Raw genomic sequence first — 57,671 nt, forward strand, 5'->3', positions numbered from 1 at the left:
GGTCGGGCGTCGGCGTCCGGAAGGCAGTCGCGACCAACGTCGGCGGGATGAAAAGAGACGGCGACCCCTCGCGCATCGGCATTTTGCAGCCGCTCGCCCCGAGCGCCGCCAGCGCGGCCGCGCCCCAGATCATGCCGGTCGAAACTTTTTTCCAGATACCCATCAACGTTCACCATGCAAGGTTCGCGCCAGATCAGCGCCCTGGACAGCAGGCCCTTCTTCGCATGCGCGCGCCATTCTTCAGCGTTCGAATGGTAAAATAAACAATGAAATCAAACTTCCGAACCGCGCCCTGATCCGGGCGAAACGGAGAAAATACAGGAGATAGCTAAGATGAAACGAACCCCGATGGTTGCCGGCAACTGGAAAATGAATAAAACCGCGAGCGAAGCCGTCACGCTCATCAACGAACTTTTACCCGCGCTGAAAACGCAGTCCGGCGTAGATCGCGTCGTCTGCCCGCCGTTCACCGCGATTTATCCCGTCTCGCAGCTGCTCAAAGACAGCGGCGTCGGCTGCGGCGCGCAGGACCTGTTCTGGGAAGCGAAAGGCGCGTTTACCGGCGAAGTCGCCCCGAATATGGTCGCGGAACTCTGCGAATACGTGATCATCGGCCATAGCGAACGCCGCCAGTATTTCGGCGAAACCGACGAAACCGTCAACAAGAAAACCCTCGCAGCGTTAGCGAACGGGCTGACCCCGATCGTCTGCGTCGGCGAGACCCTCGAAGAAAACCGGGCGAATAAAACCGCTGAGGTCGTAACGCGGCAGGTTAAAGAAGGACTGAAAGGGCTTTCAGCCAACGACGCCGCGAAAATTATCGTCGCTTATGAGCCCGTGTGGGCGATTGGCACCGGCCTCGCCGCGACCGGGGACCAGGCGAACCAAACCATCGTCGAAACGATCCGGAAGCCGTACGCCGAACTTTACGGCGAAGACGCGGCTCAGGCGATCCGCGTCCTGTACGGCGGATCGGTCAAAGGCAATAACGCCGCCGAATTCTTCGGACAGTCGGATATCGACGGCGCGCTCGTTGGCGGCGCCAGCCTCAAAGCCGCCGATTTCATGGAAATCGTTCGCGCCGCCGCGTAATATACCGGTCTGATGGCCCAAACCTGCGCAGGGGATCCCCGCCGTGGAGATTCCCTGCGCTGTTCGGTTAACGGCAGGAAACCGCCCGAGCAATAATTTCATCCAAAATAAGAAGGGTGGATCCGCATGTCGTCAAATCCTGATTTTATCGAATACGTCTGCGACGTGATCGAAGGAACCGGAACCGTCCGTTACCGGAAAATGTTCGGCGATTACATGATCTATGTTGACGATAAACCGATCCTGCTCGCCTGCGACAATACCGTCTACGTGAAGATCCTTCCCTGCGTCGAAACGCTCCTGGCGGCAGCGGAGAAAGGGCGCCCTTATCCCGGCGCAAAGGAACATTATATTCTGGACGTCGATCACCCGGGGCTGGCCGCCGCTGTCGTCCGTGCGCTTCTCCCCGTGACCGCGGTTCCCAAAGCGAAAAAGAAAAAAAGCGCGTGACCGTGGCGGGAAGACAGGGAATGGATCGATTCGCAGAATTATACTTTCTCCGCCAATGCGCAGAGAACCTCGCGGATGTCCCGATCGATACAGATTGACCTCGGCGCAATCTCCTCCGGCACGGACGCCTCGCCCAAATTCAGGCAGCAATAAACCGCGTTGGGATTCGCCGCCGTCTGCCGCCAGAACGCGTACTTGATAGTACTTGATAATTCCGGAGGTGTTGTTCGCTCTGTCTTGTGGCGTCAATGGCGGAGCCGCTGGCCCAGCTGCTATAGCTTTAAGTAGATGCGATGCAACTGCTGCGCCAAAAGAATATGGTCGCGCAATGCAGACACATCCGCCCGTTCTTTTACATACCGCTTGATCAAAGCATCGATATCTGCCTGCACTTTTATCTTTGTCAGAATCATATTCCATTTACCATTCAAAACGAACGCAGCAGCTTCTCTGCCCACTCGGCTTCCTTAAAGCCCGTCAGAATAAAATCCTCGCCGACTGCCAACGGACGCTTCACCAGCATTCCGTCCGTTGCCAGCAAAGCCAGCTGCTCATCTTCGCTCATCTCCAGAAGTTTTTTGGAGAGACCCATCTCACGATAAGGAATGCCACTCGTATTCCAGAAGCGTTTCAACGGAAGCCCGCTTTTGGCATAGTACTCCCACAGAGTCTCCTTATCCGGATGATTCTCTTTAATGTCAACGACCTCGTACTCGACACCGTTCTCATCCAGCCATTTCAGAGCCTTCTTGCAGGTAGTGCAGCGACTGTAACAATAAACCTTCAACATGGAAATGACCTCCGATCTCAATCATTCATCATCGCATCAAATGCTTCAATCTCATACACCCATACGGGATCATGGTTAGTAACGATTGCCGGCTTGATCTCATCTCCTGCAGGCACCATCACAACCATATTGATTGCTATGGTACCGGCATTCGTCCGGTAGCATAGAGATTCTGCCCGTGCAGGAAGCAGACATCCACATACATGTTTTCTTGCCGAAAAGGCCCCTGAAATCACCTGCTTTATTTCAACCCCAACTATTAAACCTGTACCGCTGTATAAATAGGCTTCAAATACGGTACAATGATAGCCTCATAGAGCTTAACCGACCATTTCGCATGGAATTTCGCAAGGACCGGCCAATCGTCTTCGTTATCGATTCCTACATCGTCTATCTTGTAGTATATCTTGGAAGATTTCTTATCGTCTCCGCGATCCCAGATCAGTTGAACACCGAGAGCTTCCTCAATTTCTACTTTGTGGGCGGCGATAATATCAAAAGCCCGCTTGTTCTCGTTATTGTCCGCTTTCCCCAGATATACCTCAACCCGTGCAGAATCAAAATTAACTACACAACAGAGATTGAATCCTTGAATCCCGAAATAACCATTTGTCCAGTTTTCTTTCACCGGACTGCAGTTACTGAAGACTCCGCTCTCTGCATTTGTCTCTTTGATTATTTCCAGCGCATATGCCCAGAATTTTTTCCTCACTTCATAACGAGTACCGTTTATTTCTTCATCATCTTCGCTGGCATCATCATCTCTCAGATAAAAGACCAGATTTACAGGATCAAGATGGTATAAAGCAAACAGCCGCTTTAAGATAATGAGTTTCGTCCTCGTATTAGTATTGCGTTCTACATAGATGCCATGCTCAATCTCAATGTATTCGCGGAGATCTGTCTTTTTATGGCTCACATACACTGCGAGATCAACAGATCTATCACTTTCATATGCCAGGTTGTTCAGAACTGACTTGTCTTCGGAATGCAGCAGCCGCACCACACTCTCAAACATTTCTGACCAGTTCTTTACGGATTGCTCTAATGTCAAATATGCAAACCGGGCAATTTTACGTCCTGTCAGATTAATTTCATCGTCCAGAGTATAGGAATCCAGCTGCTTTTCGATGGGCCGGAAAACGGTTACCGGTGATGCCCAAATCTCCAATGCCCGCTGCTGAACAAAATCATTCCTCTGCTCCAGCTCTGTTTCCGTCCACTGGCTCTGCGATCCGATCCACTGATTCATACGGATACCGCTATCCTTGAATCCGTTTGTCATATCACGTTTTTCAAGGAAGCTGTTATTGCTGTACTTGGAGTTATAAGCCGTCAGCGTCAGGTTAGCCATCCTATGCAGCCATGTTTCATGTATTCTCTCATAATCCGATCCAAGAGCCTCTGCCCATGCCGGCGTCAAATGCTGCGGCATGATGTGTTCAATGGAATAATCGCCATCATCAAAGTGGCGGTACACGTCCTTATCTTCAATCGTGCCGAAGTTTTCAAAGCGCTCCAAGATGTACATTTTATTCTTCGCGTTCATGGAATAAATCGGCTTTATACCAAAGGCATCCGCAAATTCCGCATCTTTCGGGAAGCGTGCCCGTTCTTTCTTGGACAGGAGAACATTTTTCAGCTTCTCCACGTAATTATCCGTCGTCCCATCGTAACGAAGCACTTCCTTGTGAAGAAGCAGGAATATCTTATTCAACTGGTTCGTGGGCAATTCACAGATCGTTCTGCGGAACAGGTAATTCTCCGTTGTCAGGAACACGTCAACCACATCATCCAACGAAAGCGTCCCTTCCGCCTGCAAACGCAGCACTTCCAGGAAGAACGGCCTCGTAACGGTAGTCTCCAGCCAGTTCAAACGATAAATACAAGATGAAAGGCGTTTGTCGGAAACTTTGCCCGTAAGCAGTATCCTGTACAGCCGCGTATAATTCAGCAGATCGATCAAAAGCGGTTCGATCTCCACATGATTGTCTTCCGCATAGCCTTTGAATGTGAAATATATCTTATTCAAAGACGGCGTAGCCTGCTGCTTTACGCTCAGATAATCACGCACAAAGAGATCGACCTCATAATTGGTATTTTCCTCGATCTTGTTCCAATACTTTTCGTAATAGACTTCCTGCTGTTTGGAAGGCTGTCCCATCAGGATATAGTTCCTGATCTTATCGCCTTCCAACAAATCAAGACCCGTAGAGTTCAGGCTCTCAAAGATTAACTGCGGATTATCATCGGAATCAAGGCGAATGCTGATGATCTCCAAGCTTCGGATTGCCTGGAACAGCTCGTCAATCGTAATTTCTTCCTTCTGGATACGGTCATAAAAATAGTTATAGTTTGTCGTCAGGTTTGATCCACCAATGTGCTCCGTCTTTTCATCAAAGAGCTTACCAAAAGCCTTCCGGTCATTCTTGATCAGTTTCAGCTTAATACGGGTTTCTTCCGGCTGATACTTGTCTACCAGATAATCTTCATAAATACGGTCACTGAGGCGGCTGTCAGACGGCGCAACTTTCCCTTGTCGGATCAGATTGTACATAGCAAGCAGCAGTAGCGACACGGTAGTCAGGCGCTGCTGCCCATCTATAATCTGATACTCCTCATTGTCCCCATCCGGATTATAGGTGGAGACTATGCTGCCAAAGAAGTGATTCTTTCTCTTGTTCCGAATCACCTTTACCAGATCGTTATATAGCTGCTTGCAGTTTTCGATCTTCCAGTCATAGTTTCTTTGGTATACCGGAATGACGAACCGCTTGTCTGCGCCCTCCATATACTTTATCAGCTTTGTCTCCGAGCCTTTCATAACGCTGCCTCTTCCTATTCCTTAAATTGCTTCCAGATAATGCACCAGTTTCCCGGCGGCTACAGCATAATCAATCTCTGATCGCGTACTGGAGCCGATATAACCGCCGACATTAATGACATAAATCTCATCTGTCATGTCGATCTTACACTTATGCATATCACCCAGCATCTCTTTTGTTTTCGTCAGCGTTCCCTCGTCCAGGTTCTCCAGACTTCGTTATCGCCGGAATGACCGAAGAGACCGACCCTGATTACAATATTGCCTTCCAGCGTCAGCCTTTTTTGAACCTCCATGGATTCGTCCTTGAAGCGGGTACTGCCACATAGGGTTACAACTTTATTGTTTCCTTGCAGAGCAAACAATTCCATCAAAAAATCTTCCTGCCTTTTTCCTCAAAGCGTCTTCTTCCGTCCTTACTCTGTTGGAACACATACAAATGCTCGACATTTCCTCTTCCACCTAAACCAAATGCTCTTTTTGCAATATGCTTTGTATTCATTGGATTAGTGGTGGCATAAACGTTTACTGACACTTTCCCCTTTAAGCCTCTGATACACTTGATTATTGCCTCAATATATTTTTGGCTAAAATGACGAGAACTGTCTGCGCAACTGTTTCTGCTGATCTTGATTGTCCTATATCCTTGTTTTGCTTTCGGAATCTGCCGCGCTTCAATGGCATACGTGTCTTCCAAAACAAGGTTGATTTCCCTGGTCGGCTCCTCTTGATTCGTCTCTGAAACTTTACTATCCGATTCATTCTCTACAACTGGATATTCCGTTTCATCCAGTGGGTATTCTGGAAAAGTAGCTCTTATTACCAATTTGAATTGCATATGGATTGGTACGAGCACTAAATCGCAACTCTTGATTCCAAGGATTTTTGCACAAAAGCAATACCAAGCATAACAGTAGTCATGATAAACGCGCTTACGGTTCATAACGAATCCATGATTAAACTTCCTTATCCCAATTAGAACAGCAAAGAATAATACGACAGAGGCGACGGGTTTGCCCATTCTAAATGCGGCTTGCCAAAAAAAGTCATCCGGAGAAATTGGATGGTTAGCCAGATACTCCTTGAATATCTCCTGTAAATCAACAAACCACGGTATAGAAGTCACAATTATAAGAGCCACTATCTCTAATATCTGTCTTCCATTACTTGAAATCTTTTCACAAAGTTTCTTCATCTTGCAGCACGCTCTCTTTTATATAGATTCCGTTCGTATCTTTTTCACATTCATAAGCTTCCTGGATTTCTCTGGTCATAAGATCCCCAACCCAAAGTCGCCATTCATCAGTACCAGCAATGACAAAAAAGACATATTGGCACCCTGTCTTATCAGAGTGCATGGTTTCATTCCAGTCATTCCAATCAATATCTGACGGCACTGGAGTTTTTTGTGGATGTGTATGCCATACACCCATATAATAGCTCTTATGGCGTCTAGCCTTTTTCAAGAACATTTGATGCCGCGGATCTCGTATATCAAACCTTACGCGACTCTTTATATCCATGAGGTACGGATGTGATACAGCTTCTAAAGAAACATTGCACGTATGTTCATGCTGATACCCTACTATATACCCACCGCTTTCTGGCTTGGAGCAATCATCCTGTATCCATTTACAAATCTCATCCAAAACCGGACTGAGAACATCAACTACTTTGCCGTTCGGAAGACCTACTTTTACACATTTGCTATCTGACCGTATCTCCACAACAATTACATGCCTCCATCGGGAATTCCGTGTCAGAAATAGTGATTCTTTCTGGTGTTATATCTATCAGAGTATTCGCTATAATCTTATGCTCATCATAATCTTGTATTACATCCAACAAGGCCGCTGTTGTTCTAAGAAGAATAGCAGTTCCATAGGCAGCCCTTGTACCTCCACACCCATTTCGAATTATGCCATTTTCCGTAGCTGTCGACGAATTCTTCCTGGCTCTATTATTCACATATTCTCCATTTGAATCTGTATACAGACATTCAAAACATCCAGACATCCAATAATTGACAAAAAGAATATGGCTATTGGTTCCACCTTCTTCAAGCCAAACAAATATTGCCGGTATGGGGCAGTTTGATTTTTTTAATACGCTGTTAAGTTTTATCTGTTCGTCGCTACTTCCAATAGTCAATATGATCAAATCCTTGTCGCTGATTTCCTCCATCAAAGACTTCGCACTTATATTCTCCCCACATGCTTCTATGCTGATTTCTGGGTGAAGCAGCTTTAGTAAAATCTGAATAGTTGTTGCTTTATTTGAGCCCTTGCCAATGCCTCCATATGCCCAACGAAGAACATTCTCCTCTTCAAGCTTGTCGCCATCATATATCTTCAAATATTTTGCACCGTTTTTTACAAGTTCAAACGCGACATAGCTCCCTAAAGAACCGGCACCAATAAGCAAAATTCTCTTCTTCAGTAATCCTATGTCATTTCCTATTTGCTCACACAAATATGAGTAATCCTTTCTCTCAGTAGGAAGAGGCTCAAGTGCTACAATATCTGAGAGTAGTTTCTCCAGCAATGTATGATTGTTGCCGTTTTTACACTTTACCTTAAGAGCAAATGAAACGTTTGAGAGAGCTGTTCTCATTCCGAAAACAAGAATAACGTCTTGTGTTTTTGGAACAACGCTTTTAATAGACCGGAATGTTTCGTCACTGATATGTTCGATTTGTTTTCCGTAAACGATGCTTTGCACTTCATTCGCAGTCCATTGGTAACCTCTGTGCGGCGGGAGAATGCCCCTGCTATCTGTCACTGGAATATAGAACACATCGTTTTCGATATGATGAATCCATTTCCGCTCAGTTTTTTCTCTGTCATCTATATCTGTAAGTTTTAGCCATTTCTGAATTAGGCGGACTTTTTGTGCGCCGTAAAACGCATCCAATTCTGTGAATTGCGTAGCTTGCTCTAAATATACAGAGAACTCTTTATCTCCAACAGATTCACTGTTCCAGTAGTACATGAATTCCTTCTGAAATTCTCTTTCACGCTCTACTGGAGTCATGGATAGTAGTTCAATTAACCGGTCAACACAATCAAAAATCTTATCCTCATATGAAACAATCATGTTTACTATGCTTTCTTGTTCAAAAAGGCATATCCATCTATATGTCCCATTGGGGAGATCTTTTCCTTCGGTAATTGTGTTTTCCCGAAGCATGACATGCGGATAATCCAGTAGGTTATCATTGTACAGATATACAGCGGCCTTTGAAGAAGGATTATCTTTAACAGGAGCAAAAAACAGGAATTTCTTTTCAAACAAAGTAAATAAAAACGCTCCTTCAAGAACCTGCTTCTCTACAGTGATCTCCTCGTATGATTCTAATATCTCTTTTACAGTCATATCTTATCCAAAACTATGTTCTCGCTTGTTTTGAGCAGATGCCGCAACCGCTTCTTTGGCCGGTACTGTAAAACTGTCTCCCAACACCTTCTGAACATACTCACCGGCATCGTGTGCAGACTCAACATTCACAGCGTTTGTGAGATTATCAACCGCCTTTGAAAGTCGGTTATAGAAAGTTGTCATGTATAAGCTGCTGCTATCTTTCATCTTTTTGAATACATCCGTATACGGAGTTACGGGAAGATATCTTGTTATCGTCTTTATCAGATTTCCATTGCTGTCAACCGTATACGTGAATTTATCCAGGATGCCGTTCATTGTCTTCTGCAACGAAAGCAAGTCATCGTCTCCCTCGTTCGTGGACTGTGCTGAAAAGCAGTCACAGGCAAGAAGCGTCAATCCTATACTCGGAGGCACTTCATAATCATTCGATGATCCGGAATACTGCTCATTCCGCCATTTTTTTATAAAGCATATGATTCGGCGTAGTTGATCATTGCCATTAATCCGGCCACACAAATAATCATTTAAGCCATCAGGATCCGCATATTCCCATGAATAGTTGCTGCTGAACTCTTTACCCCTTGCGAGAAAAACACAACCGCAGTCTGTTGCATAAAGAGGTAAATCAATATGGAGCCATTCTTCTCTGTTTTCATAATACGATGCTCTGACGCAGGGTTCTTTAATTGTTACCGTGCGCGAAGAGATGTTGATAGCATCCCGTAGATATCCCTTGATTTTACGCGGATCTGAATTGGCCGAAGTATCCAGCGGTATCATAACCGCAACATCGCGATCCACGATATCGTCTTTAATCGTAGTATTGTACTTGTAACTTCCCTGGTCAATCATTCTAATATCACTTCTGCTAATACTGATACTGTGATCTCCAAGGATACCCGGTAGTTTTGTTTTTATATCATTTTCTAATACTTCTCGCTTTTCTTTCAGAGCATGAGTCTCACAGTCAATGCGGATTTCTTTGTAGAAATCTTCAAACTCTTTCTTTAATTTCATAGAAACCTCCTCATTCCACTCCCAGCGCCTTATATACCGCGTCCTCGGCGCTGCTATAGAAAATCAGGTTGAAGCATCCAACCAATTCTGCAGGCACAGTGCCAAGATCGCCTGCGGATGTGATCGGCAGCAACACCTTCTTCGCCCCGCTATCCAAGCAAACCTGCAGCGCATTTGCAAGCTCATCTACCTTGATGATAGTACCAATAATACTGATCTCGTCCAGAACGGCCAGTGAGATTACGATCGGTTTGCTCAAAGCGATTGAACTAAGCGCAACCAACGTCGACAGCGCCAGCCTGTTGGTCATCCCGATGCCCTGTATATCCTGATAGTTTACGATGTAATCCTTTGTGGTCGTGTTGATAGCGCCGCTGATCCGATTTCCGTTCGCTTTCAGGAAGCTGAAAGCAGTGTTTGAAGCTTCCCGACACTCCCGATCCGAGCCGAGGCCAGTGCGATCAAACTTGCCATTACCCGGAAGCATCTGAGATTCCAGACGGAACACTCCAATCATACCGGACTTTCCACGGGATACGGTATATACCTGTCCCGAATTGCACATCCCCTCCGGTATCAGCTTTCCGCCGCCCTGTTCCAGAACGGAAACATAGTGTTCCTCAAATGACTCGTTATCGATATAGGAGAAGTTCACATCGTAGAACTCCATGCCGCCCAGCTTTTTCATCTGCTCCTTGACGCGGCGGCGCATCTCCAGCGCCATTGTCAGAATCTCTTCGCTCTGGTTCGGGCAGAATGCCTCGTTATAATTCAGGCAGGCATAGGTGGCATCCGGCCACTCCTCCGTCATCTGCCCAAACGGCACTTTAAAAATAACAGGCGTACTGGCCCCCACCCCTGCCTCCAGGAAGAGCACATGCTCCCCATCGATCTTTTTCAAAAATTCCGCATAAGCGGCAGACGTATGATACCATCCTTTATCCTCCACAAAGCTGTCTTCTTTCCACTGCTGCGACCGGGCATACCTCCATACAGTTCCCACAATGCAGGCAGTGTTCCTGTTCGATTACATGAGGGATACTGTCGGTAATAATGCAGTTCTGAGGGCAGACCGCCGCGCACCTTCCGCAGCCAATACAGGTATCGGTAATAAAAAATCCTTCCTGCTTCTTTTCGGTGCCGCCAAACGTGAAAGACGCTCTCTCAATCGGTTTCTTTGACAGATCGAACCATTCGCCTGTACCTTCATATATCTGGAACGCCGACAGTGCATGCATGGATTCTTCCGTCGGATAGATCTCGTGCATGTATGGATTCTTTTCAAAGAGTTCCGGGATCTTGTCATAGCCGAGCTCCCGAACTTTACCACGAACAGACACCGCCACGCTGGACATGCTGTCCTCCCCCTTTATCGCAGTGAGCGCAAGGAAATGTCGTTTGATGAGCCGGTCATAGAAACCCTTGCCCCTTGCGGTGAGGAAATACAGGCTGTTGTCATCACTGTCCATCATGTCGATGGCTGCCGTAACGGGTAACCCTTCGTCATCAACCGTTGCTGCAATCGTCGTATGGATCACTTTTGAAATATATGCAAGATAGTCTCTTGTCTCCATCATTCAATCCTCCTTCGCAGCAAGATATTTACCCAGTTCTTTGCCAAGCGTTCGAGCAATACTGATGCTTTGTCCGGGCAAAGAAGTGGTGTACGCTGTCCCAAATCGACAGCCGCCGCGGTTCCCATGTGTGAATAGTCTGTGATATTGTCTTAGAGAATAATCTTGGAAATTGTCCCGCCGTCCGCCATGATGAACATCAGTTTGTTATGATGGACGGAAGGAGGATTCCTGTATATGAGAAAGGTATCGCTGCGAATGAACGAGGAATACTGCTCTGCATCATCCGGGCCGTAAAAATAATCGAAACTCATGTCGCTCCTCCGTATGTATCGGCAATAAAAAAAGATGTTTACCTGAATCCCCGAAGGGAAACAAATAAACGTCTTACTGCCTGTACCTGTCATTCAGCTCTCTTGTTCGTGATTACAGTTTGGAGAGAATCTCTCCAATGTCTCCGTTGATGCAGATGGATTTCTCTTTGATCTCATCCGGAGCAAATGCCTGTCCGTAATTCAGACAAGCATAAGTGGCATCCGGCCATTCTTCCGTCATCTGCCAGAATGGCACTTTAAAAATAATTGGCGTATTGAAGCCAGTGCCGGCATCCAGGAAGAGAACTTTCATGTTCTTATGCCGTCTAAGGAATTCCGAATACCGTTCCGCCGCCGCATACCAGCCTTCGTCCTGGACGAAAGTATCGTCCGCACGAAGGTTCATCGTCATATCCGATCCATCATCCGGGCACTTCGGAATCAGATCCGTCGGGATACGCATCTTCAATTCTCCATCCGCCGGAACCTGGAACACACCGTCCGCATCTCTGACAAAATCTTGTGATTCCATTGCCTTCATGACCCATTCTTCGTTGTCATAGGTCTTTTGAAGCCTGTGATTTACACTCTGGAACAGGCCATAATCGCCCTGCGTATAGTAGAGCCGTTTTTTATCAAAGCCTGCTGCCTGGAACCGATGATCCACATTTGTGGTAATCACGAAGTAATCCTTGTCCTTAACCAGGTTCAGCAGCTCCTGATATACGGGCTTAGATGTGTCGACATAGCGATTATAGTAAATATGCCTGGCCCATCAGGCCCAGCGCGTTTCATCATCCGGGAAAGGATAGAAGCCGCCGGAATACATGTCACTGATCCCGAATCGCTCAGCAAAGTCGTAAAAGTATTTATCAAAGCGTTCTCCGCTGTAAGTGAAGCCGGCTGATGTAGAAAGACCGGCGCCAGCTCCGATGATCACTGCTTCGGCATCCAGAAGCGCCTTCTTCAGCTTGCTGATTCCGTCCGGCGTGTCATACGGACGAATGTATACCTGCCCTCTCATGCCGCACACCGCCTTTCCTCAGCTCTGTAACGGGGTAATCGTGAAGCGCCCGAACGCCATCGTAAAGTATCCAACCTCTTTTGTGAAATAACCATATCCTGCCGCTTATCCATTTTTGTGTGCAATAAACCTGTTTCCTGCGTGTTATACCCGATCCCCAGTTCCCAATACAGCGTTTTCGCCATCCTCCGTTTCTCCAGAAAAAGTTCGTAGCGCCGCGACGCCGCGTACCAGCCGGCGTCCTGAACGAAGCGGGCGTCAACGCGTAAATTCGTCGTCATCATCCTCCCGTCATCCGGGCAAATCGGCGCCAGATCAGCAGGAATCTCCATCCGGATCGCCCGATCGTCCGGAAGCGTCAGCGAACCGTCCGCGGCGATCGAGAATCCCTGAGCCAGGACCATTTCACGAATCGCCGTCTCGTTCTCATACGTCTTCCCAGCCGATCGGCCCGACGGAAGCGAGCTCTGGAAAAGCCCATAATCCCCCTGCGTATAATACAACCGCCGCTTGTCAAATCCCGACCCCGCACCAATGACGACCGAATCAGCCGCGTCAAGCGCCATTTTCAGCCGCTCTGTTTCACGGGCTATTCGACCGCTGGAAGCCTCCGGCGCGCTCATTCACGCCTCCCGTTCCGGTTCCCATTGAAAATCATAGCGCTTTCAGGAAAGAAGTTCCTCATAATAATCCCTGTCTTCATCTTGAAACACGTTAAACACAACCCGCCCCATCCGTCCCGGATTTTCCGCCAGCCAGCCGACCGCCGACGAAACGGCAATCTCCGCGGCGCGTCGTTTCGGAAAGCGAAAAACGCCCGTCGACAGGCAGCAGGAAGCTACGCTGCGAAGTCCTTCCGCCGCGCAGAGGTCGAGCGTATTCCGATAACAGGCCGCCAACGCCTGCTCATCCGCCGCCGTCAGCTCCTCCCGGACAATCGGACCCACGACGTGGATCACCTTTTTCGCCGGAAGGTTATAGCCGTCGGTGATCGTCGGAACCGCTGTCGGCTGCGTATATTCCTCCCCATACAGCGCTTTCAGCGCCTCCATTTTCCGTTCGCATGCCTCCCGCAGCTGAACCCCGGCGAACGTATGGATCGCGTTATCGATACAGCCATGGCACGGGACGAAACAGCCCAGCATCGCACTGTTCGCAGCGTTGACGATCGCGTCGATCGACAGCCGCGTGATATCCCCCTGCCAGACCGACAGCACGTCTGCGAACGGATTCGCACCGCCGTATGCGTCCCGGATCGTCGGGATCGCGTCCAACCCAACCCGTCCGGCTTCGGCCGCCCGAGCCGACAGGTAAGCGTCCTGAATTTTCAAAACCTCTTCGGAAAGCGGCCCCGGCGGGCGAACGTTCATCAGCGAACGCAGCAGCCGCCGTTTCATCGCCGGATCGGACGGCGTCTTCATACCCGCGTACTCGCTTGCCTCCCGCTTAAAGGCTTCGATCAGGAAGTCAAGCCGCTCGCTTTGCGTCATCATCCGTTCCATCCTTCCGCTGCCCCTTTTCTCCGCTTTCGGCCTGACCGGAAATCTCCGCGGCGATATCGCCGACCGTCATCCCTCGCAGCGCTGCTTCCATAGCGTCCTGAATCGCGCGTAATCGGCCATCCATCGCGCGGTGAATCCTCCGTCCGACGGGACAACTCAAACTCGGGTTTTCATGAAAATGAAATAATCCCGTTTCGTCGACGCAATTCACCGCCCGGTAAACATCATAAAACGTGATTTCTCCCAGCGGCTTCGCGAGCGAGATTCCGCTCTTTCCCTGACGGATATCGATCAGTCCCGCTGCCTTTAACTGCAGCATCACTGTACGGACAATAACTGGATTAACCCCCACGCTTCCGGCAAGGAAATTGCTCGTCACGGTTTCGCGGCCTTCAAAATAATCTATACACGAAAGAATATGGACCGCAATTGTAAATCTGCTTGTGATCTGCATGAATCAGCTCCTCAATAACCTGTAGCTTAACATGCTACACAAGTTCCGACCATGCAGATCACCCAAAGCGCTTAAATTGATTACGCTCTTACAACGCTGATCCGCTGCTGAACGTGATTTCCCTGTTCAATTTCGTCAACGATCGCGATCGCATAATCTGCATAGCTGATCACGCTTTCACCACGCGAATTCAGCGTCAGCTCTTCCCCGCCGAGAAGATAACTTCCGCTCCGCTCGCCATCAGCCTGAAAATCGGCCGCAGGGCTGACGTACGTCCATTTCACATCTTTTCGCCCGCGCAATTCTTCAAGCCCCTGCGCCATCGCCGCCGCCAGCGGCTTGAACGCATCCGGAAAATCAGGTCCATCCGAAACACGGGCCGTATGCTCCGGGTTCACGTACAAACTTCCAGCGCCGCCAACGACCAGGAGGCGCGTGTCCGTACCCGAAAGCACATCACAAAGATGCGCGAGCGACGTACCATGCTGCGGAAGCGTTTCCGGCGTCCAGGCGCCAAACGCGTCGACAACCGCGTCAAATCCGCAAAGGTCTTCCACTTTCAAATCGAAGATATCCTTTCGAACATAATGCTGCGCCTGAGTACGGTTTTCATTTCTCCCAAACGCGGTTACTTCAATCCCGCGGCTAAGAGCTTCAGAAATAATCTTTTGGGCGGCTTTGCCGTTTGCTGCGACGACTGCTATTTTCATGTTTTTTTCCTCTTTCTTTTAATTATGCTTCGTTCCTGCACGCCTTGTAATATATCATATTACAGGATGCCTGTCAACTTAATTATTACAAGCAGTGCAGCCAACTGTTGAATTACCATTCCTCCTTTTGATACCGGCATTCTCATGCTTATTCATTGAAATCTTAACATAAGCTAACTTTCATTTCGATGATATTTCGTTCTCAATTCAGGGATAAATGTTCTTTCAGAGCCTGAGTTTCCAGATTAAAATACCGGGATATTCAGGTTCTGTTGTCCTCAACAGCGCGTCTCATTTTCACGTTTCCGTGATACAATATCGCCGAGGAAGGGCGGGAGATATTAACTATGCCGGTATTGTGCAGATTTTACGGAATCGTCATTCGGATGTATTTTCAACAGGCAGAGCACAATCCGTCGCATATTCACGCCTTGTATGATGAGGAAATGGCTGCGATTAATATCCGAACAGGAGAAATAATAGAAGGGCATTTACCGCCCAAAGCGTTAGCCATGGTCCGGGAGTGGATTGGCATTCACAGGAATGATCTTCTCAATATCTGGAAAACACAGGAGTTCAGGGCCCTCTCTCCGCTGGAATAAAGGAGTTATAAATGTTCCATAAGGTCAAAGCAGTCAGCGCTCTGCCAAACTATCGCCTGAGCGTCCAATTTGCCGAAGGATTAACTAAAATATATCATGTAGCCCCTCTGTTCGCTAAATGGCCGGCTTTCAGAGCGCTGGAGAACGAACCGGAACTGTTTTCCAGCGTAACGGTCGATACAGGCGGGCATGGGATCATATGGAATGATGATATAGACTTGTCATGTAACGAGCTTTTTGAAAACGGCGAGACGATCAGGACACCGTTCGATGGTCTGATAGCGTTTACCGACGCTACACAGCTTTGGGGACTGAATGAAAGCACCCTGCGAAAGGCGATTTCCTACGGAAAACTGGTCAATGGGGTTGACGCCTGCAAGTATGGAAAGCAATGGGTCATTTCCACAGAAGCCATGAAACGGGAATATGGACTGCCTGGGCCCAATCAACAATAAATTATTTTAATAAGCAGAATAAAGAGGCCTATTGATGAGCGCTCAAAACATCGCTTCTTTTACCTGAAATTATAAATAATCCTCAAGCTAAAAAAAAAAGGCCGTCCTTATTATGGACAGCCCTGTTATCAGATCTCCGGCGTTCAGCCGGTAAGCTCCTGATTAATCTTCAGACGGCTGAATTGACGCAACCATAATCCTCGATACCGCCAGAAAACCTTCGTCGGATACCGGCGAAAACGCGAATTCAAGGATATATCCCTTCTCCGTCACCATTGCCAGACATATTACATCCTCGTCATCAGGATTCGTATACGAGACCGCTGTCAAGCCGTTGATCATCATTTTTTGCACATCGGTTACGCCCAGCTCCTTTAACGCTTCGATGTAAACGTCGATATCGTCTATTTCAGCGTCAATATACTGAACGCCGATCCCAGCCGTTTCGTCTTCCGGCATAAAAAACGCGATATACCCCTCCTCGCGCATCTCGTCATCCAGCTCAACCGGCAGGAATATTTCCGGAACAAAAAACTTAACCGCGACCTCGTCAAAGGAGAAAAAACCTCCTTTCCAGTTTTCATTTTTAATCACCTCTTCGAAATCAGCCCAATTAAGTTCAACAACCTCGTCTTCCGTCTTCGTTTCAGCCTGCGCAAATACCGCCGCCGAGCCGATCAGCAGACTCAACACCAACAAAACCGCCATCAATTTTTTCATTTTCAGAAAACCTCTCTTTTCTTAAAAATATACGCCTATTCTACCCTATGTTCTACCCTGTGAAGGGAAATTCGTACACCGTGCTGCGTAAACAGCGGAAATTCTGTGTGAATAAAAAAGCCTGATTCCATATTGAACTCATCAAAAGAATCAGATAGAAAACATCCGCGCTTACAGGTTGATCAGCACGAAAACGGAGAAGGTCCCGGCTTCGTTCTCGATCGTCATCGTTCCGCCCAGCCGATTCTCCGACGACGCAACCGAAATCAACCCGATTCCGTTCTCGCGCCTGGAATCCATAGCCGCCGGATTCACTACGGACAGGCCAATCATGCCGTTCCCGATCCGCCCCGCCGATACTTTTATTTCGCGACGCTACGCAGCTTTGGGGACCGAACGAAAGCACCCTGCGAAAGGCGATTTCCTACGGAAAACTGGTCAATGGGGTTGACGCCTGCAAGTATGGAAAGCAATGGGTCATTTCCACAGAGGCCATGAAACGGGAATATGGACTACCGGCTCCAATAAACAATAAATCATTCTAATAAGTAGAATAAAGAGGTCTATTAATGAGCGTTCAAAAACAGCGTTTCTTTTATCTGAAATTATATATAATCCTCAAGCAAAAAAAGGCCGTCCGTAATATGGACAGCCCTGATATCGAATTCTCCGGCGCCTGGCCGGGTACACACTGAGATTAATCTTCAGACTCTTGAATCGACGCAATCATGACCGTCGAAACCGCCAGAAAGCCTTCGTCGGATACCGGCGAAAACGCGAACTCAAGAACATATCCCTTCTCCGTCACCAATGCCAGAACCATCACATCCTTATCATCAGGATTCGTATACGAGACCGCCGGCAAGCCGTTGACCGTCAACTTTTCCGCGTCCGTTACGCCCAGATCCTTCAACGCCTCGATATAAGCGTCGGCATCTTTCATTTCGGCGTCGACATACTGAACGCCGATCCCAGCCGATTCGTCTTTCGGCATAAAATACGCGATATACCCCTCCTCGCGCATCTCGTCATCCAGCTCAACCGGCAGGAACATTTCCGGAACATAAAACTTAATCGCGACCTCGTCAAACGAGAAAAAATCGCCTGCCCAGCTTTCATCTTTAAGCAGCTCCTCGAAATCAGCCCAATTAAGCTCAATAGCCTCGGCGTCCGCCGTCGTTTCAGCCTGCGCAAATACCGCCGCCGAACTGACCAGCAGACTCAGCACTAACAAAACCGCCATTAATTTCTTCATTTTCAGAAAACCTCTCTTTTCTTAAAAATATGAATCTATTCTACCCTATATTCCACCCTGCCAAGGAAAATTCGTGCACCGTGCTGCGTAAACAGCGGAAATCCTGCGTGAATAAAAAAAGCCAGATTCCATAAAGAATCAGATAGAAGAAAGTCCGTTTACAGGTTGATCAGTACAAGACGGAGAAGGTCCCGGCTTCATTCTCGATCGTCATCGTTCCATCCAACCGATTCACCGACGACGCAACCGAAATCAACCCGATTCCGTTCTCGCGCTCACCGTCTAAAACCGCCCAATCCAGTTTCGTTATGTCTCATGCGCGCGGCAGCGGAATAATCGGCAGCCATGAGGCTCTATCCAACAGGCATAGAATTCCCGCTGATATCCCATCTGCTCATGATTCAGGCAGTCATAAAACTGGAGACACATGCCGGATTGCAAAGACAGGCCCATGTCCCAGAAATGCAGCTCGACATGAGCAGTGGTTTCGCCAAAATTGAAAAACCCGACAGCCCATTCCGCTCCGGACAACTGCTTCACCAGAATGAACGCATCCGGGCTGCCGAAGGCGTTAAGCCGGTAACAGCTTCTGCATTCCAGATCCTGATTGATCGAGATCACATCCGGATTGGTCAGGATTTCCCGCGTCCTATCCGACATCGATCTGACGTCACAGCCAATAATTAACGGAGAATTCATCATCGCCCAAAGCACAAAATGCGTCTGGTACTCTATGCAGGTCAGCAGACTGAGCGGACGAATCCGTCCAACCATGACATTCGATAAATCCCCCGGAAGACAGACGACGAAATAGACCGCCACGGTCATCGGCAAAAGGAAAAGCCAGCGCCACAGATCGTTCAGATACGGAAAAGCAAACAGCTTCGCAAGTTTAAAACGGAGGACCCGCCAGAATACAGCCAGTTCTATCGCTGCCAGTCCCAGACAAAAGGAACACGAAGCAACCTCAAACGGCGCCTCCGGTTCGAGGAGCTCGACACTCGCGAAAATATAATCAGCATAGCCCAGCCCGTCAGCATCGCCGCGGTAAAAAAGGAAAAATAAACGGTTCGACGGGATATCCGACGGGGCCGGATACGTTCCGTGCCGACGTCAGACCCGGCTGACTTTAACCCAATCGACCGCCATGCGCGCGTCGTTGTTTTGGATTTTCACGACCGTTTCGCTCGGGAGTCCGAAATACGGGGCGCGCACGCCGTTGACTTTGAACGGATACGCCCCGCCAAGCGCGAAATTCAAAATCAGATATTTTTCGTTATCGAACGCCCATCCGCCGAAAAATTCAATCATCGGATACGTAACGCGGTAAATCAGCCGCCCATCCACTTTAAAAATCATCTCGCCGCTTGGCAGCCAGTCGACGGCGTAAACATGCCACCCGGCAATGTCCTCGCCCGGTTGAAAATAATAATTATTCGCAAGTCCAGCATCGCCGGAATATCCCGGACCGTGAACCGCGGCGCTCACCCAATCCGGAGCGCCGACGTTCTCCATGATATCGATCTCGCCGCAGCCCGGCCAAACCCCGAACCCTAACGCCCAAAAAGCCGGCCAAAGCCCGACGCCGGCGCTTAGCCGAATCCGAGCGGAGATACTTCCGTAAGTGAAGCTGACTTTTCCGCGCGTATTGATCCGCCCGGAAATAAAATCGAAGCGGACGCCGTCGACTGTCTCCGTTCCGGGATGCCAGCGCGGATGAAGAACGAGCGCGCCATTCGCGCCCTGATCCGCGCCGGGAATCAGGTAAATCGTCTCTCTTGAATCGACGTACGCCTGCTGTTCCTGGTTATAGACCGGACCGGTCACCTCGACGTTCCAACGCTTACGATCTAATTCTTTTCCGGTAAAATCGTCAAAGAAAATCACTTCGGACTTCCGATTCATTTTTCAACCTTTCGATAAACGCGAACGTAATCGATAAAATACTGTTTCGGGAAAGTTACGTCGAGGCCGACCGGGCCGGGAAGCTGGCCGCCGATCGCCAGGTTCAGCAGAATAAAAAAAGGACGATTAAAGACCCACTCCCGCTCACCGATATCCTCTTTCTGAAACGTATAATAATGTTCGCCGTCAAAGTACCAGTCGATCCGATCCGCCGTCCAATCGATCGCGTACGTATGAAATTCATCTGCGATATTGAACTCGCGCCGGTTCCAGCGGCTGAACCCCAGAGGGCCGCTGTAACCCGGACCGTGCGCCGTACCCATGATAAGATCGGGTTCGTTTCCGATATACTCCATAATATCGATCTCGCCGCACTCCGGCCAGCCGATCCGATTAAAATCGGTTCCAAGCAACCAAACCGCCGGCCACATACCTTTTCCCTCCGGGACTTTTACCCGCGCCTCGATCCAACCGTAGCGAAACGCGCGCAGCCCTTCCGTTTTAAGCCGCGCCGACGTGAAATATGAACCGTCGTACTTCTCCTGAAGCGCGCTGATAACCAGCATCCCGTCCAGAACCGCCGCGTTCTCCGAACGGTCGGTATAATACTGCGATTCGCCGTTCCCCCAGCCTCCCGCGCCCAGATCGAACGTCCAGTTCGCCGGATCGATCGCCACGCCGTCAAACTCATCCTGCCAGATTAATTCATAACCTTCTTTTTCCACGCCGGTCGCGCCAGCGTCGGCCGCGATAACGACCGGGACCGAAACCGCGGCAGGAAGCGCCAGCTGCAAAAGCAGAAGGAAGCCCGGAAGAAACCAGCTCAGACCTTTACCGAAAAAACGATCTTTCGACATCAATCCCCACGCTCATACGAAATCATGAATGGGACATTTAGCCCTTGACCGAACCGCTCGTCAACCCGGACACGATGTATCGCTGCAAAAACAGGAACAAAATCATCATCGGAGCCGTCAGCATCAATACGGCGGCCGCCAACGTCGGCCAATTGCTCCCGTATACGCCCTGGAAAACGATCAGGCCGCGCGCGATCGGATAATAATTTTTATTCGTCAGGTAGATCGTCGGGGCGATGATCTCGTTCCAAATTCCGATCGAATGCAAAACGACGACCGTCGCGATCGCGGGACGGATCAGCGGGAAAACGATCGACACAACGAAATGGAAATAGCCGCAGCCCTCTAACGCTGCCGCCTCATCCAGCTCCCTCGGCAGCGTCTTAATAAAATTCACCAGGATCATTACACCCATCGGGTTAACAAGAAAGAGAAGAATATACCCGACCGGATTGTTATACAGCCCCAGATTGAGGATCAGCTGAAACTGCGGGATCAGCGAAGGCGGAAGGAAGAGCGCGACGACGTACAGCGTCAGCAGCAGATTCGCGCACTTGACATACCCGCGCGCAATCGGGAACGTCACGAAAACGGAAGTTACAATATAGATCAGCGTCGCCGAAACAGCGTAGATCATCGTATTCAGCAAATATTTCGGGAAGTTCGCCTTGACCCATGCGTCGGCGAAATTCCTGAAGTTCAATTCTTTCGCGAAAGCCGTCGCGTCTCGCATGAACGAAGGCATCGTCTTCAAAGACGTATTCAACAGCATTAAAATCGGGCCTAAGTATGCCGCCGCCAAAAGGATCAGGAAGATATAAGAGAAAACTTTCCCCCAATTCAGGCGCAGCCGTATCACGCCCGCAGTCTTTTTCATCCCAGGATCCTTTCTTCCCGCCGGCGGAGGAAACGCTGAACCGGCAGCCCGATCGCCAAAACCAGGAAAAACAGGACCATCGACGCGGCGGCGGCATAACCTTGACGGAAACTGGTCGTAACGCTTCCCGAGGTCTGTCCGAAACCTGTTGCGTAAATCAGGTAACCTAAAACCTGCGTCCCGTTTCGATAACCGAGTAAAATCATGAACAGTTGCCATGCCTGAAGCGAGCCGATAAGATTCAGCGTCAAATTGGTGTTGACGCTCGGCGTAAGAAGCGGCCAGATCACGTTTCGAAACAGCTGCCAGCCGCCCGCGCCGTCAATGATAGCCGCCTCGTACAATTCGGATGAGATCGTCTGTAGCCCGGCAAGAAAGATCATCATCGTGATCCCCATGTTCGCCCAGATTTGAACGACGATGACCCAGGCGAACGCTTCCGTCGGCTGGCCGCCTAAAAATTCCGATCGGACGCCGAACCATTGCAGCAGGTTCGCCATCGGTCCTCCCAACGGATACAGGAAAAGCGTCCACATCAACCCCTGGATAACGACGCCGTAGATAACCGGCATAAAGTATAGCGTCCGGAAAAAATTCCGCCCACGCAGCTCCTGATTTAAAATAACAGCCGCGGCCAAACCTAAGACGAATTGAATAACGGTTACGCAAAGGCAAAAAATCAACGTCCGTCCCAACGCGTCCAGATTGTCCCGGGATGCCTGCCCCATGAACAAGAACTCGCGATAATTTTCAAGCCCGATCCAGCGGATCGGCGCGCCTTGAATCCCGGTCGCGTCTGTCAGCGAATAAAGCGACGTCGCAATCGACGGACCAAGCGAAATCAGAAAATAAACGGCAACTCCCGGCAGCAGCAAAAGATAAGGGATAAACTTCGCGACGCCTTTTCCGAAATAGTAATTCATCTCATCTCCCCGTTCGATCCGAACCGCTTACGCGGTCCCCTGCGCGTCTTCGGCGCTTGAGAGGACCGCGTTTTCAGGATTCACGCTTCACGCGCAAAAGACGATTCTATTTCAGCGCGTCAAGTCCCGACTGAAGATCCGCCTGCGCCTTGTCGGCTAACGTCTGCGCGTCATCGTAGGTACCGAACGGCTTGAAATAGGACGCCCAGGGATTGGCGAACTGCCCGGCCCCCTTGGGCGCGACCCAGTATTGTTCGTAACCGACACGGAAGTTTTCGAGATACGGCGCGACCTCGTTCCCGATCCGCGTATCCAGTTTCGCGGTCGACTGAGTCGGGATGAAACCAACCGCCGTGACGAATTCCTGATAATTTTCCGGATCGGAAAACTCGCTCAAGTATGCAATCGCGGCATCGCGATTCGGCGTTTTCGCCGCAATCGACCAACCCTGGTCGTACTTTCCAAACAGGTATTGATTGTCGGCGGAATCATCCGAACCCGGGAAAGGAACATAACCCCAATCCAGTTCCGGGGCGATTTCTTCGATCGCCGCCGCGTACCAGGTCCCCCCGGGGAACATTGCGACCGCGCCCGACGCAAAGCGGCCCGGCGCGGCGTCGCCAGCGACGCCGCTGGCCCCGGCCTCCATCATGTCCTGGGCGTAGATTTTCATCTTTTCCCACATTTCCAACGATTTTTCATCGTTCCATTTCACGCTTCCCGTCCATAATCCTTCGACGAGCGCCGCCTGGTCCGGATAAACCGACCCAATCAGTCCGTAAGCGCCGACGAAAATCGGCCAGCCGTCTTTACCGCCAGCGGTCATGCAGGGGATCCCATCGTCGGAAAACGCCTTGCAGGTGTCGACCAGTTCGCTCCAGGTTGTCGGCGCAGAAAGTCCTTTTTCCGCGAACATCTCTTTGTTGTAATAGATACCGCTATACGAAACACGGCCGAGATTCACCTCATACACTTTTCCGTCAAAAGACCCGGCGTCGGCGATCGTCGCGGCGTCATAGTTCTGAACGAACGGCAAATCGCTCAGATCCATCAGCAGCCCGGCCTCGATCAGCTGCTGCCAATTCGGCGCGTCAACATTCTTCATGTATGGTTGGACGCCGTTCGCAAAACCGAAAACGTCGATCACGTCGATATCGTTCGCAGTCAGGCGCGTCTGCGTGACCGTACTCAGGTCGTTCGCATTAACGACCGCCATATCGATCTTAATATCCGGGTATTTTTCCTCGAACCTGGCGTTAAACGCCTCCATGAACGCGACCATCGGCGGGTTCTGATGAATTAACACGCTAAGCGTCGTTTTCTGAACAGCGGGAGCCGCCGAAACGGAATTCAGCGACAGACAAATAAGCAGAACAGCAAATAACAGCGACAGCAACTTTTTCATCTCAACTCCTTTTCACAATCGTTTGCCGCGAAATTCATCCTTTTCCAATTTCGCACTGCCTTTAAATCAATTATATAAAACCGAACCAGCGTTGAATGGGACAAAAGCGAGATGAACATGGACAAAAGATAGATCTTCGGTTCCGCGCCGCGGACTTATTCGGTCTTTCCGCGATTACTTCCGATTGCGGCGGTAAGTTTCGGGAGAGACCCCGACGATCTGACGAAAGATCCGGCTGAAATAGCCGCCGTCATAGAATCCGACCTCAAGACCGATATCCAGCACAGTTCGTTCCGTATCCCGAAGAAGGCGCTGCGCTTGATGGACGCGGTAGCGGTGAAGATACTTGATCGGCGTCGTTCCCAATTCCTTTCGAAAGCAGAAAGTCAAATAATCTTCGGATATTGAAACGTAACGCGCGATATCGCGGCGCGTAAGACTCTCCTGATAACGCTCGTGCATGAACGCCATCGCCCGACGCACCATACGTTGAGAATCTTCGCTCAAGCGCGACGTCCGATCCAACGCCGCGCTGATCCGTGCAATCGTTTCGTCGAGGCTGAACAGTCCTTTTTCAAGAATCGTCGAAACGCCATGATTCAATTTCTCCATGTCTTCATGCGTCAAGACCTTTCCGGTCACGACAATAACCGGAATATTGCGCGTCTGCTCCTGCCGCTGCATCCATTGCAGGACCTGGAACCCGTCGAGTTCAGGCATCTGCAAATCCAGTAACAACAAATCGATCTCGGGCTCCGTTTCCAACACGGTCAGCGCATCACGGCCGTTCAAGACGCGCAGAACGCGGTTATTCTTCGACTGTTTCTGAAGAACGCGCGCGTAAAGATCGAGCGTATTCGGATCGTCGTCGGCGATCAGGATCGTCCGCTGTCCCCTTGGTTCGCCGTCAGCCGGAAGCCTTTTTTGGAGCGTATCGGTAAGCCGTTCGATTTCAATCGGTTTAGTCATATAATCAAGTTCAACGAACCTGCCGGCGTCATTCGAATAACGATAGAAAAGAACGGAAGTATTCCGTCCGAGCGGGTTTTCTTTAATCGCTTTTAATACGTCCCAAAAGGATCCCGATTTCGGCTCCGTATCGATGAGAACAACGTCCGGAAAGGGATCCGGGAAGTTCGGGCGATCCGACCCGCCTGAAAAAGGCGGCGAAACCGTAACCCGGTAACCGCGCCTGACGAGCTGATCCACGAGCGGATCGCCGTCGGACGCCCGATCCGTCAACAAGGCGATCGAACGGACCGGATCGGTCAACTCATAAATACGCGTTTCGTCCGCATCCCGATCCGAGATCGTCGGCAGCGTAAAATAGAAGGTCGACCCCATACCCGGAACGCCTTTAGAGCGGACGCCGATCTGACCGCCATGAAGATCGACAAGCCGTTTACAAATCGCCAGCCCCAAACCCAACCCGCCGTAGCCCAACGAAACGCTGCTATCCGAGCGGCGAAATTCTTCAAAAATCACCTGCTGATCCGTAATCGGGATTCCTGATCCTGTATCGCTGACCGAGATCGTTACTTCCGTCCCGCGTTCCTCAACCCGCAGCCGAATCTCCCCGCACTCCGTAAACTTGATCGCGTTATTAATCAGGTTCAGTACGATTTGGCGCAGCCGCATCGGATCCCCCCATACGCGCGGACCCTCGAACGGCAGTTCCGCGCGCCATTTCAACCCCTTGCCCGCGGCTAATTTCGCGCCGCTGTCGGCAATCATTCGCAGCGTCCGCGCCAAATCGACCGAAGTCAAATTCAACCGCAGCTCTCCCGCGTCGCTCGTCGCCAAATCCAGCACATCGCCGATCAACCCGCCCAAATGCTGAGCGTAAGCATGAATCTGTTCAAGGTCCTTCATAACGGGATCAGCGATCGGATCGCGCCGGACTGGATCCGATTTCAGGAGCAATTCGCTCAACCCGGCGATCAAATTCAAAGGCGTCCGCAGTTCGTGTCCGACAAGCGATAAAAAGCGGTTCTTCATTTGGTGCGCTTCTTCCGCCAGTCTCCGCCCATCCGTCGCCTCTTTATACAGACCGGCCATTTTCAACGCTCCGCTGATCTGCTGAACAACGGCACCGTAAAGATCCAGACGCCCGCTGTCAAAAACGACCGCGCCGGATAAACCCGCGTTGCCAGGGAATGGAATAACGACCCATCGAAACGATCGGACGCCAGGAATCAGCCGCGACGGCGGAAAAATACGCGTATCAAAATGAATCGCTTTCCGATCCGGATGAAAAACGTCGATAACGCTGCTTCGGGCAGGCTCGATACCGTCGCCCGCTTCATGACGAACGATCAGTGCATCGGAAATTCCGATCAGCTTGAGATGCGTCGATAAAACGGAATAGATTTGATCCTCCGTCAACGCGGAAAATAAGGCCGCAGAAAGCAAACTGAGGCGGTTCGAATCCGTACGTGCCGCGGAAACGAACCGATAAAACTGACGCCGGGTCATCGCGGCGGTCGTCTCCTGTGGAGAATCCGCCCCATTGTCATGCATGTGGTCCTGTATCGCGCTTCGCGCCTCAGCGAACTCATCACAGCCGCAGGACTCGCGGATAACCAATCGCGTCGGGACGCGGATAATCGGAGATAACGGCTCGCCGGAACCCAGATAACGGATCATTTCTTCAAGCGCACGCCGCCCCATATCAAAAAGCGGAATCTCGACGGTCGTCAGCGGCGGCACGTTTGCCGCCCCTTCCAGTCGATTATCGAAACCGATCACGGCGACGTCACGCGGCGTTTCCCGTCCGGTTTCCTTTAGAGCCTGGATCGCGCCGATCGCCATCTCGTCATTACTTGCAATGACAGCTGTAAATTCGGCTTGACTGGATAAAATACGCTTCATCGCCTTATAACCGCCGCGATAAACGTGCCCGCCGTACGCAACAAGCCGGTCGTCGCTGTTGAAACCATAATTCTGAACCGTCTCCCGATAAGCCGCCAGCCGCTCGCCGGTATCGCCGGCTAAATCATCTTGACTCCCGGCAATAAACGCAATGCGGCGATGACCGTGACGGACAAGATGGTCGAACGCTGATTTAACTCCGCCGACATTGTCAGCCGCAATCGTAGCTCCATCCTCGCCGGAGCCGATAAACAGAACCGGATGACCTTTCTCACGCAGCCGGCGAATATAACCCGAACGGCCGGAGGAATGAAGCGGGGTAAACACGATTAGTCCGTCCGTATTCCGCTCCCCGATCGGAGCAAAATCACAGTCAGGCGCAAACTGCGGCCAGGCAGGATGATTCGGATTTTCCAAGCCGGAATCCGCCCCCATGCCGCAGCCGAAAAGAACGCTGCAATCCAACTCTTCAGCCGCTTGATTGATCCCTTGATAAATCGGAAGCAAATAATTTAAATTCGTTGAAATATTATAAAACTGCCATCCGGCAAGCACGCCAATCACCGGATTACGCTGAAACCGGTCCGACTTTTTCGCAGAATGATAACGACGGGTAGAATTTGCCAACCGCTCCTCCGATCGATTGCGCTATAGTAACTATTATCTCACAGAATATGGCGGTTCTCAGAAGGAACAGGAGGCTGAAACGGACTGCAAGCGAAGAAATATTTTTTACGTCCGCGCCAATTCGCGCCTGAGATAATCAATCCACGTTTTTTCCCTGATTCGACTTTATAATCAAATAAGAAGGGAGAGGCGGAAAATCTCCCTTCTCCAACATGCATCCGTATAAAACCCACGTATTACCGCGCCTTTATTTCCGGAGCGTTGAACGCGGAAACGGCAAATTATTTTCTACATGGATTTTTTATAAAGAAGAAGGAGGGTTCCATCGCCGCTAAGCTTTTACTCATCTCTTTCGACGCGCTTGGTTCCGACGCACTGGACGAAATGATGACACGGCCGGTTTTTCGCCGTTTCGTCGAGAACGGGACGATTTTCCGCGACGTCGTCGGATCGTTCGTCAGCAACACCTACCCGATTCACGCCTCGATCGCGACCGGGAAACCGCCGCGGGACCATGGGATCATTTCCAATACCCGAATCGACCCCGGAAATCCGAAACCGCGCTGGCGTTACGACAGCCGCGAACTCCGTGCCAAAACCATTTGGCAGGCGGCCAAAGAAAAAGGACTGCGGACCGCGGCGGTACTCTGGCCCGTTACCGCGTTTTCGAAGGATATCGCGTATAACGTCCCCGAATCCGCCGCCGGAATGGGCGAGAATCAGGTTCTTTTAAACCTGCGAGCCGGTTCGAAATGGACGCAGCTGAAAGCGCTCCTGCGCCATGGGAAGATCCTCAGCGGCGTCAGGCAGCCGAACCTGGACCGGTTCTCGACTTTAACGATGCTGGATATTATCCGGGAGGACCGTCCGGACCTGATGCTGCTGCACCTGACCGTATATGACAGCGCGTGCCATGCCTGCGGGCTCGGGTCGCCGGAAGCGTCCGCCGCAATGGACGAACTGGACCGGCATCTGGGCATGCTCCTCGACGCGATAACGCCCGATACACGGGTTATCATCTTCTCGGACCATTCGCAGCTGCCGGTCTCGCGATGTTTCGATCCGAATACGATTCTCGCGGAGCTTGGGTTCGCCGACCGGAACGAAGATGGATCGCTTATGAACGCGCGCGCGTTCTTCCTGAACGCCGACGGGAATGCGGTTTTCTTCAACCGATCGCTTTCCGACGATGAGATCGCGGCCGTCGAAAGCCGGCTCCATGACGCCAATGTCGCTAAAAGGAAGCTGACGGAGGCCGAACTCGAAACGGCCGGGTTCACGGCGGAACGATTAGCGACGCTCGCCGAAGCCGAAACCCTCGACGCGTCCGTCGTCTTCGGGCTCGCGGCGAAAGTCGGCGTCTACTTTTCGATCGATAAGACCCATCGCGCAACGCACGGGTATCCGCTCGATTACGAGGCTTACCGCGTTTTTTACGCGATTTCCGAAAAGAATTATCGGTTTGAGCCGAAGAATATCCTGGACGTTACGAAAATCGTTTGTCATGAATCAGGTTTGACGCTGTAACCGCAGCGCGCCGCCGAACTGAAGGAAAGGGATCCAACCGCATGAAACTGACCAAAGAAGAAATCAGCTTTATTCTGTACGATAACGCGAATTCCGTATACGCGACAATCATGAGCGCGGTCATCTTCCCGATTTATTTTTCGAACGCCGCCGAATCGGCCGGAGAATCCGGCGATTTCTGGTGGGGGATCGGAACCGCGACGGCCGCTTTTATTTTGGCGCTGTTCGCGCCGGTAATCGGACGGATCGCCGATTTTAAGGGCTGGAAACGGCGCGTTTTCGGCTTTTTCGTCGCAATGGGACTGCTGGCTACGTTGTACTGCGCGGTGACGAACGATTGGCGCGGAATGCTCGTCGGCTATGTCTTCTCATATATCGGCTTCCTCGGCTCCTGCCTCGTCAACGACAGCTACCTGGTCGAAGTTACGACGCCCGAACGAATGGATCGAATTTCAAGCCTGGCTTATGGGATCGGCTATATCGGCGGATCGACAATCCCGTTCTTAGCCGCGATCGCGCTCGTTCTCTTTGGGGAAAATTTCGGCGTCGACGGAACGATGGCGGTTAAGCTTTCGCTGCTGATCTGTGTTCTGTGGTGGGGGCTGTTCTCGATCCCGATGTTCAGGAACGTCGAGCAGAAGCACGGCTGCGATATCCCGCAAGGAAACCTTGTCAGGAATACGTTTAACGAGCTTTTCACGACCGCGCGGAAAATACTGAAATTCAAGCCGATGCTCTTTTTCATGATCGCGTACTTCCTGTATATCGACGGTGTAAATACGGTAATCAACATGTCGACGAGCTATGGGGCGACGCTTGGGCTGGACAGTACCGGCCTGATCATCGCGCTCCTCGTGACGCAGCTGGTCGCGTTCCCCTGCGCGATTCTTTTCGGCCGGATCAGCGAAAAAATCGGCTCGCTGAAAATGCTCCTGGCCGCGATCTGTATGTATTTATTAATCTGCATCCTCGGTTTTATCATGGGCTTCGGGCTGGAAGAAGCGTTCCTGACGATCCCTCAGGCGACGACGCTGTTCTTCGCTCTGGCGATTCTCGTAGGAACGGTCCAGGGCGGAATTCAGGCGATCTCCCGCTCCTATTTCGGGAAAATGGTCCCCCCTGCGCAGTCCGGAGAGTATTTCGGATTCTTCGATATTTTCGGGAAATTCGCCGCGTTTATGGGCCCGCTCCTGTATTCGGCGACGAAGGCCGTGACCGGACGAAGCTCGTTCTCGATCTTTTCAATCATCCTGCTTTTCGTCGGCGCGCTGATCGTCATGTACGCGGGACGGAGATTCTTGAAGAATGTTCCGGAGAGGATAGAGAATACTTTGTAGTTGTCCGGGGCTGGGAAAAATTCCCAGCCCCGATCTTAAGAACACCCGCTGATTAACTTTGACGATCAAAACGATAGATTGTTTCTAAAACAACCTGAATCTCGTCGTCCCAGCCTTTAATCAGTCCCTCATTCGCCTTCTCGTAAACCACGTCGGCCGTAACCAGATTTCCCGAAATCGCGGCGATCATCGCGCTCCGCTTTTTTCGCCTCGTGCAAACGGTATAAATCGCCGAACTCTCCATCTCAACGTTCAAACATCCAAGAGAGGACAGCTTCTCGATCCACTCGGGCGATTCTCCATAAAATGCATCGTCAGTAGCGTTAATTCCATAATAGCTCTTAAACCCCAGTTGGCCTTCCATCTCCCGCGCCGTATCGATCAGGATACGTGTCAAATCGAAATCTGGGATCGCTGGGAAACAATCCGGAACGTAGAATTTGGACGTTCCCTCGTTTTTCATAGCCCCCGTCGAAATAATCAGATCGCCTATTTTCTGATATGGCTGAAGACCGGCAGTTGACCCAATCCGAATAAAGCACTCCCCACCAACATTAATCAATTCCTCTACCGCTATCGCCGTGGAGGGACATCCCATACCCGTTGAGGTCACCGAAATTTTGATGCCCTTATAAAAACCGGTAAACGTCCGGTGCTCCCTGTTATTCGCGACCAGCTCCGCATCGTCGAGATACGCTGCAACGCGGTCACTTCGAGCCGGATCGCCAGGCAGTAATACATATTTTCCGATTTCGCCGGGAGATACATGAATATGATATTGCTTTTTCCCAAGCGTTTTCTCGTTTTTATCTAAAATTGACATAAAATTATTCCTTTCGCCCTGTGATTATTTTCGAGAATGCTTCAAGCTCAACGAGTACATTCGCTGAATCGAATAAATCGTCAAGCCTAAAATTGTCGCCGCATACGGCATCATCTGCACAAACTCTGCCGGAATTCGCAACACTTGGAGAATATTGGACAGCCCGTCAAAAAACGCAAATACGAGCGCCGACGCAAAGACACCGATCGGATTCGCCCGTCCCATCGCGCAGGCCGCGAGCGAAATAAATCCACGCCCCGCCGTCATATCACGCGCAAAAATCGGCAAATAAGCCATCGATAAATACATCCCGCCTAAGCCGGCGAATACGCCGCATATACAAATTGCGATGAACCGGATCCGGACGACCGGAATCCCGACGCTCGCCGCTGCGCTCGGATTCTCCCCAACAGCACGAATCCGTAGGCCCAATGGAGTTTTGAACAACAGGAACATCACAACAAAAAGCAAGAGAACAGCAAGATAGGTCAACAGATTGTGCCCAGAAAGAATCTGCCCCAGAATCGGAATATCCTTTAAAAATGGAATATGGATTTCCGGATAAGAATAACTCTTGATCGAGGCGCTCGTTCCCTTTTCTCCGGTAATCATCTGCAATACAAAGACGGTTAACCCGGACGCCAGCGTATTGATCGCTGTTCCGCAAAGAACATTATTCGCTTTCAGAACAAGATGAAAAAAAGCGAAAATCATGCTGATCATCAACGCGGAACCCGTCCCGAGGAGGAAGCCAGGCAGCAATCCTTTCCCAAAATGCGAACCCAAAACACCGAATAACGCGGCGATCAGCATCGTCCCTTCCAACCCAAGATTGACAACCCCGGACCGCTCACAGACGACCGCCCCAAGCGCGACCAGAATAATCGGCGTCGCAACCCGGATCCACATAAAAAAGAAGTTGGCGCTGAAAACATAACCGAAAATAGCGGGCATCCTACGCTCCTTTCAGCCCTGCCGAAGCGTTCGGCGTGCTCGTCGAATCTTCAAGTTTAGCGGCAGAAACAATCATTCGTTGCCGTAGTCCGCCCAAAAGTGCTTCAGCAGCGATTAATAACATCATGACGCCCTGAATGATATCGACGACTTCACGGCTGACGTCGCTGCTCCGCGCCATAATATCCGCTCCGACGTTCATGTATCCAATAAACAGCGCCGCAACCGGGACAAGCAACGGATTCTGCTTCGCAAGCAACGCGACCACAATACCAGTCCAGCCGTAACCCGGCGAAGAAGTCCATTTAAATCGCGTGTACATCCCCAACAACTCAGCCGCACCGCCAATCCCCGCGATCAAACCAGCAAGCAGCTGCGCCAACAGCATTGTTTTTGCAGCGTTGATCCCAGAATACTGCGCGAAGATTTCATTATCGCCAACAACGCGGATTGCGTAACCTAACGAAGTTCGGTGCAGAAACAGATAAATAAAGAAACAGGCCACCAAGGCTACCAGAATTCCAACGTGAATTCGCGTTCCGGGAAAAATAACCGGCAATTTCGCGGTCGGCTGGAGCAGGAGGGAAGCCAGACTCGAACTTTCGACTTCTCGAAAATGATAATTCACAAGATAAATCGAGAAAAACTGAACGACATAATTCAGCATAATCGAAGTGACAACTTCGCTTACCGACCACTTCATTCGCAGCAGCGCGGGAATCAGCGCCACAACAGCGCCGCAAATGCCGCCAAACAGAATCGCGCCGACCGAATACAGCGGCGCGGAAAGACGCCATGAAATCGCGGCGATCATGGCGCCGGTAATACCGATGAAGAAAGCGCCTTCTGAAATCATGCTGAATAAACCGGATCGAAAAATCAGGATGACCGCCAGCGCAGTAAACATCAGCGGCGCGCCCGCTTCGATAATATTCCCAATACGCCGCAAAGATGTAAATGGTCCAATAAAGAAGCTTCGGATCGCGGCAAGCGGTTCGCTGCTCGCCAGAAAAACGATCAGGAAAACGAGCGCCAACGTAATACCGATAATCACGCCGACTCGCGCCAAGTCGACCAGGAAGTTTATCCTTTTCTCATTCATGGTTCGCCATCCGAATTTCCATTTCCGACTGTTTTTGCACGCCGAGCATGTACCGGCCCAATTCGTCCTCCGTTACCATCGACGCATCGGGAAAGTAAGCCGTAATCGCGCCCTCGTAAAGAACAATCAGAGAATCCGATAAACCGAGGATTTCCCCCAGATCGGAAGATATCAGGAAAACCGTCTTCCCACAATTCCGCATCTTAATCAACTCCTGACGAATAAACTCCGTCGCGCCAACGTCAACACCGCGGGTCGGCTGATTCGCGATAATTACGTCTGGATCCGATGAAATCTCCCGGGCAAGAACGACTTTCTGGATATTTCCGCCCGAAAGACTGTTAACGTGAACCTGGGCCGACTGGCAAAAAACGCGAAACCGTTTTACCATCTCCAATCCGTAGGCAGAAATCCTTTTCAGGTCCAGGAAGCCGAATCGATTAAATTCTTTTCGGAATATTTTATCCGTAATGACATTGTTTTCGATCGAAAGCCTTGGAGCGATCCCGGTTTTCATCCGATCCTCAGGAATATGCGATAACTTCTGATCCCGAATCTCGCGAACGGTCTTTCCAGAGATATTCAACCCATTAATTTCAATCGTACCCGATTGATAAGCGCCCATTCCAGTCAGCGCATCAGCTAACTGTGCCTGCCCATTGCCTTCGACGCCAGCGACGCCGAAAATCTCCCCGCGCCTTGCCATAAACGAGACGTCCCGTAGTTTTGATTTTCCTGAATCATCGAGGACCGTCAATCCTCGAACCTTAATTGCAGCCGGGCCGGGATGCGCCGGCCCTTTCTCAATCTTTAATTTCACGCTACGTCCGACCATCATGCGGGAAATTTCGTCTTCCGAAACGGAATCGACCTGAAAAACACCAACCGTCTGCCCATGCCGGATAATCGTAATCCGATCGCAGAGCTCCTTAACCTCGTTTAACTTATGCGAAATAAAAATAATCGTGTACCCTGCGGAACGGAGAAGCTTTAATTCATAAAAAAGTTCTTTCGTTTCCTGCGGCGTTAAAACCGCCGTCGGTTCATCTAAAATCAGGATTCGGACACCGCGAAGAAGCGTTTTCAAAATTTCGACTTTTTGTTTTTGTCCTACGGTCAGATCCCGAACCTTCGCGTCGGGATCAACGATAAGATGATACTTCTTCGAAATCTCGCTGACTTGTTCGCGGGCCTTTCGCTCGTCAATCCGAAGCCCTTTTACCGGTTCTATTCCCAAAATTAAATTCTCGGTAACGGTTAAAGACGGAACTAACATAAAATGTTGATGAACGAGCCCGATTCCAAGACGAATCGCGGCGGAAGGATTTTGAATATTAACCTTATCGCCGTCGATAAAAATTTCACCCGCAGTCGGTTTTTCCTCGCCGAATAAAATTTTCATCAGCGTCGTCTTTCCAGCGCCGTTTTCGCCAGATAAAGCATGAATCTCGCCAATGCTCACACTGAAATTAACATCCCGATTAGCAACGACTCCGTTTGGATAAACTTTTGTAATTCCTTTTAACCGTAAAGCTTCGTGTATCTCTGCCATTGTCCCACCTTTCAGCTTCTGAAACGCGTAAACTTATCAGAAAACCGTTTCCATGGGGCGGTCAGATTTTGACCGCCCCATGGAAACGCGGATCAACTCGGCTACGGCTTCATTTCATCGCGGAGCTTCGCGATCGCATCCGTTTCCATCGAGAAAGAAGTTCCAACGACAATCTCCCCGTTCATAACCAATTCAGAAATTTCTCCAAGACGCGCCCGGATTTCCTCGGGAACAACCGTAATGAAATTCTCGTTCTCAGCCAAACCCACAGCGCCGCTTTTCAAACCAAGCGTGTAGTTCTTATCAGTCGTCATCGAGCCATCGAAAAAACCAGAAGCCGCTGTAAACAGCGAATCACCAACCCTTTTCAACGCAGATGAGATGATCACAGACGCCGATTCTGGATCCGATTCGCTGACCTGCGCCCAAATATCTTGATCGCATCCTATTAAATATTTATCGGAATCCGAAGCCGCGGTAACCGCGCCAAGAATACTCTGCGAAGCCGGCGCAAAGACGATCTGCGCGCCTTGGTTGTAAAGCTGTTTCGTCATTTCGAGCGCCTTCGGAACGTCCTCGAACGAGCCGACGTATGAAGTCATCAATTTAATTTCGGGGTCAATATACTTGATTCCTTCAATATAGCCGACAAGAAAATCGTTAATATTCGGCGAGTCCATTGAACCGACAAAACCAAGAATTCTTTTCTCAGGATCAATTTTTTCATCGCCCGAATCGAACATCAACGCTGCTAACGCGCCCGCCATAAACGAGCCTTCGTTTGACAAATAATTGATACCCATCATATTCCCGGTCGTGACGACGTCGTAATCAACTTGCCCGTCGAAAAAGATATAATCTTTGTCCGGGAACTGGACCGCGATTTCCTGCGCAAGTTCTTTGACCGACCAGGTACCAGAGATGATCAAATCCCAATCCTGCTCAGAAACGTCAATAAAGTTTCCTTCATAGCTCGTTTCATCGCGCCCCATCTCGATAATCTTGATCTCCGCGCCAAGCTCGTCGCGCATTCGGTATAGACCGGACGCCGCCGAATCGTAAAAACCTTTATCGCCCAAACTCCCATTGACCAGATAGACGACCCTGAGCGGGGCTGCGCTTTGCGCCCCGACGGCCAATACTGAACCTAACAGCACCCCAAGCGTCAACATCACAACTGCAATAACGACTTCTTTTTTCATCTCAAATTCTCCCTCTATAATATTGAATAATCGGACGGGATTTATCGTCCCGATCATCCCTTGTCCAGATCAACCTTCGCTCTCCGATTTAGCGGAAGCCGATAACAATCGCTTTTCAGATAATAATTACAAAGTGCGATCGGTTTACAATCTGAGTCAAATAAAAATTCCTGTACGTTCAACACAACCTTTTCTTTCAACATCGGAATTCGCTGATCCTCCTTATCGCTGGCGGACAGCGCCTGAATCGAAGTCTCCGTCATGCGAACGGACTCATAAATTCCGCTCAGCAGGAACAGCCGTAAATTTTCCTCGTCACAATCCGCAGGAAGCGCCCGGGCAAGAAAATCATCCGGAATCATCGCCACGCAATTTCCAACGAGTTCCGCCTCGCTGAAAAAAGATAGATAGAAGACTGTGATTTTCGTCCCCATTTTGAGATTCAATCTTGAAGAAAGGAATTCTCCGCTGAATTCAGGCTCATAAGTTAACCGGATCGCTGTAACTTCCCGCGTACAGTTTTCGTAACCAACGTTATGGCACCATTGGATCAGCTTCTGATCAGAGAAGGCGGAATATGAAACGACGGTCCCTTTTCCCTGGCGCTTGACCAAAAACCCATCTTCTTCGAGATGCCGGAATGCACGGCGAATCGTCGCTCGACTGGTATTGAAATACGCAGCGAAAACATTCTCTCCCGGCAATACTTCACCGTCCGTCAGGTTCTTTTCCGAAATCATTTTTGTAAAAAGATCGCAAATACGAACATAATTAGATACATCAGAAACCTGACGCAAATCAAGCTTTGGGAAGCGCCCCACCGCAACGCATTTCCGAGAGCCCCGAGCCTCCGTCATGCCTGTAGATTCCCCGCTTCGCGGTCCCGAAGAATCATCATACGCATCGCTTCAATCCCAGTTTCGATCGCTAAATGTTCAAACCCATACGGATAATCTTTGACATCACCGGAATAACTGGCATCGTTTGTCGCGCTGACAAGAACTGCTCCAGTCCGAATCCCAAGACTCGCGCCAACGAGAAACAGCGGCGCACATTCCATACTGGTTGCGAGCGCGCCTCCAGCCCGATACGCAGCCCATTTCTGAATTAATTCCGGCCCGATAGGCTTTGTCGCCGGGGATGTCTGTGTAAAGAACCCTGCCTTCGTTATCGTAATACCAACCTTATAAACATAGTTCAAGCGGATTGCGGCTTCTTCAAGTATTCGCGTCGTTTCGAAATCCGGAACGGCGGGAAATTCCGTCGGCAGGTAATGACGCCCAACGCCTTCCATCCGAACCGCTCCATTTGGTATAATCAAATCGCCCTTATGAAAATCCTCTGAAACCGAAGCGCAAGTACCAACCCGAATCATCGTATCCGCGCCACATTGATAAAGCTCTTCAACAGCGATTGCGGTCGACGGTCCTCCGATCCCAGTTGACGTAACTGAAACCTGTACCCCTTCCAAAGTACCTGTAAAGGTCAAAAACTCACGGTTATACGCAATTTCTATCGGATTCTCTAAATACTTCGAAATTTTTTCAGAACGTTCCGGGCTGCCCGGAAGGAACACGTATCTGCCAACCTCCCCTTTCCGGATTCCGAGGTGCATCATTTTGATGGATTCCATATTCGTTTCTCCTTCCGTTTATCTGCTGTGCGCGTTAACCCTGTCTTCACGAATAACCGAACGCATCGCCTCGATTCCGGTTTCAATCGCACGTCGCTCCCAGTTCCGCGGATAATCGCTGTCGTCATTGGAATACTGCTGGTAATTCGTTGCGCAAATCAAAACCGCAGCCGTACGAATCCCCAGACTCGCTCCACAGAGGAAAAGCGGAGCGCATTCCATACAGGTGCTGGTCGCGCCGCCTTTCTCATATGCCCCCCACTTATATTTCAACTCAGGATAAACCGGCTTCGTCTCCGGTGAAACTTCCGTATAGAAAGAATCCTTCGTAATCGTAACGCCGACGTTGTAGGAATAACCTAAACGTCCTGCTGCTGCGGCCAACTCTTTAAGCAACTGAAAGTCCGGAACCGCAGGAAATTCAAGCGGAAGATAATGATCACCTGTTCCTTCCATCCGCACTGCGCCATTCGGAATAATCACATCGCCAATCCCAACCTTTGGCGACGTCGACGCGGAAGAGCCAACCCGAATCATCGTATTCACACCACAATCATATAGTTCTTCGACCGCAATTACGGCAGACGGACCGCCAATCCCGGTTGAAGTAACCGTAACTGGAACGCCCTCCAGACTTCCGGTATAGGTTAAAAACTCACGTTGGTGAGCAATTTTCCTGGGATTGTCAAAATACGTCGCGATTAGCTCCGCACGCTCGACGCTGCCTGGAAGAAACGCGTATCGACCGACCTCGCCTCGACTGACCGCAACATGCAGCTTTTTTTGAACTGTCATTCTTCGATTCCTCAATTCGTTTGGCAGATTTTTTTGTACCACCTCAGTATATCACCAATACTAAACTTGGCGGCCAAGTTTAGTATTGGTGACAAAAGGCATATTTTCCGGATGATCTTTCACATGTCCAACCGAAAACTAGAATTGTGTTTTTATAAACTCAATCCGAATGAAAACGCAATAAAATCCGTTATAATATACGTTGTTGACAAGAAAAGAGGCAGGATACACGGATGGAAACAAACGAAAAAAGCGAAAAAATATATGACTCTGCGAAACTGATCAATCCATTCGTGGATGAAATCAATAGCTTATTCGAGAACAGGTTCATCCTGAAAAGAATGATCTACACGAATTTTAAGACACGCTATAAACGATCCTACTTGGGTGTCATTTGGTCTTTATTGAATCCATTGCTGAACATGGTTGTTTTTGTTGTCATATTCAGCAACCTTTTTCGCTTTGACATACCTCATTATCCTTTGTATATTTTTGCTGGAAACATGATTTTTTCATTTTACTCCTCCTCAACTGCTGAAGCAATGATGCAAATTATTGGAAATGGGCCAATGATTCGACGCGTTTATCTTCCGAAAACCGTTTATGTCATCTCGGGTATTGGAATCAATGGGATCAATCTAATCCTCACGGCTATCCCGTTTATCATTATTGCGTTTATCGACAAGGTCGAATATTCCTCAGCTTTATTCCTAATCATCCCTGCTATTTTACTACTAACTTTTTTTGTCGTGGGGATGAGTCTTTTAGTTGCGACCATAACGACATATCTTAATGATTTTTCTCAAATTTGGTCGGTTATTTTAACTCTATGGATGTATCTGACACCGCTTTTCTACCCTGAGACAATTATTCCTGACGAGTTCATTGTTGCATTCAGACTTAATCCAATGTACATTTTCGTGACACTTTTCCGAGACCCTGTGCTTTACCAAAAGATCCCGGATCCGGTATTATGGATCAACGGAAGCCTTTATGGATTCGGCGTACTAATCTTAGGTTGGTGGATATTTACGAAACATTCAAACGACTTCGCTTATAGGGCGTAGATTAGAATGGGATGATGCTGATATGGAAAAAATTGCTGTCAGTGCACAAGATCTCGGAATCAGTTTCCGATTGCCGTCAGAACCCGTCTCTGGGACAAAAGACTTTTTTATCAAGTCCGTTCGACGAAAAATCAAAATCAATACTTTCTGGGCCTTGAGACATATATCTTTCGAACTTGAAAGGGGAAGCTCGCTTGGAATCATGGGCCGCAATGGAGCGGGAAAAAGCACGCTTCTAAAAGCAGTCGCACGTGTCCTAATACCAAAAGAAGGTCGCGTTATTACTCATGGCCGCGTGTTTCCGATGCTGGAGCTAGGTGCAGGATTTAATCCCGACTTGACTGGGCACGAAAATATTTATCTATATGGAAATATCCTGGGCTTCAAGAATGGTGATATTACACGAATGCACGATGAGATCGTAGATTTCTCCGAACTCAAAGATTTTATCCATGTTCCAGTCCGATCCTACTCCTCTGGTATGGTCGCTCGGTTAGCTTTCGCCATTGCAACCGCGGTACAACCGGATATTCTGCTTGCGGATGAGATTTTATCGGTTGGAGATATCGCGTTTCAGGAAAAATGTGCAAAGCGAATGAATTGTTATCTTGAGCATGGGACAACCATCATGTTCGTATCACATAGCGCCGATACAGTTGTGGATATCTGCCAACAGGGTTTATGGCTTGAACGCGGCGAGGTAAAAATGATGGGAACCGCAAAAGAGGTAGCTAAAGGCTATACTGAAAGCCGATGAATTTAATTAAGAGTGTTCACACTATCGCAGGCATTGTATATTGTTCATCATACCCACATGGCAGAATAATCAAAGAGATAGACAATCGTTTAGCCAGAGGAGCAGATGCACTAATTCTGGGAACTTTTCCTTCATTATCGTTAGGTTTTATCGACCCACGCGACTTTACGTGCGACTGCCCCTTATCAGTTGCTTTTGCTATTTCCAATAAAATGCTTAATAAAGTTGGAAAAATAGATCCCATTCTTAGAAACGTCACTGCAGTGGATCTGATGCAAAGAGTGGAAGCAGCCGGAGGAAAGGTCGTTTTTGCCGGAGATATTCTCTTGCCTCTTGACGAAGAGAATATACCTGATATTCATGATCAATTTTTTGACTGCATATTATTGGACGCAAAATATGCTGAGCAAAATTTTTGGAAAAGCGCACTTCAGCAGATACATCTCGCGTTTACAGGAAACTCTGAATTTAGGATGCTTTCAAGACGCAAATTACTATATAAGATGTTGCCATTTCTATCTAGAGCTCTGTTTCTACGTTTTTTCGGTCAAGACCATGGAAAGTATTACAAACCGGCAAGTTTTAGATTAATGCAGCTCCGGGGGAATGTTACCTTACCGAACACAACAATAGAACACCCACTAGTTTCAATAATAGTACGAACTTGTCAACGTCCAGAAATATTGCAAGGAGCTCTTTCGAGTTTAAGAATGCAGGCATACAAAAATTTTGAGTGCATTGTAGTTGAAGATGGTGAACCCTGTTCTAAAGATATGGTCGAGAGTGAATTCGCTGATTTAAATATCTGTTACTATGCGACTGGGATCAGACAAGGTCGCGCAGCAGCAGCAAATATTGGCTTTCGCCTTTCAAAAGGTGAATATATCAATATGCTCGACGATGATGATTACCTTTATCCTGAGCATATCCTAGCAGGAATTACAGAGGCGACATCAAACAATCTTGACATAGTTTTTTTTCGATCAGTTGCATTGAAAATCAGAAGGTTCCCGAATATTCCCAACAAATTTCATCTCGCAGAGACACAATGTACATCTTTTACAAAAATCGACCCATTTAAAATGACAGAGCGTTGTATAGTTGCTAATAACGCGGTCCTTTTCAATCGCAGATTATACAAACAACTAGGCGGTATGAGAGAAGAGCTACAAGCTCACGAAGATTGGTCTCTATGGTTACGCTATATGACAATCGCCCGCTGGGCGGTTATTCCATTTGCTACAAGCTGTTTTACGACACCCAGCGACATACGCGAGCGGAATCAACGATTAGCAAAATATGCTCTATCCGACGGACTTCAATTTCAAGATCAAACATTAGTTTATCCAACAACTGCGGAACAGCTTAGCACATATCGTAGAGACTTTATCCTAAACCATTTTTATAAACTCGAACAAAATCGCTTAGAAAAAAAACTCATACTTGCTGCTATTCATTACAAGACAGAGGAAAACGACTATACTTTTGCTGAAAAGATGGAAGAAGATATAAAAAGAGGGAATATCATGAATTATTCAGCTAATGACTTAATTGCCTTCCAGCGCGGACTTATTGTGTGGTTAAAAAAAATGTCCCCCGAAGAACAAAAAAAACAAATAAATCTGATCGTAAATAGAGTCCTAGCCTAGGAAATAAAAAATGAATAGCGCACTAGTTAGTGTTATTACACCTATCTTTAATTCAAGAAAGTTCCTCAAAGAAACTTTTAGGTCTTTAAAAGAACAAACGATTGGATTTGCCAATATCGAATGGATCGCAGCAGATGATTATTCGAATGATGGAAGCTATGAATACCTTATTCAGATCTCGAAAAGGCACAAAAATATAAAAGTTTTGCGAACTCAACAAAATTCTGGCGGCGCCAGCACACCTCGAAACTTGGCGCTGAATCAAGTAACGGCACCTTTTGTAATGTTTCTTGATTCAGATGATACTTTTGAGCCTGATGCGATTAGACTTCTTTTAGATATCATGACACAAACAAACGTTGGGCTTGCTAATGGAGCTTTTTGCTATTCAAATCGTCAAAAGAAAGTCGCTGAACAACGATATACAGGACGGAAGGAAGGATATTACCAAATTTTCGATGATATTGATAGTTGGTTCCCTATCTCTCATCCGATTTTTACGAAGATGTTTCGTACCAAAGTTATAAAAAAAAAGAGCCTCTCCTTTAATCCATCCCTTCGAATAGGTGAAGATAGCTTATTTCTCTTTCAATACATGCAATATATCGAAAGAGCCTATCATATAAATAAAATTATATGCAGTTATCGGTATCGTTCAAATTCAACGTCTCATTCAATCAACAGAGAATATTTCAACGATTTATTTTATGCTATTTCAGAAATTAATAATAGCCTGCATGATTCTCATGCATACGTTTTTTATGACAAATTCGTTGAAGTAACGGCTTACTCGAACATGGTACTTTTATGCAATACCCCGGATATCACGATTGACGAAGGCAATGAAATTATCGAACAGTGGTTTCCTATACTACGGTATACTTATAAACATGGATACCAAGCCAAAGATCCCATCAGTGCAATTTTGTTAGAAGCTGTGAAAAAAAATAACCTTGCCTCTACTAAATTTTACTTTCGCGAAATCAAGAAGCTAGTGAATCAAAATAATGACAAGCTCAACGAAATATATTCTAGTAGGACATGGAAGTTATTAGCAACTATCAGACGCTTGTTATCATTATAAAATCCAAGCAAAGATCGAAAGAGATGTTTTTATATATGCAAAGTATCAAGAAGTATTCCCAGCGTAAAAAGCTAACATCAAAATTATAGAGATAAGTAGAAACCAATCTCTATAATTTTGCAAAATTATATATTATACAACCAAAAACAAAGGAGCATTATCAAATATGAAAGTTGTTATTCTAGCAGGGGGATTTGGAACACGTATTTCTGAAGAATCACAGTTTAAACCAAAGCCAATGATTAATCTTGGCGAAATGCCGCTGATACTACATATTATGAAGTTATACTCCGCACATGGATTTAACGATTTTATTATTTGCGCTGGGTATAAGCAATACGTTATCAAAGAATACTTCGCGGATTATTTCTTACATACATCAGACATCACATACGACTTTACCAATGGCAGAAATGAAATGGTTGTTCATCGCAATACTTCTGAACCATGGAAAGTAACAGTCGTGGACACAGGTCTTAACACAATGACCGGCGGACGTGTTCGCCGCATTTCACCTTTCCTCGAAAACGAACCATTTATGTTGACATACGGTGATGGGCTTTCAAACGTTAATATTACCGATCTTGTACAATTCCATCGGTCGCACAAAAAAATGGTAACGATGTGTGCATACAACGCTGGGCAAAGATTTGGAATATTGGATATCAATGAAGACGGTCAAATTGTTGATTTCCGCGAGAAAGCAAAAGGCGATGGAAATTTAATCAACATTGGATATATGGTTTGCCAGTATGAATTTATCAATTATATCCAAGGTGATAGTACTATTCTCGAAAAAACGCCACTCGAGACAGTTGCAAAATTAGGTCAGCTAATGGCATATAAGCACGAAGGATTTTGGCAATGTGTCGATACGCTAAGAGAAAAAGAACAATTAGAAAAAATGTGGAAAGATGGAAATGCACCTTGGAAGGTTTGGAGCGAAAATTAGGGGCACTCTTTATTTCCTATAATTTTTACACATGTTCTACCCCCCCCAAAAAAAAAGAGAGAGGATTTAAGGAGGAGAAAGATGCTTCATAATCATATAAAAATCTTTACAGAAGTCGTCAATTTAGATGTCAGCGATATCAATTTTATCGAATTTCTCCCTATCAATGAGAATTCTTCTCAGGTAGATAGACTGAATCATCTATTGAATCATGGCAATCATCAATACCTGGGATTTATGGAAAACAAATCGCTATTAGAGATAGAAAGCAAAAATAAGCACATAGAATCGGCAAATTGGGAAAATATAAATATTAATATTATAGATGAAGATTTTCTAAAAAACAAATTAAACAATCTAAACGATTCGGCAAGTCTTTTTAGCACGTATGACGTTATCACAAACTATATATATGATTTCAAAAAAGAGAATGCGGTTCTTGATTATTATAAGTTTTATGTTAAATGCGACGATCTAACCAATATTAATGCTTTGATTAGTTGCCTAAAATTTTCACACACAGAATTCTACGAATTGGCAGAAGAAATTCTGAACGGTAGCAGAATATGCATGTATTCTGATTACATCATGAAAAAGGAAATCTTCGAAGATTTCACGGCATGGAAAATAAATATATACGATACATATAATAATTTATGCAATAGTACCAAGAAAACATACTCAAATTATAAACGAAACGAAATTGCTTTTTTTGAAAAATTTTTATTGACTGTATATATTGAGCATTTATTATCGCACGACAAAACAATAGCCATATTGCAACTGCCCAGCATCGCATATGAGGACATACATACCGAAGCAGAATTACTACCTGCATATTCTGACAATAATATACCGATAGTTGTAGTTTGCAGCAATTATTATGCACCATATCTAGGTGTTTTCTTGCAATCCCTATTTAATACATGTAATTCATGCAATAATTACGATATAATAGTTTTGCAGAAAGAATTATCTACGCAAAACAAGAATACATTATCCAAAATGTGTTCCAGATACGAGAATATTTCATTAAGGTTCTTTAATCCTACACACAGATTGAATAACTCGGTTTTTCATATCGCACAAACTGGATATTGTGAAGAAGCTTATTATAGAATATTCAGCCCATGGTACTTACAAAACTATGATAAGGCTATCGTAATGGACATTGATATTTTGATCAGAAAAGACTTAGCAGAGTTATTTCATAAAAATATCGAAGGGAAATTAGCGGCAGGAGTAAAGGATATAGTTTTTCTAGGCATGCTAAATGGATGGGCAGTCCCCGACACGAAAACTTATGCATCCAAAGAAATGAAATTGAAAAATCCATGGAATTACTTAAATACAGGCGTATTATTAATGAATTTAAAATTAATTCGAGAAACTTATTCTGAAGATGATTTATTGGAGATGGCAGTAAATAGCAAATTCAGATGCCAAGAACAGGATATTTTAAATATTATACTTGAAGATAAAGTTCTTTTCCTCGGGTATGAATGGAACTGTTATGTTCGCACAGGGGATTTCGTCATCGAAGGAATTAGGTGGGCACCAAAATCAGATTTCGAGCAATACAACGGTATAGCAGATAACCCATATATATCCCATTATGTTGCACAACCTAAACCATGGTTGGATCCTTCTATTTCTATGGGTATAGATTTTTGGCTCAATGCAAGAGAAACACCTTTCTATGAGATTATTTTAAGCAACCTATTAGGAACGCTATATGGAAGCCCGATTTACGATTTGAGACAAAGAACTGAAAAATTGGAATTTGAGAAAAAAAGAGAAGGTATTACAATACCATTCCCAATTGGATCAAAAAGGCGTAAAATCGCAAAGAAGATATACGAGTACCTTATAGCGAAGAAAACACTTACAACTTTTTGTTTTCCAAAAAAATCAAAAAGGAGAGAACTCGGATTAAAAATTTTTTACTTTTTGGGAAGGGCATAGATAAATCAATTACAATAAAAGAATGGAAGCGGCAATTTTATTCTTTTTCCAAAAACGCCAATAATTTATTGTGGAATTAATAGATTATGAAAAATATAAACAGTTTGCTGAGTAAAGTTCTACCTATATCTCTTGCAGAGCAGAAAGAATTATTGGAAATAACGAAGAATGATATTCTCAAAGAAATCGGTAAAGTGCTGGAGTTTGATCAAGTTGTCACAGACGAGCTTAAACATATATTTATTTCAGAATTATTAAATATATCTACTGCGCTGCAAGACATAATTCAAGAAATAACTCATAATAATCTAGCATGGAAAAGCGACACAGAGAAGCTACACCTTTTGTTGGAGAAAAGCCTACAAGAGTTAAAGGATACCAATAATCACATTCAAATATTTCATCAAAGAGAAAAGGACATACACGACAAGATCTGTAATCTTGAGTGCAATCTTGCAAATAATCATGCCCAATTATTTGGGATACTGAATCACATAAGAGAATTGGAAGAATACAGAGGGGCTCTTTATTACATAAAAGAGGAGTATGGCTATTACAAGGATGAATTACATAACGGATTTATAGCGATACCAAACTTTAAAGACAGGTATAAATCATTAACAAAAGGTCTACCACCAACAAGCATAGAAACTATTTCACTTATTATTAACAGATTAAAGACCCGTTATGAGATGGATTATCCAGTCTTAAATATATTTAGTTTTGAAGAGCAACAACAAATTCGAACACTTAGAGATCATTTCTATTCAAATATCATCTGTTTAGATGACGATGTTTTTTGCTACAAAAATTTCTTGTTACCTATTATGCATTTTGAGCCTTGTGTTTTTTATTATCAACACTCAATTAATAAAATCAAAAATATTAAATCCATAGAAAGCAAAGATATAATTGATGCTGGTGGATTTATTGGCGACTCAGCTTTAATTTTTGCACCATTAACAACACGTAGTGTAATTTCATTTGAGCCAGATCCAAATAATTTCGCAAATCTTTTAGAGACGATAAGGCTTAATCAATTGAAAAATGTAGTTGCTGAGAATCTGGCTCTTAGTGATAAAAACGAACGAATAAAATTTAGTCTCAATGGAACAAGTAGTTCAATTCATCCGAACAACTCTTTTGAATACACAGATGAAATTGAAGTAGACGCCATATCGTTAGACGATTACGTTGAGAAGAACAATCTGGTCGTAGGCCTAATTAAAACAGATCTTGAGGGCGCGGAACAGGAATTTCTCCGAGGAGCTATCAATACGATAAAAAAATATAAACCGATTTTACTTATCAGTATTTACCACAGCATCGACGATTTCCTAGATATTAAGCCCATGATCGAAAGCTGGGATTTAGGGTATCATTTTGAAATTGTAAAACCGGTTGATGGAAGTATCATGTTCGAAACAATGCTGATCGCGGAAGTTTATGAATAGATTTAGGAGATCTTATGATTGGGCTGGATTTTTATAAAGGCAAAAACGTCCTAATTACTGGACATACTGGATTTAAAGGAACTTGGATGTGCCAGGTTTTATTGTACTTGGACGCAAATATCACAGGATATAGTTTAGAGCCACCGACGAAACCATCTTTATTTGAATTATTAAAAATGGGAGAAAAAATCAACAGCGTCATTGGGGATATCCGTAATTTAGAAAAACTGGAATCTGTATTCGGCAATATCCAACCTGAAATCGTTATTCATCTCGCAGCGCAACCAATCGTAAGAGATAGTTACAAACTTCCCCATTACACATACGAAACAAATGTAATGGGGACAGTTAATATTTTGGAATGCGTAAGAAAATTTGATTGCGTAAAAAGCTTTTTAAATATCACGACAGATAAAGTTTATCACAATAAAGAATGGGTTTGGGGCTACCGAGAGAATGAGCCACTTGATGGATTCGATCCATACTCTAACAGCAAAAGCTGTTCTGAATTGGTAACGCACTGCTATAAAAACAGCTTCTTTTCGGATAAGGCTGTAGCAATTTCTACTGCAAGAGCCGGAAACGTCATTGGCGGCGGCGATTTCGCAAACGATAGAATCATTCCGGATTGTATTCGAGCCGTTCAAGAAAACAAGGAGATTATCGTCAGAAATCCTTATTCCACGAGACCATACCAACATGTTTTAGAACCGGTGCTCGCTTATTTGATGATCGCGCAAAAACAATACGAAAATCCGTCTTACCAAGGTTGGTATAATGTTGGCCCGGACGATTGTGATTGTGTTACAACAGGGAAACTGGTTGATACATTCTGTAAAACGTGGGGAGACGGTGTCAGTTGGAAAAATGTAGCTGAGAATAACGCTCCACACGAAGCAAATTTCTTAAAATTAGACTGCACGAAAATAAAATCTGTTTTTGGATGGAACCCCAGATGGGGGATTCAGGAAGCGATTCAGAAAACATGTGAATGGAACAAAGTATGGTTCTCCAAAGGAAGCATACCGAATATCATGGATCAACAGATAAGAGAATTTTTAGGGAAAGATATTGACTTATGAAAAAAGTAATTGTGACCGGAGCAAACGGCTTTGTCGGCAGTGCAACCGTCAAAGTATTACTGGAAGAAGGAATGGAAGTTTATGCTATCGACCTACGTGGGCATCAAAATAATCTTCCCGAACAAAAAAATTTGCATTTTATTCCATGCGATCTAGATAATATTGAATCGCTACAAACATTAATTCCATCAAATGCAATGTTAGATACGTTCTACCACTTTGCATGGGCAGGAAGCGCTGGATCTGAACGAGCCAACACAAAACTTCAACTCCAAAACGCGCAATGGACAATTGATGCGTTAAGAACTGCCAAGAAACTCGGGTGCAGCAGGTTCATTTGTGCAGGAAGCATCATGGAACATGAAACCATCGCAGCCACTTACAAACAGGGAAATAAACCAGGATTAGCATATATCTATGGAGGTGGAAAAGTCATTGCACATATTATGGCCTCGTCGGTTGCTGCGGAAGAAAAAATAGATCTAATTTGGGCCAAAATCACAAATGCTTATGGAGTAGGCGAATTGAGTCCCCGATTAGTCAATACAACCATACGAAAAGTAATTCATGGGCAGCCGCCCCAATTTACTTCCGGAACGCAGAATTACGATTTTGTATACATCGATGATGTTGCTCTTGCGTTCTATCTAATCGGAAAAAATGGGAAACCGTTCCATTCTTATCTTATAGGAAGCTCCAATGCCAAGCCATTAAAAGAATTTTTATTGGAAATGAAAAAATCGATTGCACCTGATTTGGACTTTATCTTTGGAGATATTCCCTTCACGGGGATTGATTTGCCGCTAAGTGAATTTGATTGTACAGAAACGGAAAAAGACACGGGATTCAAAGCAAAAGTCTGTTTTGCCGAGGGGACAAGACGAACGATGGATTGGCTAAAATCGCAAGAGAGAAAATAATTATGATTCAAAAATTTGAGTTCCACAACACTGAAATCGAAGGCTTAGTTCTCGTAGTTCCATTTAACGCAGACGACAATCGTGGATTGTTTACTAAAGACTATTCGAAAGAAATTTTTGAACAAAACGGGATAAAGCATGAACTCGCAGAAGTTTTTTACACGACCTCTTATAAAGGCGTCATTCGTGCAATTCATTTTCAAAGAGAGAAACAACAGCCAAAGTTAGTTCGTTGTATTTACGGGAGCATATATGATGTTGTCGTTGATCTGCGAAAAGATAGTCCAACATTCATGAAATGGCTGGGCTTTGAACTTACACGTGAGAATCGGATGGAGTTAATAGTCCCTGCCGGCTGCGGACATGGGTATTTGGTATTGGAAGAATCTATCGTTTCATACAAGTGCGCTGAAAAATTCTATGGAGAATATGACGATGGAATCTTGTGGAACGATAAAGAGATTGCGATCAACTGGCCATTAAATCGGATTGGTGGAATTAAAAACATTATCTTATCAGACAAGGATAAGGAGCTAAATTCTTTCGCACGGTTTATGGAACTATACGGTGGATTTTAGGACAGGATAAAAGAATGGATTGTTTAGTCATTGGATGCGGTTTATCAGGCGCAGTAGTCGCGCGTTTCTTAGCTGAGGAATGCAATAAAAAAGTTGTAATATGGGATAGAAGATCCCATATTGCTGGGAACATGTACGATTGCAATGATGAACATGGCATCTTGATTCATAAATATGGTCCTCATACGTTTCATACAAAAGAGAGATATCTTTATGATTATGTTCGCAGATTTGCGAAATGGAAAGAATTTAAACTGACCTGCATGGCGAAGATCGATGGGAAATGTACTCCTACGCCTTTCAATTTTACAACGATAGACGCTTATTATTCTGAAAATGATGCAAACAGGTTGAAGAAACGCATCAAAGAAGTCTTCGGAGATCAAGAAACTGCAACGGTTGTCGAATTGCTTGAAAGTAAAGACACCTATATCCAGGAATTCGCGGAATTTTTATTTCAAAAGGACTACAGCCTTTATACGGCAAAACAGTGGGGTATACCAGCGAAAGAAGTAGATCCAAGCATATTGAAACGTGTACCTGTGAGGTTTTCTTATAAGAACGGATACTTTGATGACGCATACCAAGTTATGCCGGAAAAATCCTACGTCAGTTTTTTTGAAGGGTTGCTGAATCACAACAATATCAATGTTGAATTAGGGATTGAATCATTACATCACTTACAAATATCTAATGACAATCAGTTATTATTAAATGGGGCAATTAACAACAAGCCAGTTATCTACACAGGAGCATTAGACGAACTTCTCTCCATGCAATATGGAAGTCTTCCATACAGAACGCTACAATTCGATTGGAAATTTGAGAACATAGAGAGCTTTCAAGATGCGCCTGTTGTTGCGTATCCTCAAGCCCCAGACTATACAAGAATTACAGAATATAAAAAACTACCTGTTCAAAACGTACAGGGAACAACTTACGCGGTTGAATATTCATTAAAATATGAACATCGCCGATCTATGGAGCCCTATTATCCTGTTCTGACGGAGCAAAGTATAAGGCAATATGAACAATACAGAGAGAGAGCAAAGAAAATCAAGAATTTATTTTTTTGCGGAAGACTAGCAGATTTTAAATACTACAATATGGATCAAGCACTGAAAAGAGCATTAGAGCTCTGTAATGAGCTGAAATCATACATAAATTAAAAGATAAGCAAATATCAGCCATAGGCAGAATCCAAAAACCACCAAAATATTTAATTATACTCCTCTCCCCACCCCACCCCCGAAAATGCACTACAATTAACCGGGGGTTATCTCACTATGTCATTCGTTCATCTTCACGTTCACACCGAATACTCACTACTCGACGGGTTTTCCAAGATTAACAAACTCATGGACCGCGTCAAAGAAATGAACATGCCCGCCGTCGCCATCACCGACCACGGCACCATGTTCGGCGTCGTCGAGTTCTACAAAGCCGCAAAAGCCAAAGGCGTAAAACCCATCATCGGCGTCGAAGCCTACCTTGCCAGAAAGAAACTCACCGACAAAACCGCCAACGACAAAGGATCGAGCCATCTCCTCCTCCTCGCCGAAAATCAGCAAGGCTATCAGAACCTGCTCCAGCTTTCGTCCATCGCGCAGCTCGACGGCTTCTACTATCACCCGCGGATCGATCATGAAACGCTCGAAAAATACGCCGACGGCCTGATCTGTACCTCCGGCTGCATGGCGGCGGAAATACCGCGCGCGATCGAACGCGGCGATCTCGCCGACGCCCGCGCCAAAATCGAATGGTATCTTGAACGCTTCGGCCGCGACCGCTTCTTCCTCGAGCTCCAGGAGCACGACATCCCCGAAATCAAGAAACTCAACAAAGCCCTCCTCCAGCTCGGGAAAGAATACAACCTGCGCTTCATCGCCACTAACGACGCCCATTACATCGACCCGGACGACTGGAAATACCAGGACGTCATGCTCGCGATTCAAACCGGCGCCAACCTGACCGACGAGAACCGGTTCCGCATGTCCGATCGCTCATATTACCTGCGTTCGCCGGAAGAGATGGAAAGAATATTCGGCTCCGTCCCCGAATCGCTGAAAAATACGCTGGAAATCGCCGAACGCTGCAACGTCTGCCTCGATACCGATACCCATCACCTGCCGATCTTCCCCGTCCCCGTCGGTCAGACCGACCAATCCGAACTGCGCCGCCTCTGCGAAGAGGGACTCGTCGACCGATACGGCGATCGCGCACGGACCGACCCGGCGATCCGCGAACGAATCGAAAAAGAACTCCGGATTATTCATCAAATGGGTTTCGATTCATACTTCCTGATCGTTCACGACCTGATCCGGTTCGCACGGGAACAGAATATCTGGTATAACGTTCGCGGCTCCGGCGCAGGCTCGATCGTCGCTTACACGCTTAAAATCACTCCGATCGACCCGCTCGATTTCAAACTCATCTTCGAACGCTTCCTCAACCCGGAACGCATCTCCATGCCCGATATCGACCTCGATATCCAGGACGATAAACGTTTCCTCATGCTGCAATACTGCTCCGACAAGTACGGCGCAGATCACGTTTCGCAAATTATCACCTTCAATACCCTCGGCGCGAAAGGCGCGATCCGCGACGTCGGCCGAGTTTTAGGAATCCCGCTTCAGGAAGTCGACCAGCTCTGCAAGCTCATCCCAGCCGGAATCAAAATGCCCGGGAGCGGCGACGCGATTACGCTGCGGAACTGTATGAACGAAATCGTCGAGTTCCGCGAGGCCGCGAACGCCAACCCCCGCTATCAGGAACTCATCAAAATCGCGTCCGAAATGGAAGGGATCACCCGGAACGTCGGGACCCACGCCGCCGGCGTGATTATCACGGATAAACCGATCATCGAATATGCACCGCTTCATCGCCCCACCTCGGGGTCCGACGACAACCCCATCAAATCCGTCGCGCAGTTCGAAATGAACGTCGTTGACCAGATGGGCCTCCTCAAAGTCGATTTCTTAGGATTAGCGACCCTGACGATCATGCAGCGCTGCTGCGCCATGATCAAAAAACGCCACGGCCGCGAGCTGACGTTGACCAATATTCCCTCGGACGACCCCGAAACCTACCAGTATATCTGCGAAGGGCATACCGCCGGAATCTTCCAGCTGGAAAGCCCGGGAATGACACGGAATATTATCGAAATGAAGCCCCATAAACTCAGCCATATTATCGCCATGGTCGCGCTTTACCGCCCCGGACCGATGGACTTCATTCCCACCTACATCGCCTGCATGCACGGACAGCAGCAGCCGACCTATCTGCATGAAAAAATGATTCCGATTTTCGAGGAAACCTTCGGGATCCCCGTTTACCAGGAACAGATCATGTTCGCCGCGCAGGAACTCGGGGGCTATACCGCGGCCGAATCCGACATGCTCCGGAAAGTCATCTCCAAAAAGAAAAAAGCCGAAGTCGAGAAACATCGCGAAAAATTCGTCAACGGCTGCGTCGCGAACGGAATCGAACGGCATACCGCCGAAGAAATCTTTAGAAACTGGGAACAGTTCGCGAACTACGGCTTTAATAAGAGCCATGCCGCCGACTACGGCCTCCTCTCAATCCAGACCGCCTTCCTCAAGAAACACTATACGATCGAATACATGAGCGCGACGCTCGACGCCAACCATGGCGATTCGGCGAAAGTCGCGTTTTATATCAACGAATGCCGTAATTTGGGGATCGACGTCCTCCCGCCGCAGCTCAACGCATCCGACTGGGAATTCACCGTCGAAGACACGCCGCAAAACAAAAGTCAGATCCGCTTCGGCTTCGGCGCGGTCAAGAACGCCGGGAAAGCGGCGATTGAACTGATCGTCAGCGAGCGCAGCGAAAACGGGCCTTTTCAGGACCTCGACAACTTCGCGGAACGCGTCGACCTGAAACTCGTCGGACGGCGGACGCTGGAAAGCCTGATCAAAGTCGGCGCGCTCGACGACTTCGGCGAACGGGGGAAACTCCTCGTCGGATTGGACCGGATTATCGCCGCCAGCGGCGCGAATAAAAAGGGAAAAGAAACCGGCCAGTTTGACATGTTCGAACTGATGTCGATCGGATCGGTCCATATCGAACTCGAGGAAACCGCCCCGGTCGACGAAAACGAAAAACTCTTCTGGGAACGCGATCTCCTCGGCCTTTTCGTCTCGGATCATCCGCTCCACGCCTACCAAAAAACGCTCAGGAAACGCGGCGCTGTCCCGATCCATCAATTCGATAAAATCCAGAACCAGGGGCAGGTCACCGTTGGAGGAATCGTTCAATCGATCCGGATCCTGCTGACGAAAAAAGACATGAAGCCAATGGGGAATATCCGCCTCGAAGACGCCAACGGAGACGTGATCGACGTTACCTTCTTCCCCGCCGTCTGGGACCGCGTCATGGACATCGTTAAAACCGACGCGCTCCTGATCCTGCATGGGCGTCTCGATAAAACACGGCTCACGCCCCAGATTACCGCCAACAGCGCGGAAAAACTCGATCGGACCGACGACGAAACGGTTCTCGAATCCTTCGCCGATAATTTCAGCGAAAGCGATTACGCCGACGAGCTGACCGACAACAGCGCAACCGGAGACGTAAACGAAACCGCCCCCGCCGCCAGGAAAAGCGCAGCTCCCGATCCGGATTTTCCCTCATCAGCGGCGCGGGGAAATTACGAAGAAGAAAACCCGTTCAGCCTCGAAGAGTTCATCCCGGAAGACCTTCCCATCCCCAGTTCAGCGCCCGCGTTCGAAACTTACGTCGAGCCCTCCGCCCCGCTGATCCCGGAGAAACAGCCCTATTCCGTAACCGACCGCGTTTCCGATATCGCCGCCGAGCCCGCCCATACAACGGAAGAAAAAACAGCCGCGCCGCCGGAACCGGCCGAGGAGGAACAGCCGCAACCAGCCCCCGTCAAAGCCGATCCCGATGACTTTCATAAAATCACGCTCAACGAAATCGAACGGAACCGCTCCGCGTCGTTCGCAGACACCAACGAAGAAGACGACGACCTCGCGATCTTCGACGGCCCGGTCAAGCGAAAGCTCCTGACGCTGACGATCGAAAATCAGCCGGGGCAGAAATTTGAACAGCAGCAGCACCGCCTGATCCGACTACACAGCATGATCAGCGCGTATCCAGGGAAAGACGCGTTCGCGTTCGTTATTCGCGAAGGGGGGAAATCCTTCCTGATCGAATACCCGAAACTATCCATTAAGATCAACGATGACCTTATCCAAAAACTTCGAAAGGAATTAGGCGAAAACAACGTCGTCGTTGAATCGTAAACGGCGGCATTGAAGAACAGAATTATTCATCAATCATGATCGGATATCAGGCCGAAATCGAACGATATATTACAATATAGACGGCCGTAAAAATCTTACAACCAACGTCAAGTCGATCAATAAGATTCTGTTTCAACTAACTACAGGGAGAGTCAAACATGGAAGAGACGATCAACGCAACCCCCATCCGAACTATCGCAGTCTTAACCTCCGGCGGAGACGCGCCGGGAATGAACGCGGCGATCCGCGCTGTCGTTCGCGCCGGAATCGCCAAAGGCCTCAAAGTCTACGGCGTTCAGGACGGCTATAAAGGACTCATCAACGGCGACTTCATGCCGCTCGGACGCCGCGACGTATCCGGGATTCTAAGCCGGGGCGGGACGTTCCTGCGAACGGACCGCTCGAAAGAAATGAAAACGACCCATGGCCAGCGCGAGGCCCTCCGTCAACTCAACAACCAGGGGATCGACGGCCTGATCGCGATCGGCGGCGACGGGACGCTGACCGGCGCGCTGACGTTAGCGCGAGAAGGGTTCCCGGTCGTCGGAATCCCCGGAACGATCGATAACGACGTCTTTGGGACCGATACCTGTATCGGAGTCGACACGGCGCTCAACACGATCATGGAAGCGATCGATAAAATCCGCGACACCGCCGCCTCTCACAGTCGGGCGTTCCTCGTCCAGACCATGGGCCGCGACTGCGGTTATCTTGCGGTCCAATCCGCGATGATCTCCGGAGCGGAAGTCGCGCTGATCCCGGAAACGCCGATATCCGTCGAAGAAGTCGCTCAAATTATCGAAAGCTCCTATAAACGCGGCAAGAAACACTGCATCGTCGTCATCGCGGAAGGTTACCCCATCCCGATGGGCGAACTCGCGTCGCAGCTGGACAACATGGACCTTGGGTTCAAGTGCCGTGAGACCAACCTCTCCTACGTGCAGCGCGGCGGATCCCCGACCGCTTTCGACCGGATCCTCGCTTCGAGAATGGGCTATAAAGCGATCGAATTTATTACCACTGGGAAATTCGGCGTCATGACCGCGATCTCCGAACGCGCGATCGTTCCCTTCCCGATCGAAGATCTCGTCGGAAAACATCGCAGCGTCTCTCCGGAATATATCGATATCTCGAATATCCTCTCGCGCTGACCCCCAAACGCGGACTCAAAACGGGAGAAAGAAACGCGGATTCTTCTCCCGTTTTCCGTATTTATTTAAACGGGACCTCGCCAGCCATGAGCCTGGCGCGTTGCCATGGGGACGCGTTCGTCACGTCCGCCAGCATTCCGCGCAGCTCGTACACGCTGTCCCGAAGCTCGGCGGCGCGCTCAAACTCCAAGTTCTTCGCCGCCTCTTTCATCTCCCGCTCTAACTGCGCCAGCGTATGCTTCAGCTCGTTCGTCGGAAGCGATTTCTTCGCCGCCCGATACTCCGCCCGGTCCTCGGCAATCTGCGCCGAGGTTGTCAGCCGTTCGGAGAGATCGTAAACGCCCTTCATGATCGTCATCGGCTGGATCTGATGCGCCTCGTTATAAGCCTGCTGCTTTTTCCTTCGCCGCGCCGTCTCGTCCAGCGCATAGCGCATCGAATCGGTCACCTTATCCGCGTACATCAGAACCTTCCCCTCGACGTTCCGCGCCGCCCGCCCGATCGTCTGAATCAGCGAGACGCCCGAGCGGAGGAACCCTTCCTTATCCGCGTCTAATATCGCGACCAGCGACACCTCCGGCAAGTCGAGCCCTTCGCGAAGCAGGTTAATCCCGACGATAACGTCGTACGTCCCCAACCGCATGTCGCGCAGGATCGAAATCCGCTCCAGCGTATCGACCTCCGAATGCAGGTATTGGACCTTGATCTCGTTATCCTTCAGGTAATCGGTCAGATCCTCTGCCATCCGTTTTGTCAGCGTCGTGACCAAAACGCGCTGATTCTTTTCCGTCCGGATCCGAATCTCATAGATCAGGTCGTCGATCTGACCTTCGATCGGACGGACCTCGACGACCGGATCGAGGAGCCCGGTCGGGCGGATAATCTGCTCCGCGGTCAGCTCCGTTCGAGCCAGCTCATATGGCCCCGGCGTCGCGCTCGTGTAAATCGTCGTCCCCATGACGCCCTCGAATTCCTCGAACGTCAGCGGGCGGTTATCCATCGCGCTCGGGAGCCGGAACCCGTAATCGCTGAGAATCTGCTTTCGCGCCCGGTCCCCGTTGTACATCCCACGAATCTGCGGCACGGTCATATGCGATTCGTCAATAAACAGCAGATAATTCGACGGCAGGTAGTCCATCAGCGTCCAGGGATGCGACCCCGGCGCACGTT

At 47.9% G+C, this 57,671-nt stretch carries 49 protein-coding genes and 3 pseudogenes (2 of these 52 cut by a window edge); 19 read left to right on the plus strand and 33 right to left on the minus strand.

What is annotated here, in order from left to right:
* Positions 1-163, minus strand: partial view of a hypothetical protein gene (locus BEQ56_10515; GenBank protein AOH43871.1) — the 5' end (the start) only. It extends 380 nt beyond the left edge of the window; 163 of the gene's 543 nt are visible here — the first part of the coding sequence; it begins with the start codon at positions 161-163; its stop codon lies off the left edge, out of view.
* Between the two features lie 170 nt (positions 164-333).
* On the opposite strand from BEQ56_10515, the gene BEQ56_10520 reads away from it, so the two are divergent.
* Positions 334-1,092, plus strand: a complete 759-nt coding sequence (locus BEQ56_10520) for a triose-phosphate isomerase (GenBank protein ID AOH43872.1) — start codon at positions 334-336, stop codon at positions 1,090-1,092.
* Between the two features lie 126 nt (positions 1,093-1,218).
* Entirely contained in the window at positions 1,219-1,542 is a 324-nt protein-coding gene (locus tag BEQ56_10525; GenBank protein ID AOH43873.1) for a transcriptional regulator, read from the plus strand.
* Positions 1,543-1,969: 427 nt separating this feature from the next.
* Here the strand turns inward: BEQ56_10525 and BEQ56_10530 are convergent, their stop codons facing one another.
* The 14 genes and pseudogenes from BEQ56_10530 to BEQ56_10595 form a co-directional block, all read right to left on the minus strand.
* Positions 1,970-2,332 carry an ArsC family transcriptional regulator gene (locus BEQ56_10530; protein ID AOH43874.1) on the minus strand — a complete coding sequence of 121 codons (363 nt, stop codon included), beginning with the start codon at positions 2,330-2,332 and terminating at the stop codon, positions 1,970-1,972.
* A gap of 259 nt (positions 2,333-2,591) precedes the next feature.
* Positions 2,592-5,156, minus strand: a complete 2,565-nt coding sequence (locus tag BEQ56_10535) for a hypothetical protein (GenBank protein ID AOH43875.1) — start codon at positions 5,154-5,156, stop codon at positions 2,592-2,594.
* Positions 5,157-5,177: 21 nt separating this feature from the next.
* Positions 5,178-5,512 (minus strand): annotated as a pseudogene (locus BEQ56_10540) (hypothetical protein).
* Positions 5,513-5,526: 14 nt separating this feature from the next.
* Positions 5,527-6,351, minus strand: a complete 825-nt coding sequence (locus tag BEQ56_10545) for a hypothetical protein (GenBank protein AOH43876.1) — start codon at positions 6,349-6,351, stop codon at positions 5,527-5,529.
* A complete protein-coding gene (locus BEQ56_10550) occupies positions 6,335-6,628 on the minus strand; it encodes a hypothetical protein (GenBank protein ID AOH43877.1) in 294 nt (97 codons plus the stop codon). The genes BEQ56_10545 and BEQ56_10550 overlap by 17 nt, the downstream gene beginning before the upstream one ends.
* A 235-nt stretch (positions 6,629-6,863) precedes the next feature.
* Positions 6,864-8,531, minus strand: coding sequence for a hypothetical protein (locus BEQ56_10555; protein AOH43878.1), 1,668 nt, complete (start codon positions 8,529-8,531; stop codon positions 6,864-6,866).
* Between the two features lie 3 nt (positions 8,532-8,534).
* Entirely contained in the window at positions 8,535-9,554 is a 1,020-nt protein-coding gene (locus BEQ56_10560) for a hypothetical protein (protein AOH43879.1), read from the minus strand.
* Positions 9,555-9,564: 10 nt separating this feature from the next.
* A pseudogene (locus BEQ56_10565) lies at positions 9,565-10,299 on the minus strand (ATP-dependent Lon protease).
* 193 nt (positions 10,300-10,492) lie between these two features.
* Positions 10,493-11,128 carry a (4Fe-4S)-binding protein gene (locus tag BEQ56_10570; protein AOH44509.1) on the minus strand — a complete coding sequence of 212 codons (636 nt, stop codon included), beginning with the start codon at positions 11,126-11,128 and terminating at the stop codon, positions 10,493-10,495.
* A gap of 426 nt (positions 11,129-11,554) precedes the next feature.
* Positions 11,555-12,466: pseudogene (locus tag BEQ56_10575) on the minus strand (hypothetical protein).
* The gene (locus BEQ56_10580; GenBank protein ID AOH43880.1) at positions 12,463-13,089 is read right to left on the minus strand and encodes a hypothetical protein; all 627 of its coding nucleotides are present in this window, start codon (positions 13,087-13,089) and stop codon (positions 12,463-12,465) included. The pseudogene BEQ56_10575 and the gene BEQ56_10580 overlap by 4 nt, the downstream one beginning before the upstream one ends.
* A gap of 42 nt (positions 13,090-13,131) precedes the next feature.
* The gene (locus BEQ56_10585; protein AOH44510.1) at positions 13,132-13,956 is read right to left on the minus strand and encodes a macro domain protein; all 825 of its coding nucleotides are present in this window, start codon (positions 13,954-13,956) and stop codon (positions 13,132-13,134) included.
* Positions 13,934-14,422, minus strand: coding sequence for a transcriptional regulator (locus tag BEQ56_10590; protein AOH43881.1), 489 nt, complete (start codon positions 14,420-14,422; stop codon positions 13,934-13,936). The genes BEQ56_10585 and BEQ56_10590 overlap by 23 nt, the downstream gene beginning before the upstream one ends.
* Positions 14,423-14,502: 80 nt before the next feature.
* Positions 14,503-15,132, minus strand: a complete 630-nt coding sequence (locus tag BEQ56_10595; protein ID AOH43882.1) for an NADH-flavin reductase — start codon at positions 15,130-15,132, stop codon at positions 14,503-14,505.
* 347 nt (positions 15,133-15,479) lie between these two features.
* Between BEQ56_10595 and BEQ56_10600 the strand changes: the two genes are divergently transcribed.
* Complete coding sequence (locus tag BEQ56_10600; GenBank protein ID AOH43883.1) at positions 15,480-15,734, plus strand: hypothetical protein; 255 nt, start codon at positions 15,480-15,482, stop codon at positions 15,732-15,734.
* A gap of 11 nt (positions 15,735-15,745) precedes the next feature.
* Positions 15,746-16,189 carry a hypothetical protein gene (locus BEQ56_10605; protein AOH43884.1) on the plus strand — a complete coding sequence of 148 codons (444 nt, stop codon included), beginning with the start codon at positions 15,746-15,748 and terminating at the stop codon, positions 16,187-16,189.
* A 162-nt stretch (positions 16,190-16,351) separates the two neighbouring features.
* On the opposite strand, the gene BEQ56_10610 is transcribed toward BEQ56_10605, so the two are convergent.
* From BEQ56_10610 to BEQ56_10650, 9 genes are all read right to left on the minus strand, one after another.
* On the minus strand, positions 16,352-16,909 hold the full coding sequence (locus BEQ56_10610) for a hypothetical protein (protein AOH43885.1): 558 nt from the start codon (positions 16,907-16,909) through the stop codon (positions 16,352-16,354).
* Positions 16,910-17,606: 697 nt separating this feature from the next.
* Entirely contained in the window at positions 17,607-18,164 is a 558-nt protein-coding gene (locus tag BEQ56_10615) for a hypothetical protein (protein AOH43886.1), read from the minus strand.
* 306 nt (positions 18,165-18,470) lie between these two features.
* The gene (locus BEQ56_10620) at positions 18,471-18,992 is read right to left on the minus strand and encodes a hypothetical protein (protein AOH43887.1); all 522 of its coding nucleotides are present in this window, start codon (positions 18,990-18,992) and stop codon (positions 18,471-18,473) included.
* 285 nt (positions 18,993-19,277) lie between these two features.
* Positions 19,278-20,069 (minus strand): hypothetical protein, encoded by a 792-nt coding sequence (locus tag BEQ56_10625; protein ID AOH43888.1) that lies wholly within the window; start codon positions 20,067-20,069, stop codon positions 19,278-19,280.
* Positions 20,066-20,857, minus strand: a complete 792-nt coding sequence (locus tag BEQ56_10630; GenBank protein AOH44511.1) for a hypothetical protein — start codon at positions 20,855-20,857, stop codon at positions 20,066-20,068. Before BEQ56_10630 ends, BEQ56_10625 begins: the two co-directional genes overlap by 4 nt.
* Positions 20,858-20,963: 106 nt before the next feature.
* A complete protein-coding gene (locus BEQ56_10635; protein ID AOH43889.1) occupies positions 20,964-21,803 on the minus strand; it encodes a hypothetical protein in 840 nt (279 codons plus the stop codon).
* Positions 21,800-22,726, minus strand: coding sequence for a hypothetical protein (locus BEQ56_10640; GenBank protein AOH43890.1), 927 nt, complete (start codon positions 22,724-22,726; stop codon positions 21,800-21,802). The genes BEQ56_10635 and BEQ56_10640 overlap by 4 nt, the downstream gene beginning before the upstream one ends.
* Positions 22,727-22,832: 106 nt before the next feature.
* A complete protein-coding gene (locus BEQ56_10645) occupies positions 22,833-24,131 on the minus strand; it encodes a hypothetical protein (GenBank protein ID AOH43891.1) in 1,299 nt (432 codons plus the stop codon).
* A 174-nt stretch (positions 24,132-24,305) separates the two neighbouring features.
* Positions 24,306-27,629 carry a hypothetical protein gene (locus BEQ56_10650; GenBank protein AOH43892.1) on the minus strand — a complete coding sequence of 1,108 codons (3,324 nt, stop codon included), beginning with the start codon at positions 27,627-27,629 and terminating at the stop codon, positions 24,306-24,308.
* Positions 27,630-27,890: 261 nt separating this feature from the next.
* Between BEQ56_10650 and BEQ56_10655 the strand changes: the two genes are divergently transcribed.
* On the plus strand, positions 27,891-29,156 hold the full coding sequence (locus BEQ56_10655; protein AOH43893.1) for a hypothetical protein: 1,266 nt from the start codon (positions 27,891-27,893) through the stop codon (positions 29,154-29,156).
* 41 nt (positions 29,157-29,197) lie between these two features.
* Positions 29,198-30,493: a hypothetical protein gene (locus BEQ56_10660; protein ID AOH43894.1), complete on the plus strand. Its 1,296-nt coding sequence runs from the start codon at positions 29,198-29,200 to the stop codon at positions 30,491-30,493.
* A gap of 52 nt (positions 30,494-30,545) precedes the next feature.
* Here the strand turns inward: BEQ56_10660 and BEQ56_10665 are convergent, their stop codons facing one another.
* The 8 genes from BEQ56_10665 to BEQ56_10700 all read right to left on the minus strand — a co-directional run bounded on the left by BEQ56_10665 (position 30,546) and on the right by BEQ56_10700 (position 38,554).
* Entirely contained in the window at positions 30,546-31,316 is a 771-nt protein-coding gene (locus BEQ56_10665; protein ID AOH43895.1) for a phosphorylase, read from the minus strand.
* A 24-nt stretch (positions 31,317-31,340) separates the two neighbouring features.
* Positions 31,341-32,270: an ABC transporter permease gene (locus BEQ56_10670; GenBank protein AOH43896.1), complete on the minus strand. Its 930-nt coding sequence runs from the start codon at positions 32,268-32,270 to the stop codon at positions 31,341-31,343.
* Position 32,271: 1 nt separating this feature from the next.
* Positions 32,272-33,372 carry an ABC transporter permease gene (locus BEQ56_10675; GenBank protein AOH43897.1) on the minus strand — a complete coding sequence of 367 codons (1,101 nt, stop codon included), beginning with the start codon at positions 33,370-33,372 and terminating at the stop codon, positions 32,272-32,274.
* Positions 33,365-34,924 carry an ABC transporter ATP-binding protein gene (locus tag BEQ56_10680; GenBank protein ID AOH43898.1) on the minus strand — a complete coding sequence of 520 codons (1,560 nt, stop codon included), beginning with the start codon at positions 34,922-34,924 and terminating at the stop codon, positions 33,365-33,367. The genes BEQ56_10675 and BEQ56_10680 overlap by 8 nt, the downstream gene beginning before the upstream one ends.
* Positions 34,925-35,025: 101 nt before the next feature.
* On the minus strand, positions 35,026-36,126 hold the full coding sequence (locus BEQ56_10685; GenBank protein AOH44512.1) for a BMP family ABC transporter substrate-binding protein: 1,101 nt from the start codon (positions 36,124-36,126) through the stop codon (positions 35,026-35,028).
* 53 nt (positions 36,127-36,179) lie between these two features.
* Positions 36,180-36,983 (minus strand): hypothetical protein, encoded by an 804-nt coding sequence (locus BEQ56_10690; protein AOH43899.1) that lies wholly within the window; start codon positions 36,981-36,983, stop codon positions 36,180-36,182.
* Complete coding sequence (locus tag BEQ56_10695; GenBank protein ID AOH43900.1) at positions 36,980-37,759, minus strand: uridine phosphorylase; 780 nt, start codon at positions 37,757-37,759, stop codon at positions 36,980-36,982. Before BEQ56_10695 ends, BEQ56_10690 begins: the two co-directional genes overlap by 4 nt.
* Positions 37,760-37,777: 18 nt before the next feature.
* The gene (locus tag BEQ56_10700; protein AOH43901.1) at positions 37,778-38,554 is read right to left on the minus strand and encodes a uridine phosphorylase; all 777 of its coding nucleotides are present in this window, start codon (positions 38,552-38,554) and stop codon (positions 37,778-37,780) included.
* Between the two features lie 278 nt (positions 38,555-38,832).
* Here BEQ56_10700 and BEQ56_10705 point away from each other — a divergent pair, with 278 nt between their 5' ends.
* The 13 genes from BEQ56_10705 to BEQ56_10765 all read left to right on the plus strand — a co-directional run bounded on the left by BEQ56_10705 (position 38,833) and on the right by BEQ56_10765 (position 56,501).
* On the plus strand, positions 38,833-39,621 hold the full coding sequence (locus tag BEQ56_10705) for a hypothetical protein (GenBank protein ID AOH44513.1): 789 nt from the start codon (positions 38,833-38,835) through the stop codon (positions 39,619-39,621).
* Positions 39,622-39,643: 22 nt separating this feature from the next.
* Positions 39,644-40,378: a teichoic acid ABC transporter ATP-binding protein gene (locus BEQ56_10710; protein AOH43902.1), complete on the plus strand. Its 735-nt coding sequence runs from the start codon at positions 39,644-39,646 to the stop codon at positions 40,376-40,378.
* Positions 40,375-42,027, plus strand: a complete 1,653-nt coding sequence (locus BEQ56_10715) for a hypothetical protein (GenBank protein ID AOH43903.1) — start codon at positions 40,375-40,377, stop codon at positions 42,025-42,027. The genes BEQ56_10710 and BEQ56_10715 overlap by 4 nt, the downstream gene beginning before the upstream one ends.
* Positions 42,028-42,037: 10 nt before the next feature.
* Positions 42,038-43,111 carry a hypothetical protein gene (locus BEQ56_10720; protein AOH43904.1) on the plus strand — a complete coding sequence of 358 codons (1,074 nt, stop codon included), beginning with the start codon at positions 42,038-42,040 and terminating at the stop codon, positions 43,109-43,111.
* A gap of 166 nt (positions 43,112-43,277) precedes the next feature.
* Positions 43,278-44,063 (plus strand): glucose-1-phosphate cytidylyltransferase, encoded by a 786-nt coding sequence (locus tag BEQ56_10725; GenBank protein AOH43905.1) that lies wholly within the window; start codon positions 43,278-43,280, stop codon positions 44,061-44,063.
* Between the two features lie 81 nt (positions 44,064-44,144).
* Entirely contained in the window at positions 44,145-46,028 is a 1,884-nt protein-coding gene (locus BEQ56_10730) for a hypothetical protein (GenBank protein AOH43906.1), read from the plus strand.
* An 86-nt stretch (positions 46,029-46,114) separates the two neighbouring features.
* Entirely contained in the window at positions 46,115-47,482 is a 1,368-nt protein-coding gene (locus BEQ56_10735; GenBank protein AOH43907.1) for a hypothetical protein, read from the plus strand.
* Positions 47,483-47,496: 14 nt separating this feature from the next.
* A complete protein-coding gene (locus BEQ56_10740) occupies positions 47,497-48,564 on the plus strand; it encodes a CDP-glucose 4,6-dehydratase (protein ID AOH43908.1) in 1,068 nt (355 codons plus the stop codon).
* Entirely contained in the window at positions 48,561-49,484 is a 924-nt protein-coding gene (locus BEQ56_10745) for an epimerase (protein ID AOH43909.1), read from the plus strand. Before BEQ56_10740 ends, BEQ56_10745 begins: the two co-directional genes overlap by 4 nt.
* A 2-nt stretch (positions 49,485-49,486) precedes the next feature.
* A complete protein-coding gene (locus BEQ56_10750) occupies positions 49,487-50,062 on the plus strand; it encodes a dTDP-4-dehydrorhamnose 3,5-epimerase (protein ID AOH43910.1) in 576 nt (191 codons plus the stop codon).
* A 14-nt stretch (positions 50,063-50,076) separates the two neighbouring features.
* Positions 50,077-51,231 (plus strand): UDP-galactopyranose mutase, encoded by a 1,155-nt coding sequence (locus BEQ56_10755; protein ID AOH43911.1) that lies wholly within the window; start codon positions 50,077-50,079, stop codon positions 51,229-51,231.
* A 189-nt stretch (positions 51,232-51,420) separates the two neighbouring features.
* Positions 51,421-55,350, plus strand: a complete 3,930-nt coding sequence (locus BEQ56_10760) for a DNA polymerase III subunit alpha (protein ID AOH43912.1) — start codon at positions 51,421-51,423, stop codon at positions 55,348-55,350.
* A 185-nt stretch (positions 55,351-55,535) separates the two neighbouring features.
* On the plus strand, positions 55,536-56,501 hold the full coding sequence (locus BEQ56_10765; GenBank protein AOH44514.1) for a 6-phosphofructokinase: 966 nt from the start codon (positions 55,536-55,538) through the stop codon (positions 56,499-56,501).
* Positions 56,502-56,562: 61 nt separating this feature from the next.
* On the opposite strand, the gene BEQ56_10770 is transcribed toward BEQ56_10765, so the two are convergent.
* A protein-coding gene (locus tag BEQ56_10770) for an excinuclease ABC subunit B (protein AOH43913.1) crosses the window boundary here: on the minus strand, positions 56,563-57,671 show its 3' portion. The gene runs 943 nt beyond the window's last position; the window shows 1,109 of its 2,052 coding nt (coding positions 944-2,052); its start codon lies beyond the right edge, outside the window — the gene reads right to left on this strand; its stop codon occupies positions 56,563-56,565.

This window comes from Anaerolineaceae bacterium oral taxon 439 (assembly GCA_001717545.1).
In the GTDB taxonomy this organism is placed as follows: Bacteria; Chloroflexota; Anaerolineae; order Anaerolineales; family Anaerolineaceae; genus Flexilinea.

What these genes read in the sequence shown, in the direction of transcription:
- BEQ56_10520 (AOH43872.1), top strand. Translation starts at nt 334, where the DNA reads ATGAAACGAACCCCGATGGTTGCCGGCAACTGGAAAATGAATAAAACC.
- BEQ56_10525 (AOH43873.1), top strand. Translation starts at nt 1,219, where the DNA reads ATGTCGTCAAATCCTGATTTTATCGAATACGTCTGCGACGTGATCGAA.
- BEQ56_10530 (AOH43874.1), bottom strand. Translation starts at nt 2,332, where the DNA reads ATGTTGAAGGTTTATTGTTACAGTCGCTGCACTACCTGCAAGAAGGCT.
- BEQ56_10535 (AOH43875.1), bottom strand. Translation starts at nt 5,156, where the DNA reads ATGAAAGGCTCGGAGACAAAGCTGATAAAGTATATGGAGGGCGCAGAC.
- BEQ56_10545 (AOH43876.1), bottom strand. Translation starts at nt 6,351, where the DNA reads ATGAAGAAACTTTGTGAAAAGATTTCAAGTAATGGAAGACAGATATTA.
- BEQ56_10550 (AOH43877.1), bottom strand. Translation starts at nt 6,628, where the DNA reads ATGTTCTTGAAAAAGGCTAGACGCCATAAGAGCTATTATATGGGTGTA.
- BEQ56_10555 (AOH43878.1), bottom strand. Translation starts at nt 8,531, where the DNA reads ATGACTGTAAAAGAGATATTAGAATCATACGAGGAGATCACTGTAGAG.
- BEQ56_10560 (AOH43879.1), bottom strand. Translation starts at nt 9,554, where the DNA reads ATGAAATTAAAGAAAGAGTTTGAAGATTTCTACAAAGAAATCCGCATT.
- BEQ56_10570 (AOH44509.1), bottom strand. Translation starts at nt 11,128, where the DNA reads ATGGAGACAAGAGACTATCTTGCATATATTTCAAAAGTGATCCATACG.
- BEQ56_10580 (AOH43880.1), bottom strand. Translation starts at nt 13,089, where the DNA reads ATGAGCGCGCCGGAGGCTTCCAGCGGTCGAATAGCCCGTGAAACAGAG.
- BEQ56_10585 (AOH44510.1), bottom strand. Translation starts at nt 13,956, where the DNA reads ATGACGCAAAGCGAGCGGCTTGACTTCCTGATCGAAGCCTTTAAGCGG.
- BEQ56_10590 (AOH43881.1), bottom strand. Translation starts at nt 14,422, where the DNA reads ATGCAGATCACAAGCAGATTTACAATTGCGGTCCATATTCTTTCGTGT.
- BEQ56_10595 (AOH43882.1), bottom strand. Translation starts at nt 15,132, where the DNA reads ATGAAAATAGCAGTCGTCGCAGCAAACGGCAAAGCCGCCCAAAAGATT.
- BEQ56_10600 (AOH43883.1), top strand. Translation starts at nt 15,480, where the DNA reads ATGCCGGTATTGTGCAGATTTTACGGAATCGTCATTCGGATGTATTTT.
- BEQ56_10605 (AOH43884.1), top strand. Translation starts at nt 15,746, where the DNA reads ATGTTCCATAAGGTCAAAGCAGTCAGCGCTCTGCCAAACTATCGCCTG.
- BEQ56_10610 (AOH43885.1), bottom strand. Translation starts at nt 16,909, where the DNA reads ATGAAAAAATTGATGGCGGTTTTGTTGGTGTTGAGTCTGCTGATCGGC.
- BEQ56_10615 (AOH43886.1), bottom strand. Translation starts at nt 18,164, where the DNA reads ATGAAGAAATTAATGGCGGTTTTGTTAGTGCTGAGTCTGCTGGTCAGT.
- BEQ56_10620 (AOH43887.1), bottom strand. Translation starts at nt 18,992, where the DNA reads ATGACCGTGGCGGTCTATTTCGTCGTCTGTCTTCCGGGGGATTTATCG.
- BEQ56_10625 (AOH43888.1), bottom strand. Translation starts at nt 20,069, where the DNA reads ATGAATCGGAAGTCCGAAGTGATTTTCTTTGACGATTTTACCGGAAAA.
- BEQ56_10635 (AOH43889.1), bottom strand. Translation starts at nt 21,803, where the DNA reads ATGAAAAAGACTGCGGGCGTGATACGGCTGCGCCTGAATTGGGGGAAA.
- BEQ56_10640 (AOH43890.1), bottom strand. Translation starts at nt 22,726, where the DNA reads ATGAATTACTATTTCGGAAAAGGCGTCGCGAAGTTTATCCCTTATCTT.
- BEQ56_10645 (AOH43891.1), bottom strand. Translation starts at nt 24,131, where the DNA reads ATGAAAAAGTTGCTGTCGCTGTTATTTGCTGTTCTGCTTATTTGTCTG.
- BEQ56_10660 (AOH43894.1), top strand. Translation starts at nt 29,198, where the DNA reads ATGAAACTGACCAAAGAAGAAATCAGCTTTATTCTGTACGATAACGCG.
- BEQ56_10665 (AOH43895.1), bottom strand. Translation starts at nt 31,316, where the DNA reads ATGTCAATTTTAGATAAAAACGAGAAAACGCTTGGGAAAAAGCAATAT.
- BEQ56_10670 (AOH43896.1), bottom strand. Translation starts at nt 32,270, where the DNA reads ATGCCCGCTATTTTCGGTTATGTTTTCAGCGCCAACTTCTTTTTTATG.
- BEQ56_10675 (AOH43897.1), bottom strand. Translation starts at nt 33,372, where the DNA reads ATGAATGAGAAAAGGATAAACTTCCTGGTCGACTTGGCGCGAGTCGGC.
- BEQ56_10680 (AOH43898.1), bottom strand. Translation starts at nt 34,924, where the DNA reads ATGGCAGAGATACACGAAGCTTTACGGTTAAAAGGAATTACAAAAGTT.
- BEQ56_10685 (AOH44512.1), bottom strand. Translation starts at nt 36,126, where the DNA reads ATGAAAAAAGAAGTCGTTATTGCAGTTGTGATGTTGACGCTTGGGGTG.
- BEQ56_10690 (AOH43899.1), bottom strand. Translation starts at nt 36,983, where the DNA reads ATGACGGAGGCTCGGGGCTCTCGGAAATGCGTTGCGGTGGGGCGCTTC.
- BEQ56_10695 (AOH43900.1), bottom strand. Translation starts at nt 37,759, where the DNA reads ATGGAATCCATCAAAATGATGCACCTCGGAATCCGGAAAGGGGAGGTT.
- BEQ56_10700 (AOH43901.1), bottom strand. Translation starts at nt 38,554, where the DNA reads ATGACAGTTCAAAAAAAGCTGCATGTTGCGGTCAGTCGAGGCGAGGTC.
- BEQ56_10710 (AOH43902.1), top strand. Translation starts at nt 39,644, where the DNA reads ATGGAAAAAATTGCTGTCAGTGCACAAGATCTCGGAATCAGTTTCCGA.
- BEQ56_10715 (AOH43903.1), top strand. Translation starts at nt 40,375, where the DNA reads ATGAATTTAATTAAGAGTGTTCACACTATCGCAGGCATTGTATATTGT.
- BEQ56_10720 (AOH43904.1), top strand. Translation starts at nt 42,038, where the DNA reads ATGAATAGCGCACTAGTTAGTGTTATTACACCTATCTTTAATTCAAGA.
- BEQ56_10725 (AOH43905.1), top strand. Translation starts at nt 43,278, where the DNA reads ATGAAAGTTGTTATTCTAGCAGGGGGATTTGGAACACGTATTTCTGAA.
- BEQ56_10730 (AOH43906.1), top strand. Translation starts at nt 44,145, where the DNA reads ATGCTTCATAATCATATAAAAATCTTTACAGAAGTCGTCAATTTAGAT.
- BEQ56_10735 (AOH43907.1), top strand. Translation starts at nt 46,115, where the DNA reads ATGAAAAATATAAACAGTTTGCTGAGTAAAGTTCTACCTATATCTCTT.
- BEQ56_10740 (AOH43908.1), top strand. Translation starts at nt 47,497, where the DNA reads ATGATTGGGCTGGATTTTTATAAAGGCAAAAACGTCCTAATTACTGGA.
- BEQ56_10745 (AOH43909.1), top strand. Translation starts at nt 48,561, where the DNA reads ATGAAAAAAGTAATTGTGACCGGAGCAAACGGCTTTGTCGGCAGTGCA.
- BEQ56_10750 (AOH43910.1), top strand. Translation starts at nt 49,487, where the DNA reads ATGATTCAAAAATTTGAGTTCCACAACACTGAAATCGAAGGCTTAGTT.
- BEQ56_10755 (AOH43911.1), top strand. Translation starts at nt 50,077, where the DNA reads ATGGATTGTTTAGTCATTGGATGCGGTTTATCAGGCGCAGTAGTCGCG.
- BEQ56_10760 (AOH43912.1), top strand. Translation starts at nt 51,421, where the DNA reads ATGGACCGCGTCAAAGAAATGAACATGCCCGCCGTCGCCATCACCGAC.